Annotated in this window: 48 protein-coding genes, 1 rRNA gene and 1 pseudogene; 24 read left to right on the forward strand and 26 right to left on the reverse strand. The window is 72.2% G+C overall.

Features of this window, described 5'->3' with window-relative positions; genetic code table 11:
• The first annotated feature begins 173 nt into the window (after positions 1 to 173).
• Complete coding sequence (gene dtd, locus ACIPM1_RS21565) at positions 174 to 599, forward strand: D-aminoacyl-tRNA deacylase (RefSeq protein ID WP_356186413.1); 426 nt, start codon at positions 174 to 176, stop codon at positions 597 to 599.
• A gap of 31 nt (positions 600 to 630) precedes the next feature.
• Here dtd and ACIPM1_RS21570 read toward each other — a convergent pair whose 3' ends face one another.
• The 6 genes from ACIPM1_RS21570 to ACIPM1_RS21595 form a co-directional block, all read right to left on the reverse strand.
• Positions 631 to 1596 (reverse strand): YgfZ/GcvT domain-containing protein, encoded by a 966-nt coding sequence (locus ACIPM1_RS21570; protein ID WP_402437048.1) that lies wholly within the window; start codon positions 1594 to 1596, stop codon positions 631 to 633.
• Positions 1597 to 1606: 10 nt separating this feature from the next.
• The gene (locus ACIPM1_RS21575; protein WP_356186418.1) at positions 1607 to 2044 is read right to left on the reverse strand and encodes a transcriptional repressor; all 438 of its coding nucleotides are present in this window, start codon (positions 2042 to 2044) and stop codon (positions 1607 to 1609) included.
• 32 nt (positions 2045 to 2076) lie between these two features.
• Entirely contained in the window at positions 2077 to 2652 is a 576-nt protein-coding gene (locus ACIPM1_RS21580) for an FABP family protein (protein WP_402437051.1), read from the reverse strand.
• A gap of 241 nt (positions 2653 to 2893) precedes the next feature.
• Positions 2894 to 3760: a hypothetical protein gene (locus tag ACIPM1_RS21585; protein ID WP_402437053.1), complete on the reverse strand. Its 867-nt coding sequence runs from the start codon at positions 3758 to 3760 to the stop codon at positions 2894 to 2896.
• Entirely contained in the window at positions 3757 to 4605 is an 849-nt protein-coding gene (locus ACIPM1_RS21590; protein ID WP_402437054.1) for a hypothetical protein, read from the reverse strand. The genes ACIPM1_RS21585 and ACIPM1_RS21590 overlap by 4 nt, the downstream gene beginning before the upstream one ends.
• Positions 4602 to 5048, reverse strand: coding sequence for a hypothetical protein (locus ACIPM1_RS21595; protein WP_402437056.1), 447 nt, complete (start codon positions 5046 to 5048; stop codon positions 4602 to 4604). Before ACIPM1_RS21595 ends, ACIPM1_RS21590 begins: the two co-directional genes overlap by 4 nt.
• 476 nt (positions 5049 to 5524) lie before the next feature.
• Here ACIPM1_RS21595 and ACIPM1_RS21600 point away from each other — a divergent pair, with 476 nt between their 5' ends.
• Positions 5525 to 5887 carry a DsrE family protein gene (locus ACIPM1_RS21600; protein ID WP_356186423.1) on the forward strand — a complete coding sequence of 121 codons (363 nt, stop codon included), beginning with the start codon at positions 5525 to 5527 and terminating at the stop codon, positions 5885 to 5887.
• 28 nt (positions 5888 to 5915) lie between these two features.
• Here the strand turns inward: ACIPM1_RS21600 and ACIPM1_RS21605 are convergent, their stop codons facing one another.
• From ACIPM1_RS21605 to ACIPM1_RS21640, 8 genes are all read right to left on the reverse strand, one after another.
• Complete coding sequence (locus ACIPM1_RS21605; protein WP_356186425.1) at positions 5916 to 6173, reverse strand: DUF3099 domain-containing protein; 258 nt, start codon at positions 6171 to 6173, stop codon at positions 5916 to 5918.
• Between the two features lie 110 nt (positions 6174 to 6283).
• Positions 6284 to 6571, reverse strand: a complete 288-nt coding sequence (locus tag ACIPM1_RS21610) for a DUF1416 domain-containing protein (RefSeq protein ID WP_356186429.1) — start codon at positions 6569 to 6571, stop codon at positions 6284 to 6286.
• Positions 6572 to 6605: 34 nt separating this feature from the next.
• Positions 6606 to 7451: a sulfurtransferase gene (locus ACIPM1_RS21615; RefSeq protein ID WP_402437059.1), complete on the reverse strand. Its 846-nt coding sequence runs from the start codon at positions 7449 to 7451 to the stop codon at positions 6606 to 6608.
• 141 nt (positions 7452 to 7592) lie between these two features.
• Positions 7593 to 7700 (reverse strand): Ms5788A family Cys-rich leader peptide, encoded by a 108-nt coding sequence (locus ACIPM1_RS21620; RefSeq protein WP_351714517.1) that lies wholly within the window; start codon positions 7698 to 7700, stop codon positions 7593 to 7595.
• A gap of 203 nt (positions 7701 to 7903) precedes the next feature.
• Complete coding sequence (locus ACIPM1_RS21625; RefSeq protein ID WP_402437061.1) at positions 7904 to 8641, reverse strand: DUF2993 domain-containing protein; 738 nt, start codon at positions 8639 to 8641, stop codon at positions 7904 to 7906.
• Between the two features lie 146 nt (positions 8642 to 8787).
• Positions 8788 to 10098 carry a hypothetical protein gene (locus ACIPM1_RS21630; protein WP_402437063.1) on the reverse strand — a complete coding sequence of 437 codons (1311 nt, stop codon included), beginning with the start codon at positions 10096 to 10098 and terminating at the stop codon, positions 8788 to 8790.
• Between the two features lie 3 nt (positions 10099 to 10101).
• The gene (locus ACIPM1_RS21635) at positions 10102 to 10356 is read right to left on the reverse strand and encodes a MoaD/ThiS family protein (protein ID WP_356186440.1); all 255 of its coding nucleotides are present in this window, start codon (positions 10354 to 10356) and stop codon (positions 10102 to 10104) included.
• A gap of 38 nt (positions 10357 to 10394) precedes the next feature.
• The gene (locus ACIPM1_RS21640) at positions 10395 to 11357 is read right to left on the reverse strand and encodes an alpha/beta hydrolase (protein ID WP_402437065.1); all 963 of its coding nucleotides are present in this window, start codon (positions 11355 to 11357) and stop codon (positions 10395 to 10397) included.
• Positions 11358 to 11636: 279 nt separating this feature from the next.
• On the opposite strand from ACIPM1_RS21640, the gene ACIPM1_RS21645 reads away from it, so the two are divergent.
• From ACIPM1_RS21645 to ACIPM1_RS21690, 10 genes are all read left to right on the forward strand, one after another.
• Complete coding sequence (locus tag ACIPM1_RS21645; RefSeq protein ID WP_402437067.1) at positions 11637 to 12416, forward strand: winged-helix domain-containing protein; 780 nt, start codon at positions 11637 to 11639, stop codon at positions 12414 to 12416.
• Positions 12417 to 12502: 86 nt separating this feature from the next.
• Positions 12503 to 13525, forward strand: a complete 1023-nt coding sequence (locus ACIPM1_RS21650) for a LacI family DNA-binding transcriptional regulator (RefSeq protein WP_402437069.1) — start codon at positions 12503 to 12505, stop codon at positions 13523 to 13525.
• Between the two features lie 131 nt (positions 13526 to 13656).
• The gene (locus tag ACIPM1_RS21655; protein ID WP_402437071.1) at positions 13657 to 14811 is read left to right on the forward strand and encodes a S1C family serine protease; all 1155 of its coding nucleotides are present in this window, start codon (positions 13657 to 13659) and stop codon (positions 14809 to 14811) included.
• 142 nt (positions 14812 to 14953) lie between these two features.
• On the forward strand, positions 14954 to 15169 hold the full coding sequence (locus tag ACIPM1_RS21660) for a hypothetical protein (RefSeq protein ID WP_356186450.1): 216 nt from the start codon (positions 14954 to 14956) through the stop codon (positions 15167 to 15169).
• A 94-nt stretch (positions 15170 to 15263) separates the two neighbouring features.
• On the forward strand, positions 15264 to 15998 hold the full coding sequence (locus ACIPM1_RS21665; RefSeq protein ID WP_402437073.1) for a response regulator transcription factor: 735 nt from the start codon (positions 15264 to 15266) through the stop codon (positions 15996 to 15998).
• Positions 15995 to 17467 carry a sensor histidine kinase gene (locus ACIPM1_RS21670; RefSeq protein WP_402437075.1) on the forward strand — a complete coding sequence of 491 codons (1473 nt, stop codon included), beginning with the start codon at positions 15995 to 15997 and terminating at the stop codon, positions 17465 to 17467. The genes ACIPM1_RS21665 and ACIPM1_RS21670 overlap by 4 nt, the downstream gene beginning before the upstream one ends.
• A gap of 198 nt (positions 17468 to 17665) precedes the next feature.
• Complete coding sequence (mshD, locus tag ACIPM1_RS21675) at positions 17666 to 18586, forward strand: mycothiol synthase (RefSeq protein WP_402437077.1); 921 nt, start codon at positions 17666 to 17668, stop codon at positions 18584 to 18586.
• 449 nt (positions 18587 to 19035) lie between these two features.
• Positions 19036 to 21267, forward strand: coding sequence for an RNA degradosome polyphosphate kinase (locus ACIPM1_RS21680; protein ID WP_356186460.1), 2232 nt, complete (start codon positions 19036 to 19038; stop codon positions 21265 to 21267).
• Positions 21248 to 22414 (forward strand): CHAD domain-containing protein, encoded by a 1167-nt coding sequence (locus ACIPM1_RS21685; RefSeq protein WP_402437080.1) that lies wholly within the window; start codon positions 21248 to 21250, stop codon positions 22412 to 22414. Before ACIPM1_RS21680 ends, ACIPM1_RS21685 begins: the two co-directional genes overlap by 20 nt.
• Before the next feature lie 18 nt (positions 22415 to 22432).
• Entirely contained in the window at positions 22433 to 22855 is a 423-nt protein-coding gene (locus tag ACIPM1_RS21690; protein ID WP_356186465.1) for an NUDIX hydrolase, read from the forward strand.
• A 125-nt stretch (positions 22856 to 22980) separates the two neighbouring features.
• On the opposite strand, the gene ACIPM1_RS21695 is transcribed toward ACIPM1_RS21690, so the two are convergent.
• The gene (locus tag ACIPM1_RS21695) at positions 22981 to 23154 is read right to left on the reverse strand and encodes a hypothetical protein (RefSeq protein WP_356186468.1); all 174 of its coding nucleotides are present in this window, start codon (positions 23152 to 23154) and stop codon (positions 22981 to 22983) included.
• Between the two features lie 143 nt (positions 23155 to 23297).
• Between ACIPM1_RS21695 and ACIPM1_RS21700 the strand changes: the two genes are divergently transcribed.
• Positions 23298 to 24134: a hypothetical protein gene (locus tag ACIPM1_RS21700; RefSeq protein WP_402437083.1), complete on the forward strand. Its 837-nt coding sequence runs from the start codon at positions 23298 to 23300 to the stop codon at positions 24132 to 24134.
• A gap of 80 nt (positions 24135 to 24214) precedes the next feature.
• Entirely contained in the window at positions 24215 to 24394 is a 180-nt protein-coding gene (locus ACIPM1_RS21705) for a hypothetical protein (protein WP_356186474.1), read from the forward strand.
• 97 nt (positions 24395 to 24491) lie between these two features.
• On the opposite strand, the gene ACIPM1_RS21710 is transcribed toward ACIPM1_RS21705, so the two are convergent.
• Positions 24492 to 24848 carry a metal-sensitive transcriptional regulator gene (locus tag ACIPM1_RS21710; RefSeq protein WP_356186475.1) on the reverse strand — a complete coding sequence of 119 codons (357 nt, stop codon included), beginning with the start codon at positions 24846 to 24848 and terminating at the stop codon, positions 24492 to 24494.
• Between the two features lie 251 nt (positions 24849 to 25099).
• On the opposite strand from ACIPM1_RS21710, the gene ACIPM1_RS21715 reads away from it, so the two are divergent.
• Both ACIPM1_RS21715 and ACIPM1_RS21720 read left to right on the forward strand, forming a co-directional pair.
• Entirely contained in the window at positions 25100 to 25720 is a 621-nt protein-coding gene (locus ACIPM1_RS21715) for a DUF47 domain-containing protein (protein ID WP_028797706.1), read from the forward strand.
• Between the two features lie 7 nt (positions 25721 to 25727).
• Complete coding sequence (locus ACIPM1_RS21720; protein WP_356186477.1) at positions 25728 to 26726, forward strand: inorganic phosphate transporter; 999 nt, start codon at positions 25728 to 25730, stop codon at positions 26724 to 26726.
• Positions 26727 to 26877: 151 nt separating this feature from the next.
• Here the strand turns inward: ACIPM1_RS21720 and pstB are convergent, their stop codons facing one another.
• The 4 genes from pstB to pstS all read right to left on the reverse strand — a co-directional run bounded on the left by pstB (position 26878) and on the right by pstS (position 31007).
• Entirely contained in the window at positions 26878 to 27654 is a 777-nt protein-coding gene (pstB, locus tag ACIPM1_RS21725) for a phosphate ABC transporter ATP-binding protein PstB (RefSeq protein WP_402437086.1), read from the reverse strand.
• A gap of 43 nt (positions 27655 to 27697) precedes the next feature.
• Positions 27698 to 28762, reverse strand: a complete 1065-nt coding sequence (gene pstA, locus ACIPM1_RS21730; protein ID WP_402437088.1) for a phosphate ABC transporter permease PstA — start codon at positions 28760 to 28762, stop codon at positions 27698 to 27700.
• Positions 28759 to 29766: a phosphate ABC transporter permease subunit PstC gene (pstC, locus tag ACIPM1_RS21735; RefSeq protein WP_402437090.1), complete on the reverse strand. Its 1008-nt coding sequence runs from the start codon at positions 29764 to 29766 to the stop codon at positions 28759 to 28761. Before pstC ends, pstA begins: the two co-directional genes overlap by 4 nt.
• A gap of 110 nt (positions 29767 to 29876) precedes the next feature.
• Positions 29877 to 31007, reverse strand: a complete 1131-nt coding sequence (pstS, locus tag ACIPM1_RS21740; protein WP_402437092.1) for a phosphate ABC transporter substrate-binding protein PstS — start codon at positions 31005 to 31007, stop codon at positions 29877 to 29879.
• Between the two features lie 313 nt (positions 31008 to 31320).
• Between pstS and ACIPM1_RS21745 the strand changes: the two genes are divergently transcribed.
• On the forward strand, positions 31321 to 32895 hold the full coding sequence (locus ACIPM1_RS21745) for an FAD-binding oxidoreductase (protein ID WP_402437094.1): 1575 nt from the start codon (positions 31321 to 31323) through the stop codon (positions 32893 to 32895).
• A 100-nt stretch (positions 32896 to 32995) separates the two neighbouring features.
• Here the strand turns inward: ACIPM1_RS21745 and ACIPM1_RS21750 are convergent, their stop codons facing one another.
• From ACIPM1_RS21750 to ACIPM1_RS21765, 4 genes and pseudogenes are all read right to left on the reverse strand, one after another.
• Complete coding sequence (locus ACIPM1_RS21750; RefSeq protein WP_402437096.1) at positions 32996 to 33709, reverse strand: phosphatase PAP2 family protein; 714 nt, start codon at positions 33707 to 33709, stop codon at positions 32996 to 32998.
• Positions 33710 to 33958: 249 nt separating this feature from the next.
• A complete protein-coding gene (locus tag ACIPM1_RS21755) occupies positions 33959 to 34960 on the reverse strand; it encodes a bifunctional lytic transglycosylase/C40 family peptidase (RefSeq protein ID WP_356186538.1) in 1002 nt (333 codons plus the stop codon).
• Positions 34961 to 35204: 244 nt separating this feature from the next.
• Entirely contained in the window at positions 35205 to 35999 is a 795-nt protein-coding gene (locus ACIPM1_RS21760; RefSeq protein ID WP_402437098.1) for a trypsin-like serine peptidase, read from the reverse strand.
• 328 nt (positions 36000 to 36327) lie between these two features.
• A pseudogene (locus ACIPM1_RS21765) lies at positions 36328 to 37265 on the reverse strand (oxidoreductase).
• Positions 37266 to 37354: 89 nt separating this feature from the next.
• Between ACIPM1_RS21765 and ACIPM1_RS21770 the strand changes: the two are divergent.
• The 7 genes from ACIPM1_RS21770 to ACIPM1_RS21800 all read left to right on the forward strand — a co-directional run bounded on the left by ACIPM1_RS21770 (position 37355) and on the right by ACIPM1_RS21800 (position 45684).
• Complete coding sequence (locus tag ACIPM1_RS21770) at positions 37355 to 37957, forward strand: TetR/AcrR family transcriptional regulator (protein ID WP_402437100.1); 603 nt, start codon at positions 37355 to 37357, stop codon at positions 37955 to 37957.
• A gap of 381 nt (positions 37958 to 38338) precedes the next feature.
• Complete coding sequence (locus tag ACIPM1_RS21775) at positions 38339 to 38647, forward strand: hypothetical protein (RefSeq protein WP_014673544.1); 309 nt, start codon at positions 38339 to 38341, stop codon at positions 38645 to 38647.
• Between the two features lie 227 nt (positions 38648 to 38874).
• Positions 38875 to 39723, forward strand: coding sequence for a hypothetical protein (locus ACIPM1_RS21780; RefSeq protein WP_402437102.1), 849 nt, complete (start codon positions 38875 to 38877; stop codon positions 39721 to 39723).
• Positions 39713 to 41059 carry a hypothetical protein gene (locus ACIPM1_RS21785; RefSeq protein WP_402437104.1) on the forward strand — a complete coding sequence of 449 codons (1347 nt, stop codon included), beginning with the start codon at positions 39713 to 39715 and terminating at the stop codon, positions 41057 to 41059. The genes ACIPM1_RS21780 and ACIPM1_RS21785 overlap by 11 nt, the downstream gene beginning before the upstream one ends.
• On the forward strand, positions 41056 to 42615 hold the full coding sequence (locus ACIPM1_RS21790) for an SCO6880 family protein (RefSeq protein ID WP_356186510.1): 1560 nt from the start codon (positions 41056 to 41058) through the stop codon (positions 42613 to 42615). Before ACIPM1_RS21785 ends, ACIPM1_RS21790 begins: the two co-directional genes overlap by 4 nt.
• Before the next feature lie 14 nt (positions 42616 to 42629).
• On the forward strand, positions 42630 to 44054 hold the full coding sequence (locus ACIPM1_RS21795) for an ATP-binding protein (protein ID WP_402437106.1): 1425 nt from the start codon (positions 42630 to 42632) through the stop codon (positions 44052 to 44054).
• 10 nt (positions 44055 to 44064) lie between these two features.
• On the forward strand, positions 44065 to 45684 hold the full coding sequence (locus tag ACIPM1_RS21800) for a type VI secretion protein (RefSeq protein ID WP_402437108.1): 1620 nt from the start codon (positions 44065 to 44067) through the stop codon (positions 45682 to 45684).
• 43 nt (positions 45685 to 45727) lie between these two features.
• Here the strand turns inward: ACIPM1_RS21800 and ACIPM1_RS21805 are convergent, their stop codons facing one another.
• Complete coding sequence (locus tag ACIPM1_RS21805; protein WP_402437110.1) at positions 45728 to 46294, reverse strand: GNAT family N-acetyltransferase; 567 nt, start codon at positions 46292 to 46294, stop codon at positions 45728 to 45730.
• 71 nt (positions 46295 to 46365) lie between these two features.
• Positions 46366 to 46482: ribosomal RNA gene (gene rrf / locus ACIPM1_RS21810) — 5S ribosomal RNA — on the reverse strand.
• Positions 46483 to 46538 lie beyond the last annotated feature (56 nt).

Genomic DNA, 46538 nt, shown 5'->3' on the forward strand with positions numbered 1-46538 from the left:
TACCGTCCCCTCGACCGGCGCGTACGGGAGCATCGTGCCACCCCGAGTGGCCACTATGTGACCGAGTGCCCCCGATCGGCCCCAGATGGGGGGTTACGGAGCAGAAAGAAGCACGATATGGCCGGACCGGTCCGGCCGCGGGTCGCGACCGACCGCCCGGCATGATGGTCCTCATGCGTGCAGTGGTGCAGAGGGTGGACGGCGCGAGCGTCGTCGTGGACGGCGAGACGGTGGGGGCCATCGAGGGCGAGGGGCTGTGCGTCCTCGTCGGGGTCACCCACGAGGACACGAAGGAGAAGGCGGCGCAGCTCGCCCGCAAGCTCTGGTCGATCCGCATGCTGCACGACGAGAAGTCGTGCAGCGACACGGACGCCCCCCTTCTGGTGATCAGCCAGTTCACCCTCTACGGCGACGCCCGCAAGGGACGCCGCCCCACCTGGAACGCGGCCGCCCCCGGCGAGGTCGCCGAGCCGCTCGTCGACGAGGTGGTCGCCCAGCTGCGGTCCCTGGGCGCGACGGTGGCCACGGGCCGGTTCGGCGCGCGGATGCGGGTGTCGCTGACGAACGACGGCCCGTTCACCGTCCTGCTGGAGATGTGAGCGGGCCCCGGGGCTTCCGGGGCCCGGGCCGCTACGGTTCGACGACGACTTCCTGCGCCGCCGCGGTGTCCCCCGCCAGCAGCGGCGCGTCCACCGGGACGTTCCGCTTGACCAGGGCGAGCGCGATCGGGCCGAGCTCGTAGTGGCGCACGGAGGTGGTGACGAAGCCGATCTTGCGGCCGTCCGGGCCGTCGGCGGCGAGGCGGACGTCGGTGCCGTGCGCCGGCAGGTGCACCTCGCTGCCGTCGAGGTGCAGGAAGACCAGGCGGCGCGGCGGCTTGCCGAGGTTCTGCACCCGGGCCACGGTCTCCTGGCCGCGGTAGCAGCCCTTCTGCAGGTGCACGGCCGTGCCGATCCAGCCCAGCTCGTGCGGGATGGTGCGGTGGTCGGTCTCGAAGCCGAGGCGCGGCCGGTGGTGCTCCACGCGCAGGGCCTCGAAGGCGAGCAGCCCGGCGGGCGGGCCGGCCTTCTCCGCGTACGACTCCAGGTCCGCGCGGGGCAGGAAGAGGTCACGCCCGTACGCCGTCTCGCGGACGACGACGCCCTCGGGGACCTCGGCGATCGAGCCGGCGGGCAGGTGCACCACGGCGAAGTCGGCGGTCCGGTCGGCCACCTCGACCCGGTAGAAGAACTTCATCGACTCCAGGTACGCGAGCAGCGCGTCCTGGGTGCCGGGCTCCACATGGGCCCAGACCGTCTCGCCGTCGTCCACCAGGTACAGGGCGTGCTCGATGTGGCCGTGCGCGGACAGGATCAGCGCCTCGGTGGCCTGGCCCGCGGGCAGTTCGCTGACGTGCTGGGTGAGCAGCAGGTGCAGCCAGCTCAGCCGGTCGGCGCCGCTGACGGTGACGACTCCGCGGTGGGAGAGGTCGACGAATCCGGTGCCGTCGGCAAGGGCGCGCTGTTCGCGGAACAGGTCGCCGTAGTGGGCGGCGACCCCTTCGTCGACGCCCTCGGCGGCGACGGCGCCGGGCAGGGACAGCAGGGGGCTCTTCATGGACACAAGCCTAAGACTCGGCAGTTGAACTCTTGAGCGAGCAGTCCCGGCAGCGGCCGAAGATCGCGAAGTGCTTCATGTCGGTCTCGAAGCCGAACTCCCCGCGCAGCTTGGCGGTGAACTCGGCGGCCACGTCCAGGTCGGCCTCGATGACGTTGGTGCAGTCGCGGCAGACCAGGTGGAGGTGGTGGTGCCGGTCCGCCAGGTGGTAGGTCGGCGCGCCGTGCCCGAGGTGGGCGTGGCTGACGAGACCGAGCTCCTCCAGGAGCTCCAGGGTGCGGTACACGGTGGAGATGTTGACCCCCGACGCCGTCTTCCTCACTTCGCCGAGGATGTCGTCGGGGGTCGCGTGCTCCAGGGTGTCCACGGCTTCGAGCACGAGTTGCCGCTGCGGGGTCAGCCGGTAGCCGCGCTGCCGCAGGTCCGTCTTCCAGTCGGTGCTCACCACACTGAAAGTCTAGGACGACCCGGGCCCGGGGCTTACTTGAAGAAGGCGATCCCGTCGTCCGGCAGGTCGTCCGGGAGGGCCTTGGCCCAGCGCTCGACCTCCTCGGGGGTGACGACCTTCTTCAGGTGGGCGGACATGTAGGGGCGCAGCTCGACCTCGGGGGTCTGCTTCTCGCCGACCCACATCAGGTCGCTCTTGACGTAGCCGTACAGCCGCTTGCCGCCGCTGTAGGGGCGGGCGGCGGCGGTGCGCGCCACGGTGTCGGTGGCGAGGTCGATCTGCGGCTTCTTGTCGGCCATCTCGCCGTACCAGACCTCGATCACGCCGTCGTCGCGGGTCATCGTGACCTCGACCCTGCGGGTGCCGTCGATCCGCCAGAAGCCGGACTCGGACTCCAGCGGACGGACCTTGTTGCCGTCCTTGTCCAGCACCCAGGTGTGCGAGTGGTACTCGAGGAAGTCCCGCCCGTCGTGGGTGAACGTGACCTCCTGGCCGAAGTTGCACTTCTCGGCGCCGGGGAAGTCGTGCACGCCCGCGCCGGCCCAGTTGCCGAGCAGGAAGGCGAGGGGGACCAGGTCCTTGTGGAGGTCGGACGGGATCTCGATCATGAGCAGCTCTTCGTCGTGGCCGTCTGGGAGGTCGGGGTCAGCGCTGGCCCTGGTACAGCTTCTTCACGGTCAGCCCGGCGAAGGCGAGGACGCCGACGCAGACCAGGACCAGCAGGATTGCGTAGAAGAGTTCCACGGGGGTGTGCTCCTTGCGGTGAGCGTGGTGCGGTACGTACGGGGGCCGGGCCCCAGCTTACGCGGCTGGGGCCCGGGCCTCTCGACGAGGTGCGCCTGCGGGAGCTCAGCCGAGCAGCTCGCTCTGCAGGGTCACCGTCTGCTGGAACGGCACGGCCGGTGCGCCGCCTTTCCGGGACTGGGTGATCACCGCGATGGTGTCGCCGGCGGAGAGGTAGGCCTGGCGCACCTGCTCGGCGCCGTACGGCCTCGGCTCGACGTACGCGGTGCGGTTGACGCCGTCGACCGCCGCCGCGTCGGGGAACGCTTCGTCGTGGGCGGTCGTCTGCGCACCGCGCACCTGGTAGCTCGGCGCGCTGTAGGGGGCGAGGCGATTCCCGTACAGGTCGTCCACCAGGGCGGCGGTGCCGAACTGGAGCAGGTACACCCGGGTGTGCGTGCCGTCGGGGGTGGTCCACCCGCGGGCGGCCACGTGCCGCAGGCCGTAGTCGGCGAGCGTCCCTCCGAGATCCTCGCGGTCGCTCTTCGCCGCGTACTCGGCCAGGAAGTCCTCCGTCGCCAGCCAGCCGTGTTCGCCGTCCAGCGCCTTGTCGTCCGTGGCGCCCTCGGGCGCGGGCAGGACCAGCGCCCGCAGGTCGGCGTAGTGCGTGCCGGCCTTGTTCGTCGCGGCGAAGGGGCCGGGACTGCCGGACGGAAGCGGCGGCCTGGTCAGCTCGGGGTAGGTCCAGCGCCCGTCGGACTCGGTCCCCAGTCCCGGCAGGTCCGTACGCTCGACCCGGGTGATGCCGTAGGCGGACGAGGCGCCGACCGCGGCGAAGACCACCACGGCGGCGGTCCAGCGCAGGACGGCGCGCAGGACCCGGCGGTCCTTCCTCGCCGGGGCCGCCACGGTGCCCGGCCCCTCCGGGAGGCCGTCGGGCGAGGGCGCGGGGGCGACGGCCGTGCGCCCGGTGTGTTCGATCGACTCGGTCATACCGCCTCCCCCGGCTCTGCGATGCGGTCGAGCTGCTCGCCGAGCAGCATCGCCACCCCCTTGGCGTCGAGTGGTGCGGCCCCGTGCGCGGTGGCGCTGACGAGGACCTCGCCCACATACGCGGAGCACAGCATCGTCTCCAGGCCCTCGTCGAGACCCTTGGGCGACAGGAAGCAGGAGGCGTTCTCGTGGCCCTTGATCGCCGGGCCCTTGCGGAAGACCCCCAGGGCGCCCAGGAACTCGCCCTGGAACCTCGCCATGCCGCGCACGGCGGCCGTGTTCTTCATCCGGACCAGTCCGATGCTCACCGTGTAGGCGTGGTGGGCGTAGAGGGTCGAGTCCTGCGCCTCGGTGGTGCTGACGTAGCTGCGCATCGCCACGCCCGTGATGCGCTGCCTGTCGATCTCCTTCTCCAGCCGCAGCCGCTGGGTGCGCGGCAGGCCGAGCAACTGCTTCTCACGCAGCGCCGCCGCCTCCTTCCCGCTGAGCACGGCGTCGGATCCGAACTCCGCGATGTCCGGGCCACGCCCGAGGCCATCGGTTCCGTACGGCAGGAGCATGTCGGCGAGCCCGGAGGTGGCGGCCCGTGCGCCGGGCTCCTTGCCGCCCTCGGCCCCGGTCTTCGGGAGCGTCCAGACGGGGGCGCCGGGAGCGCGGTCGGCGGCGTTCACCGTCACCGCGGTGAAGCCGATCCCGCCCACGAGGGCGAGGGCCGCGAGCACGGATGCCGCGACCGTGGCCGTACGGCCGCGCCGTTCGGGCTTGCCGGGGGGTCCGGTCTCGGGCACGGGCGCGGGCACGGCGGTCACCACCGGTTCCACGGGCCCGGTCGGGTAGTCGCTCACAGCTGCTCCATCTGCCGCCGGGCCAGGTCCATGATCTTCGCCTTCGGGATCGGCCGGGTGTCCGTGACCCAGATCTCCACGGCGACGTCACCACGCCAGGCGTATGCCTCCGCGGTGTACTGCGGCAGCCGGCCGGGCTCGGGCCGGGTGTGGACGTACGCCATGCCGCTTTCGGTGCCGGGCACGGTCCAGCGCCGAACGCTGGGGTCGCTCGGGGCGTCGAATCTGGTGCTGTCGTGCGTGGCCCAGTACTGGTTGTTCTCCGCCGCGTCGGAGGCCGCGGTCTGCTCCTCCTGCCGGAACTGGATCAGGCGGATCTCCACCGTGTACGTGCTGCCGACCTGCCAGCCGGTGACGGCTGCGCGCCGGAACTCCTCGCCGATGAGGTCGTCGAACTCCCCCCGCGGCTTATGGAACGTGCGGGCGTAGGAGGCCAGGTCCATCCAGCCGTCGGCGCCCGTCAGGTGCGGCGCGTCCTTCGCCCCTCGCGGCTTCCTGAGCAGCAGCTTGCGCAGGTCGCCCCCCGGTCCCCACCCGGCGGTCCTGCGCGGCGGACAGCGGCTCTGGCGCGGGGCCCGTGGCCTGCGCGAGGGTGGGCTGGGCCAGTGACGGCAGCTTCGTGGGCGCGCGGCCGGCCTGGACGACGTAGCCGACGCACGTGCCCGCGGCGAGGCCGAGCGCGGCCGCCGCGGCGACCAGAACCGCGGTGCCGCGCCTCCGGCCGCGCGGGACCCGTGCGCCCCCTGCTGCTCCCGCGGCTTCGCCGTCTCCTTCTCCTGCTGCTTCTTCCGCTTTTTCTGCCTCTTCGGGCACTTCCACAACGCCCCCAGCGATATGAAGCGCACATGCCATACGTGCGCTCCACGGGAGACCCGTGGCCGAAGCCCGTGGTTGTAGAAGCAGTGATTACGATTCAGCCATGGCGAAGAAGCTCGTGATCAAGGTGACGGCCGGGGCGGATGCCCCCGAGCGCTGCTCGCAGGCGTTCACGGTCGCGGCGGTGGCGGTGGCCAGCGGGGTCGACGTCTCGCTGTGGCTGACCGGCGAATCGTCGTGGTTCGCGCTGCCGGGCCGGGCCGCGGAGTTCGAGCTGCCGCACGCGGCCCCGCTGCCCGACCTGATCGACTCGATCCTGGCGGCCGGGCGCATCACCCTGTGCACGCAGTGCGCGGCCCGCCGCGAGATCACGGAGAAGGACGTCCTGGAGGGCGTGCGGATCGCGGGCGCGCAGGTCTTCGTGCAGGAGGCGCTGGGAGACGGGACGCAGGCGCTCGTCTACTGAGAGCCGGTGAGCCTTTCCGGTCACCGCGCTAGTGGCGCTTCTTGCCGTCGAGCTCGTCCCACCACTCGTCCGACTGCGGGTCGCCCGACGGGTCGTCCCACCAGCGGTCCTCGGGGCCGCGCCGGTTGGCGATCACCGCGGCCACGGGCGGGATCACCATGGCCACCACGCACATGGCCACCGCGGCGGGGACGGACCACAGGCGCACCACGCCCCACGCCAGGACGAACAGCGTGATGCAGATGCCCATCATGGCGAAGTACACGTGACGCCGTCGTGCGTACATGGGTCCAGCGTAGGTCGCCCGGGCGGGCCCGGGCACGCCGAAGGGCCGCACCCCAGGCGTCCAACCCGGGGGGTGCGGCCCTCCGTCGTACCGGTCGTCCGGAGTCCGGATCAGACCGCGATCGCGACCTCCGCGAGGCCGCCCTTCTGGGCGACGACCGTGCGGTCGGCGCTGCCGCCGGGGACCAGGGCGCGCAGGGTCCAGGTGCCCTCGGCGGCGTAGAACCGGAACTGGCCGGTGGCGGAGGTGGGGACCTCCGCGGTGAACTCGCCGGTCGAGTCCAGCAGCCGGACGTAGCCCGTCACGGGCTCTCCGTCGCGGGTCACCTGGCCCTGGATCGTCGTCTCACCGGGCTTGATCGTCGAGGCGTCGGGGCCGCCGGCCTTCGCTCCACACATGTGTTTCTCCAGAGGTCAGATAGGTCGAGAGGTCTTACTTGCCGGCGCCGAGCTCGATCGGCACGCCCACCAGGGAGCCGTACTCGGTCCAGGAGCCGTCGTAGTTCTTGACGTTCGGGACCCCGAGCAGCTCGTGCAGCACGAACCAGGTCAGCGCGGAGCGCTCACCGATGCGGCAGTAGGCGATGGTGTCCTTGGCCAGGTCGACGTCCTCGCCGGCGTAGAGCTCCTTGAGCTCCTCGTCCGACTTGAAGGTGCCGTCGTCGTTGGCGTTCTTCGACCACGGGATGTTCCGGGCGGTCGGGACGTGGCCCGGGCGCTGCGACTGCTCCTGCGGCAGGTGCGCCGGGGCGAGCAGCTTGCCGGAGAACTCGTCGGGGGAGCGGACGTCGACCAGGTTCTGGTTGCCGATGGCCGCCACGACGTCGTCGCGGTAGGCGCGGATGGACGCGTCCTGCGGCTTGGCCTTGTACGAGGTCTTCGCGCGCTCGGGCACGTCGGTGCCGTCGACCAGCTCGCGGGCGTCCAGCTCCCACTTCTTGCGGCCGCCGTCGAGGAGCTTGACGTTCTCGTGGCCGTAGAGCTTGAAGTACCAGTAGGCGTACGAGGCGAACCAGTTGTTGTTGCCGCCGTAGAGGATCACCGTGTGGTCGTTGGCGATGCCCTTCTCCGACAGGAGCTTCTCGAAGCCCTCCTGGTCGACGAAGTCACGGCGGACCGGGTCCTGGAGGTCGTCGGTCCAGTCGATCCGGATGGCGTTCTTGATGTGGTTCTTGTCGTACGCGGACGTGTCCTCGTCCACCTCGACGATGGCGATGCTCGGGTCGTCCAGGTGGTCCTGGACCCAGTCGGCGTCGACCAGGACGTCGCTGCGGCTCATGCTCAATCTCCTCCGGGGCAGTTGCGGCGGGGCGTGCGAGTGCGAAGGGCGCGGGTACGCGGCTGGACGCCTGCGTACGCGGCGCGCGGAGGGCCCCGGTTCGGACGGCGGGGCCGGGAATGCGGGAGGCGGAGCTCCCGCTCAGAAGGGGCGACAGAGCATGGCGGCGACGCGGCACAGGTCTACTGCCCGCCGCTTCGTGAGATCCGCCTGTCCCCGCGACCGGAGGACGCTCGTCTGACACTGCATGGGGTCGATCGTAGGGAGGTACGGGCGGACATGTCACCGGCGTGTCGCATGATGAGACGCGATCGTCCGTCATGTGAAACAGAAGCGCCGCCCGAGCCGTCGCCGCACGGCCACGGGGCCTCCGGGCCCGTTCGCGTATCTACGGTGCGGACGGGCCCGTCTCATCTGCCGGACGTTCCTTCCGGCGTCCGCCGCGCGGGGTCCTACCCGGCGAGCTTGACGTGCGCGCCCTTCACCGTGATCTCGACGCCGTCCGGCGCCGCCCGCACCGAGTCCAGCCGGATGTCACCGGGCAGCTGGTCGATCGCCTGCTGGAAGTCGGTGATCGCGCGGATCCGGCCCTCGGCGAGCCGCACGCCGCCGAACGCGGGCAGGGCGTCGGCCTTCACCCCCACCTCGTTGCCGTGGACCGTGACGGAGCTGAGCACGGAGATCGGCTTGGGCAGCCGGGTGCCGAGCACGGTGGCCTCCACGGCGACCTTGATCTTGCCGTTGCCCCCGTCGGACAGGCCGACCACGCGGGCGGTGACGCCCGGGGCGACCTGGGTGGGCTCGGACTTGGCAGCCCTCAGGAGCTCGTCGTAGCCGATGGTCGCGGTGCCGGTGGCGGTGGCGGCCGTGGCGGAGCTGTAGTCGCCGGAGAAGGTGACACCCCTCATGTCGGCCTCGATGTCGTCGATACGGATCGTCTGCTCGCCCTTGCCGGTGGCGGCCTCGTAGTCCTTGATGCCGACCCGGACGTCGTCCAGCTCGCCGTTCGCCAGCTGCGTGAGGAACGGGAAGCCCTTGATGGACACGTCCGGGGTGCGGTCCAGGTTCTCGGTGGCCTTCACCTTGTCGGCCGCCTTCCCCTCCGCGAAGTGCACCGCGAGCCGGTCGGCCGCCACGAAGAGCCCGCCCAGGATGACGACGACGACCAGAAGTATTCGCAGCGCACGCATGTTCCCCCTATCCGGACGGTCCTCGACGACCGGATGGCCGTCACGCGCGAGCGTAAACCCGGGACGGGACCGGCCCGGGGATCTGTCGATCACTTGTGACAGGCGGCCGGCCCGCGCCACCCGGCCGGGACGGCCGCCCCGGGCCGCTACCCGAGCGCCCGCCCCAGCACCCACACCGCCGGGGCCGCGGCCGCCAGGGGAAGGGCCACACCGGCCGTGAAGTGCACGAAGCGCGAGGGGTAGTCGTAACTCGCGGCCCGGTGGCCGGCGAGCGCGCACACCGCGGCGCCCGCGCCGAGCAGCGCGCCCTCGGCGCCCAGCCCGGTCATCCCGCCGACCGCGATGCCCGCGCCCGCCGCGGCCAGCAGCGAGACGACCACGGAGACCGGTGTCGGCAGCGGCAGCGCGCGGGCCAGGACGGCGACGGCGACGGCCGCCCCGCCGATCGCGACCGCGTCGGCCCCGGCGGCGAGATAGCCCGTCGCGATGATCGCCAGCGCCGCCGCGGCGACGGTCGCCATCAGGCCGTACATCCGCTCGTCCGGGTCGGCGGGGGAGCGCAGTTGCAGGGCGAGGGCGAGCAGGACCCACACGCCGAGCGTGCCCAGGATCGCGGCGGGGGCGTGCGCCCGGCCCGCGACCAGCAGCGCCGCGTCCGCGGCGAGCGCCCCCGCGAAGCCCAGGGCGATGCCCTGCCGCGCGGGCCACATGCCGTTCAGCCGGAACCAGCCCGCGGCCGTCACCGCCTGGAGCGCGACCAGCGGGACGAGCAGGGCGTAGGAGCCGAGCTCCGCCGCCCCGGCCAGCAGCAGGCCGAGAATCGCGGTGAGCGCGGCCGGCTGCATCCCGGGTTCGATGATCGGCGAGCGGCCCTCGGCGCGGGCCCGCTGCGCGTCGGTGAGGCGGGTGTTGCCGGCGAGGGTGGCGGGGCCGTACGTGGGCTCGGCCTCCGGGGACTCCCCGGGCGCCGCGCCGCGCGGGGCGGCGCCCGGAGCCGGGGCGTGGGGCGCCGCCGTGGGGCCCGCGCCGCCCGGCGCGCCGTGGGCCGCCGCCGACTCCTGGTGCCGCACCGGCGGCAGGTAGGCCGTCTCCGCCGCGGGGGCCGGCGGCTGGACGGGCTGCTGTGTGGCGTGCGTTCGGGTGTCCCAGGTCTGCCCCTGCCACTGCTGCGTGTGCTGCTGGGCGGCCCGCGGGTCGTCGTACCCCTGCTGCTGCCCGGGCCACGCCTGCTGCTGCTGCTGCGGCTGCTGGTACTGCGGCTGCGGCTGCGGCTGCGGCTGCGGGCCGCCGTACGACTGCTGGTACTGCTGCTGCGGCGGCTGCGCCCCGCCGTACGGCTGCTGCTGCGGCGGCTGCGCCCCGCCGTACGGCTGCTGGTGCTGGTGGGCGTACGGGTCGTATCCCTCGTACCCCTCGTGGGAAGCCCCGGGGGACCCCTCATACGGCCGGTCGGTCATCGCTCACCCTCCTGCGAACGGGGGGAGCACCTCGACCGTGCCGCCCTCGATCAGCCGAACCGTCTCATGCCCGCGGGTCCCCACCGGGTCTCCGTCGACGAGGAACGAGCACCGCCGCAGGACGCGCGCGAGCTCGCCGGGGTGGCGTTCGCGCACCGCGTCGAGCGCCTCGGCGAGCGTCTGCGCCTCGTACGGCTCCTCGGCGACCCCGGCCGCGGCCTTCGCCGCCGCCCAGTAGCGCACCGTGACCTTAGCCATCCCGTCCCTCGAGTCATTCGGCAATGAACAGGCTCAGGCTAGCCCGCCTGTGCGACCGCCCAGTCCCCGATGCGGTGCAGCAGCTCGTCGGAGGCCGCGTTCTCGGCGTGGCCCATGCCGGGCTCCAGCCAGAGTTCGCCGTGGTCACCGGCGGCCGCGGCCAGCATCCGGGGGTGGTCCAGGGGGAAGTAGCCGTCCCGGTCGCCGTGCACGATCAGCAGGGGCGTCGGGGCGATCCGGGAGACCGCCTCGACGGGGGACAGCGGGACGGGGTCCCAGTCGCGGTGGTGGATCCGGGTGCGCAGTCCGTAGCGGCCCAGCAGCCGGCCCTCGGGGCGCGTCACCAGCCAGTGCAGCCGGCGCATGGGCGCCGTGCCCCGGTAGTACCAGCGGGCCGGAGCGCTCACCGAGACCACCGCATCCGTCCGCGCTTCCGTGCGCCCCTCGGGTCCGGCGCCGCCGCGCTGACCCCACAGGGCGGCGTGCCGCAGCACCACCGAGCCGCCCATGGAGAAGCCGACGGTCGCCACCCGCGTGTGCCCGAGCCGCCGCGCCCACGCCACCGCAGCCGCCAGGTCGAGCACCTCCCGGTCGCCGACCGTGGAACGCCCGCCGGAGCGCCCGTGACCGCGGAAGGAGAAGGTGACCACGGCCCCGTGCCGGGCGAGGGCCCGCGCCGCCCGGCGCACGTGCGGCCGGTCCAGGTCGCCGGTGAAACCGTGTGCGATCACGAACACCGGGGCGCCGGAGGACGGCAGGGACGACGGCGACGGCGCGGACGACGGCGCGTCCGGCGCGTCCGGCGCCGAGCCGTATACGACGGGACCCGGCCCGTATACGACGGGACCCGGCCCGTATACGACGGGACCCGGCTCGTACACGGCCTCGACCGGCACCCCGTCCGCCGTGCGCAGAAGCGTCCTGACACGTGCGCGCGGGGGCGTCTCAGACTCCGGGACGATCGACGAACGCGCCACATGACCTGCCGAACCCGAGCTCATGTCGGCTATTCTGCTGGGAAGAGGACTCGGGCAGTGAAGCCCCCGGGTCCTTTTGTGCTTTCGGGGAGGCGTTGTATACGACGCGGGAAACCGCAGGTGTACGGGCCGCCGGGCGCACAGTGGCCCCCTCCTGGGGCCGCGGCGGGTCCCAGGGGCGCGGGATTCGCACCACCGTACGAAGCAGTGCCGCGATGTCCTCGCCGGGACCGAGGAGGAACCAGACGACATGGGCGAGCCAACCGTGCACGGACGTATGACGACCCAGGCAGGTGGGGTGCGATGAGTTCTCTGCTGCTCCTGACCAATGCCCTCCAGCCGTCGACGGAGGTGCTTCCCGCCCTCGGCCTGCTGCTGCACAACGTGCGTGTGGCCCCGGCGGAGGGGCCCGCACTGGTCGACACCCCGGGCGCCGACGTCATCCTGATCGACGGGCGGCGCGACCTGCCGCAGGTGCGCAGCCTGTGCCAGCTGCTGCGCTCGACGGGCCCCGGCTGCCCGCTCGTCCTCGTGGTGACGGAGGGCGGCCTCGCGGCGGTCACCGCCGACTGGGGCATCGACGACGTGCTGCTCGACACCGCCGGCCCGGCCGAGGTGGAGGCCCGGCTGCGGCTCGCCATGGGCCGCCAGCAGATCGTCAACGACGACTCCCCGATGGAGATCCGCAACGGCGACCTGTCGGTGGACGAGGCGACCTACAGCGCCAAGCTCAAGGGCCGGGTGCTGGACCTCACCTTCAAGGAGTTCGAGCTCCTGAAGTACCTCGCGCAGCACCCGGGCCGGGTCTTCACCCGCGCCCAGCTGCTGCAGGAGGTCTGGGGCTACGACTACTTCGGCGGCACCCGGACCGTGGACGTCCACGTGCGACGGCTGCGCGCCAAGCTCGGCCCCGAGCACGAGTCGCTGATCGGAACCGTCCGGAACGTCGGTTATCGATTCGTTACGCCTGAAAAGGTGGACCGCGCCGCCGACGAGGCGAAGGCCAAGGCAGCCCGTCCAAAGGAGGACGATACGGACAATGCGACCGCTCCGGTCGCCGCGGAGGCGCGGGCCGAGGCCTAGCGGGCGCGCGGGCAGGGCATTGCGACCGCACATCCAAGGAGCGATACGCCCTGCCCAGAGCGGGTCCATCCGCGTAGACTCCGCGCGTGGCCAAGGTGACTCGGGACGACGTGGCGCGGCTGGCGGGGACTTCGACCGCCGTGGTCAGCTATGTCATCAACAACGGACCCCGGCCGGTCGCCCCGGCCACGCGGGAGCGTGTGCTCGCCGCGATCAAGGAACTGGGGTACCGGCCCGACCGGGTCGCCCAGGCCATGGCCTCGCGGCGCACGGACCTGATAGGCCTGATCGTCCCGGACGCCCGCCAGCCCTTCTTCGGGGAGATGGCGCACGCCGTCGAGTGGGCCGCCGCCGAGCGCGGAAAGATGGTCCTCGTCGGCAACTCCGACTACGTCGCCGAGCGCGAGGTCCACTATCTGCGGGCCTTCCTCGGGATGCGGGTCTCCGGCCTCATCCTGGTCAGCCACGCGCTCAACGACCTCGCCGCCGCCGAGATCGACGCCTGGGACGCCCGGGTGGTGCTGCTGCACGAGCGGCCCGAGGCCATCGACGACGTCGCCGTCGTCACCGACGACCTGGGCGGCGCGCAGCTCGCCGTGCGGCACCTGCTGGAGCACGGCTACGAGTACGTCGCCTGCATGGGCGGCACGGCCGAGACGCCCTCCGTCGGCGACCCCGTCTCCGACCACGTCGAGGGCTGGCGGCGCGCCATGACCGAGGCCGGCATCCCGACCGAGGGGCGGCTCTTCGAGGCGCCCTACAACCGCTACGACGCCTACCGGGTCGCCCTGGAGTTCCTCTCCGGGCCGAACCGCCCGCCCGCGGTCTTCTGCTCCACCGACGACCAGGCGATCGGCCTGCTGCGGGCCGCGCGCGAGCTGCGCATCGACGTGCCGGGCAAGCTGGCCGTGGCCGGCTTCGACGACATCAAGGAGGCGGCGCTCGCGGACCCGCCGCTGACGACGGTCGCCTCGGACCGGTCGGCGATGGCGCGGGCCGCGGTGGACCTCGTCCTGGACGACGGCCTCCGGGTCGCCGGGTCCCGGCGGGAGCGGCTGAAGGTGTTCCCCTCGCGGCTGGTCGTCCGCAGCTCCTGCGGCTGCGCGTAGCCGGGCACGGCGCCCCGGCCTGCCCCCTGAGGGCGCCCCGGACCGGCCTTTATATCGGGCATACGAGGTTCTGTCGGGCTTCTCAGCGGGGACTCAGGAGCCTCTCATGATCGCGGGTCATTTTTATAGTCATGACCGAGAGCATCCGCCGCGGCGGCGCACACGAGCCCTCCCCGGGTGACGCGCACCAGCCGTCCGCGTATCCCCAGCAGCAGCACGCCTCCTCTCCCGTGCACCCGCAGTGGCCGCCCCGGCCGGCGTACGCGCCGACCCCGGCAGCCGCTTTCGCCGACGGTGGCGGCGGGCACGGCGGACACGGCGCGCAGGGGACGTACGGCGGTCCGCTCGCGGCCGGTCAGGGGGGCGGCACGGCTCTCACGCCCCCCGTTCCGTCGGGTCCCGCGCCCGCGCCTCGTGGGCGCGCCAAGGGACCGACGGCGCTGCTCGCCGCCGTGGCGATCGCCGCCGCGGCGGTGGGCGGCGGCACCGCCTACGCCTTCCAGGAACTGACCGGCCAGGACACGGTCGCCACCGCGAGCAGCACCGGCACCACCGCGGTGCCCGCCGGCCGGCGGGGCAGCATCGCGGCGATCGCCGAGGCGGTGAGCCCGAGCGTGGTCGAGATCAACGCGACCCTCGGCGACGGCTCGTCCACCGGGTCCGGCGTGATCATCACCAGCGGCGGCCAGATCGTCACCAACAACCACGTCGTGGCCGGCGCCTCGTCGGTCAAGGTGCGCACCAGCGACGGAAAGCAGTACGGCGCGCGGGTCGTCGGCACCGACAGCTCCAAGGACCTCGCCCTGGTCGAACTGGAGGGCGCCTCCGGTCTGAAGCCGGCCTCCCTCGGTGACTCCGCCGGTGTCTCGGTCGGCGACCAGGTCGTCGCCATCGGCTCCCCCGAGGGCCTGACCGGCACCGTCACCAGCGGGATCGTCTCCGCCCTCGACCGTGACGTGACCGTCTCGACCGGCGAGGGCCAGGGACAGCAGGACGGCGGCGGACAGTGGCCGTTCGAGTTCGGCGGCCGGGAGTTCAACGGCGACACCGGGTCCTCCACCACGACCTACAAGGCGATCCAGACCGACGCCTCCCTCAACCCGGGCAACTCCGGCGGCGCGCTCATCGACGCGAACGGCGACGTCATCGGGATCAACTCCGCCATGTACTCCGCCACTTCGAGCACCGACTCGTCCGGCGCGGGCAGCGTGGGCCTCGGTTTCGCCATCCCGGCCGACACCGTCAAGGCCGACCTCGCCCAGCTGCGGTCCGGCTCCCGGAACTGACGAGCCCTGAGCCCCGCCCCGTCGGAGCACCCCGGCACCTGAAGCACCCAGCACCCGGAGCACCCCGGCACCTGAACCACCGAGCACCCGGAGCACCACAGCACCTGAAGCACTGAAGCACCTGAGCCAGAAGGAGACCGTCATGATCGAGCAGGTTGTGCACGAGACCACCGAGACCGTCGACGCCGCCACCCCCGTCGACGTCGACCTGGGTCTGGCCGTCGCGAAGGAGCTCCACAGCCCGGTGAACCGGGTTCCCGAGGTCGCCGTACCGCAACTGATGGGCCTGCGTCTCCCGGCCGCCCGCCCCCACCGCCACAAGGTGCCGCTGCGCCGGCTGACGGCCGTGCACTCCTGACCCGCCCCGACGCCCAACGGCCCCACGGCCCGGAAACGTGCGAGGCTGAGAACGTCCCGCCCACGCCCCCACCGCACCCGAGGAAACGCGAGCGATGAGCCCCGCCGATGGCGACCGTGACCCCCAGCGCATCCTGATCGTCGACGACGAGCCCGCCGTACGCGAAGCGCTCGAGCGCAGCCTCGCCTTCGAGGGGTACGGCACCGAGGTGGCCGTGGACGGCGCGGACGCGCTGGAGAAGGCGGCCGTCTACCGGCCGGACCTGGTGGTCCTCGACATCCAGATGCCCCGCATGGACGGCCTGACCGCCGCCCGCCGCATCCGCGGCACCGGGGACATGACCCCCATCCTGATGCTGACGGCCCGCGACACGGTCGGCGACCGGGTCACCGGGCTCGACGCCGGCGCCGACGACTACCTGGTCAAGCCGTTCGAGCTGGACGAGCTGTTCGCCCGGATCCGCGCGCTGCTGCGGCGCAGCTCCTACGCGGCGGGCGCGGCGGGCGTGGCCGACGACACGAACGTGCTGTCCTTCGCCGACCTGCGCATGGACCTCACCACCCGCGAGGTCACCCGCGACGGGCGGCCGGTGGAACTGACCCGCACGGAGTTCACCCTGCTGGAGATGTTCCTGGCGCACCCGCGCCAGGTGCTCACCCGGGAGCAGATCCTGAAGGCGGTCTGGGGCTTCGACTTCGAGCCCTCGTCGAACTCGCTCGACGTGTACGTGATGTACCTGCGCCGCAAGACCGAGTCCGGCGGCGAGCCACGCCTCGTGCACACCGTGCGGGGCGTGGGTTACGTCCTGCGGCAGGGCGGCGCGGAGTGAGGCACGCGGTACGTCGGCTGCGCTCGCTGCCCATCCGGTCCCGGCTGGCGCTGCTGGTCGCGGCGGCGGTGGCCTTCGCGGTGGCCGCGGTCTCGGTCACGTGCTGGTTCATCGTGCGGAGCAGGCTGTACGACGAGGTCGAGAACCGGCTCGCGAGCGCCAACACCCGGCAGCTGCTGGACGACACGCCCTATGTGACGGCGCTGCTGACCAGCTGCCCCCCGACGGCGGCGGGCGACTCCGGCGGCAGGCCGTCGTACTTCTACATGCAGCTGGTGAGGGCGGACGGCAAGGCCTGTGTCCTGCCCCAGTCCGAGGGCGTCCTGAAGGTCACGCGCACGGACCGGGCGGCGGCCGCCGATCCCGACCTCAGCGTGCGCACCTTCCACAACAGCACCGACAGCGAGGGCAACGACGTGCGGGTGGCGGTCCTCGCCATCCCCCTGGAGGGCGGCCAAGACCTGCGGCCGTATCCCAATGCCGTGTTCACCATCGGGCTGTCCCTCAAGGACACCGAGAAGACACTCGACGACCTCGCCCTGCTGCTCCTCGTCGTCTCCGGCGTCGGCGTCCTCGGGGCCGGTGCCGCCGGTCTCGCGGTGGCGCGCGCCGGGCTGCGGCCGGTCGACAAGCTGACCGAGGCGGTGGAGCACGTCGCCCGGACCGAGGACCTGACCATCCGGATCCCCGTGGAGGACGACAGCGAGGACGAGATCGCCCGGCTGTCCCGCTCCTTCAACTCGATGACGTCGGCGCTGGCCAGCTCCCGCGAGCTGCAGCAGCAGCTCATCGCGGACGCGGGCCACGAGCTGCGCACCCCGCTCACCTCGCTCCGCACCAACATCGAACTGCTCACCCGCAGCGAGGAGACCGGCCGCCCGATCCCGGAGGCCGACCGCAAGGCGCTGCTCGCCTCGGTGAAGGCGCAGATGACGGAGCTCGCCTCGCTGATCGGCGACCTCCAGGAGCTGTCGCGTGCGGAGGGGCAGCGGGGCGAGCGGGTCCAGCTGATCGCCTTCCAGGACACCGTGGAGGACGCGCTGCGCCGGGCCCGGCTGCGCGGGCCGGAGCTGACGATCACGGCGGACCTGAGCCCCTGGTTCGTCCGGGCGGAGCCGTCCGCGATGGAGCGGGCGGTGGTCAACATCCTCGACAACGCGGTGAAGTTCAGCCCGGAGGGCGGTGTGGTCGAGGTGGTCCTGGACGAGGGCGTGCTCACCGTCCGCGACCACGGGCCGGGCATCCCCGCCGACGAACTCCCCCATGTCTTCGACCGCTTCTGGCGCTCACCGAGCGCGCGGGCCCTGCCGGGCTCGGGCCTGGGCCTGTCCATCGTCGCCCGCACCGTCCAGCAGGCCGGCGGCGAGGTCTCCCTGGCACCGGCGCCGGGCGGCGGCACGGTGGCGACGGTACGCCTGCCGGGCGCCCCCACCCCGCCCCCGGAGGGGCCGTACGGCACGGCCGCCTGAGGTCAGCGGGTACTCGGGCGCCTGGGGCCGGCGCTCGATGTGCGGGAATGTGCCGGCCGGTTGGGGGGTGGGCCCGACGTTGCCGGCGAGGCGGGGCGGAGCGCGGTGCGACGTGGGACGGGTCCTGCGGCCGGTGGCCTCCGGCGGCCGACGAGCCGCTTCTCCCCGGGCGGGCGGCGCACCCTTACTCTCGTACGCATGACCAGCGACGACACCGCACCGATCGCCCGCTCATTGGACACCTGCTCCGTGCTCTCCCCGGACCAGGCCGACGCCGTGCTCGGCCTGCTGGCGGCGGCCGCCCGCAACGACGGCCAGCAGGCGGTGTCCGAGCAGGGCCGGCTCCAGCTGCGCGGCGGCGCCCGCGAGGGCGTGTCCCACATGCTGCTCACCGTCGACGGCGAGCTCGTGGGGTACGCGCAGCTGGAGGACACCGATCCCGTGGAGGCGCCCGCCGCCGAGCTGGTCGTCCACCCGGCGCACCGCGGGCACGGCCACGGGCGGGTGCTCGGCTCCGCCCTGCTCGCCGCCTCGGGCAAGCGGCTGCGGGTGTGGGCGCACGGCGGGCACTCCGCCGCCCGGCACCTCGCGCAGGTCCTCGGGCTCACCCTCTTCCGTGAGCTGCGCCAGATGCGGCGTTCGCTCACCGACTTCGACCTGCCCGAGCCGCCGCTCCCCGAGGGCGTGACCGTACGGACCTTCGTCCCCGGCGAGGACGACGCCGCGTGGCTCGCCGTCAACGCCGAGGCCTTCGCCCACCACCCCGAGCAGGGCTCGCTCACCCAGCGGGACCTCGACGCACGCGAGGCGGAGGCCTGGTTCGATCCGCAGGGGTTCTTCCTGGCCGAGCGGGAGGGCCGGGTGATCGGCTTCCACTGGACGAAGGTGCACGCGGACGAGCGCCTCGGCGAGGTGTACGTGCTCGGCGTGCGCCCCGGCGCCCAGGGTGGCGGCCTCGGCCGGGCCCTGACCGTGATCGGGCTGCGGCACCTGGCCGCGCAGGGCCTGCCGACGGCGATGCTGTACGTCGACGCCGACAACAAGGCGGCGGTCTCCGTTTACGAGCGGCTGGGGTTCAGCACCTACGAGACCGATCTGATGTACCGGACGGAGACCTGACCGGAGCCCTGCCCGGGCTCTCCGCGCGGATCGCTGCCCGGAGACCTGGCCGGTGACCCGACCGGCCCGGCAGCCCCCGCCCGGTCCCCCAGGCGGCCCCACCGCCCCACCCCACCGCCGTACGACCTGAACGCCCTTTCCCCGCCCCGCCCTTCGACGGGGGCGGCCGGGGCCGGACGCCGCCGGGCGGGGTGGCGGGGACGCCCCGGGGCCGCCCCCCGCTATCCCGCACGTCATGTCTCCGTAACCATCGATTCAGACGAGCTTGCGACGCTCGGGCAATGAAGCCCGCCGCGCCAGAGCCTTCGCCGCCCCCCGAGGGCGCCACGGGGAACGGGACCGCTCCCGCCCACTCGCGGCCCCGGCAGGCCGGGGGGTCCCCCGCCGCCGTGCTCCCGCCCGCGGCCTCCGACGCGCCTGTCTTCCGCCCGGCGCGGAAGAATGGGTTCATGAGCCAGCCAGACACCCAGGCACAGGTCCAGCACCCGCAGCCCTCCGTGGGCTCCATAGCCGCCCACCGCCCGCACACCGTGGCGGCGGCGGTCTCCGACCTGGAACCCGACATCGATGCCGACCTCGACGGTTACGAGGAGTCGCAGGTAGACGGGGTACAGCTGCCACAGGGTCGTTTCCTCGACCGGGAGCGCAGCTGGCTCGCCTTCAACGAGCGCGTCCTCGAACTCGCCGAGGACCCGAACACGCCCCTCCTGGAGCGGGCCAACTTCCTCGCGATCTTCGCCAGCAACCTGGACGAGTTCTTCATGGTCCGGGTGGCCGGCCTGAAGCGCCGGATCGCCACCGGGGTCGCCACCCGCTCCGCCTCCGGCCTCCAGCCCCGCGAGGTGCTGGAGATGATCTGGGCCCGCTCCCGCGAGCTCATGGCCCGGCACGCCGCCTGCTACCACGAGGACGTCGCCCCCGCCCTCGCGGAGGAGGGCATCCACCTGGTCCGCTGGAGCGAGCTGACCGAGAAGGAGCAGGCCCGCCTCTTCACGCTCTTCCGGCACCAGATCTTCCCGGTGCTCACCCCGCTGGCGGTCGACCCCGCGCACCCCTTCCCGTACATCTCCGGCCTGTCCCTGAACCTGGCCGTGGTCGTACGGAACCCGGTCACCGGCCACCGCCACTTCGCCCGCGTCAAGGTGCCGCCGCTGCTGTCCCGCTTCCTGGAGAGCTCCCCGGGCCGCTACGTCCCCGTCGAGGACGTCATCGCCGCCCACCTGGAGGAGCTGTTCCCGGGCATGGAGGTGCTCGAGCACCACGCCTTCCGGCTCACCCGCAACGAGGACCTGGAGGTCGAGGAGGACGACGCGGAGAACCTGCTCCAGGCGCTGGAGAAGGAGCTCATGCGGCGCCGCTTCGGGCCGCCGGTCCGCCTGGAGGTCGAGGAGTCCATCGACCGCGAGGTCCTCGACCTGCTGGTGCGCGAGCTGAAGATCAGCGAGGCCGAGGTGTACCCGCTGCCGGGTCCCCTGGACCTCACCGGCCTCTTCCGCATCCACAGCCTCGACCGGCCCGAGCTGAAGTACCCGAAGTTCGTCGCCGGCACCCACCGCGACCTCGCCGAGGTCGAGTCGGCCTCCGCGCCGGACATCTTCGCCGCGCTGCGCAGCCGGGACGTGCTGCTGCACCACCCGTACGACTCCTTCTCGACCTCCGTCCAGGCGTTCCTGGAGCAGGCCGCCGGCGACCCGGACGTGCTGGCGATCAAGCAGACCCTGTACCGGACCTCGGGCGACTCCCCCATAGTCGACGCGCTCATCGACGCGGCCGAGTCCGGCAAGCAGGTCCTCGTCCTGGTCGAGATCAAGGCCCGCTTCGACGAGCACGCCAACATCAAGTGGGCGCGCAAGCTGGAGGAGGCCGGCTGCCACGTCGTGTACGGCCTGGTCGGCCTGAAGACGCACTGCAAGCTGTCCCTGGTGGTCCGCCAGGAGGGCGAGACCCTCCGCCGCTACAGCCATGTCGGCACCGGCAACTACCACCCGAAGACGGCCCGCCTCTACGAGGACCTCGGCCTGCTGACCGCCGACCCGCAGGTGGGCGCCGACCTGTCCGACCTGTTCAACCGGCTCTCGGGCTACTCGCGCCGCGAGACCTACCGCCGGCTGCTGGTCGCCCCCAAGTCCCTGCGGGACGGCCTGGTCGCGCGGATCAACAAGGAGGTCCAGCACCACCGTGCCGGGCGTCCCGCCTTCATCCGCATCAAGGTCAACTCGATGGTCGACGAGGCCGTCGTCGACGCGCTGTACGGCGCGTCGCAGGCAGGGGTGCCCGTCGACGTCTGGGTGCGCGGCATCTGCGCCGTGCGCCCCGGAGTCACCGGGCTGTCGGAGAACATCCGCGTCCGGTCCATCCTCGGCCGCTTCCTGGAGCACTCCCGGGTGTTCGCCTTCGGCAACGGCGGCGAGCCCGAGGTGTGGATCGGCAGCGCCGACATGATGCACCGCAACCTCGACCGCCGCATAGAGGCCCTGGTCCGCGTCGTCGACCCGGCGCACCGGGCGTCGCTCAACCGGCTCCTCGAGACCGGCATGTCCGACACCACCGCCTCCTGGCACCTCGGCCCGGACGGCGACTGGACCCGGCACGCGACCGACGCCGAGGGACAACCCCTGCGGAATATCCAGGAGATGCTCATAGACGCCCGGAGGCGCCGGCGTGGCAATGCAACACCCTGACCCGACGGACCCCACCGCCGGGCCGGTCCCCACCGACGCTCTCGCGGCCTATCTGCGGGCGCAGGCCACGGAGTTCCTCCGCGCGCTGCGCCTGCACCGCCAGGCGGGCCCCGGCGGCGGATCCCCGTCCCGCGCCGAGGCGCGGACGGCGGACCACGGCCCGGCGGGCAACGGCTCCGCGGAGACCGTCGACGCGGCGTGCGCCCTGCGCCGCTCGGCCCGCCGCATCAGCGGCAGCCTGCACACCTTCCGCCCCCTGCTGGAGGAGGGCTGGGCGGAGGAGATGCGGCCCGAACTGGCCTGGCTGTCGGGCACCTTGGCCCGTGAGCACGCCTACCAGGCCCGCCTGGAGCGGCTGTTGCTGGCCCTGCACCGGCTGTCGGGGTCGGCGGCCCTGCCCGCCCAGCCGATGGGCGCGCTCGGCGCCGCCGTGGCCCGGACGGGCCCCGGGGCCGTCCCCGGCTCGACGACCCCGGCGGAGGCGCCCGGCGGCCACCGCGCCGCTGCCCCGGCGCCGGACCGCGGCAGCCTGACCGTCGGCGCGGCGAAGGCGGGCGCCCTGCTCGACCGTCAGCTGACCCTGGCCCGGACCCGGGCGCACTCCACCGCCCTCCAGGCCCTCGGCTCCTCCCGCTTCCACGCGGTCGCCGACAAGGTCGCCGTACTCGCCAGCGACGTCCCCCTGGTCCCCGGCGCGGCCACCGCCGACCTGCGCCCGCTCGCCGCCGCCGCGCGGGAGCGGCTGGCGGACGCGGTCGCGGCGCTGCCGCTGCTCACCGCGGGCAGCCCGTACAACGCGGAGGCGCTGATCCACGGCCTGTCCCCGGACCCGTCCCCGCACCCGCAGGACGCGCCCTGGCACCAGGTCCGCCTGCTGCTGCGCCTGTACCGGTACGCCCGCGAGGTACTGCACGGCGACAGCGCGCCCGCCGACGTACGGCTGCCGGAGGCCGCCCAGGCGCTCGACCGGCACCGTGACGCCTCGGAGGCGGCGGCCGCCGCGGCCGCGGCGGCCCGCACCCCGCGGATCGCCCCGGCCACCGCGTACGCGCTCGGCGTGCTCCACGCCGACCAGCGGCACGAGGTCGAGGCGGCGCGGTTCGCCTTCCAGCAGTCCTGGCAGAAGCAGACGGTCAGCGCTCCCTGAGGAGGCGGTGAGCTACCGGTGAGTCCCGCGAAGGACACCGTCGTCCGGGCGTCCGGGTGCGTCCTGTGGCGCCGTTCCCCGGTGGACGGCACGCTCGAGGTGTGCCTGGTGCACCGGCCCAAGTACGACGACTGGTCCTGGCCCAAGGGCAAGCTCAAACGGGGCGAGGACCCGCTCGCCGGTGCCCTGCGCGAGGTCGAGGAGGAGACCGGGCACACCGCCGCGCCCGGCGCCGAGCTGCGCGCCGTGCGGTACATGGCGGGCGGGCGTCCCAAACGGGTCCGTTACTGGGCGGCCGAGGCCACCGGCGGCCGCTTCACCCCCAGCGACGAGGTGGACCGCGTGCTGTGGCTCTCCCCCGCCGCCGCCCGCGGCCGCCTGACCCAGTACCGCGACCGCGACCTCGTGGACGACCTGCTGGCCACCTTCCGCCACGCCTGACCGATCGCCCTGCGGGGGGCTGCACTCAGGGCCGACCGCCGGGGGCCGGACCGGATCAGGGCTCCGCCCTCCAGGGGGCCGGACCGGATCAGGGCTCCGTCCGCCGCTGAAGGGTCGCGGACGGATCAGGGCTCCGTCGCGTGGCCCCGGGCGTCCGTGCGGGCCAGGCTGCGGGCCCGGCGGGCCGGACCGCGCCAGCCGCAGACACAGTGGGCCACGCAGAAGCGGCCCTGTTCGACGGTCGTCGTGCGGTGAACCTGATCCTCACGGTCAGGGCCGAGCCCCTCCTGCTGCGCCACGCTCCCACGGTACCCACACCGGGTGAACGGCTCCCATCCCCGTGCGACGGACGGCTCCGCCGCGTGACGGGGCTCCCTACCCGTCGTTAACCGGAACGACAGGGGGTCCCGTGACGGACGTACCGGCTGGGGGTAGGCAGGCGATGGCGGAGCGACAGCGACGGCGGGCGAGCGGGGCGGTGCTCGCGGCGGGACTGATGGTCTGTGCGTGCGCCACGGGCTGCGCCGGCGGCGGCGCCGCCGCTCAGGACGCGCGCGCCGCGGCCGACCCGGTGCGGACCCTGCGACAGGCACCGGACACCCTGCTGGCGGCGGGCAGCTCCCAGGCCCGCACGTCGATGGAGATGGCCACCGGCGGCACCCGGGTGACCATCCGCGGCGAGGGTTCCTACGACTTCCGCGGGCAGCTCGGGCGGCTGACGGTGATGCTGCCGCAGGACCCGGCCGGCACCGTCCCGCACCGGCCGATCACCGAACTCCTCGCGCCGGGCGCGCTGTTCATGAAGAACCGCGGCGCCGGTGTGCCGGCCGACAAGTGGGTGCGGGTGGAGACCGCCACGCTGTCCGACGGCAATCTCGTCACCGGCGGCGCCACCGACCCGTTCGCCGCCGCCGAGGTGCTGCGCGGGACGCGGACGGCGACGTACGTGGGGAGGACCGAGCTGGCGGGCGTCGAGGTGCGGCACTACCGGGGCACCGCCGATCTCGCCCTGGCCGCGAAGAACGCCGGCGCGGCCGGCGGGGCGGCCCTGCGGGCGGCGGCGAAAGGGTTCGCCACGGCCTCGGTCCCGTTCGACGTCTACCTCGACGACCAGGGGCGCATCCGCAAGGTCCGGCACCGGTTCAGCTTCGTCAACGGCCGGCGCCAGGGCACGGTCGCCGTCTTCTCCACGACCCTGCTGTACGCCTTCGGGACCCCCGTGACCGTACGGCTGCCGAAGGCGGGGGACATCTACGCCGGGCGGATCGCCGAGAAATGACCGGCGAACTAGCCCGTCCGTGCCATGCGCGCCCTGCGGGCCGCTCCCTACCCTAGGAAGTCGGTGACGGCAGAGAAGAGGTGACGCACGTGGCTCCGGTCGGCGGTACGGCAGTTCAGGACCACGTGGCCCTCGCCGAGATCGAACTGTGCGGGGAGCTGATCATCGCCGCCTCGGCGGCCGAGGAGCGGCTCAGCCTGGAGAGCATCGACGAGGTGCTGAGGGTGGCCGAGGAGCGCGCGGGCGCCCCGCGCGGCTGACCCGGCGCGCCCGCCCCGCGCTCGGTCCGGCACGCACGCCGCCCCGAGCGACGAGAACCGGCCACCCGCATGCCGGGCGGACGCGCCCGTGCGGCGCTCAGGTGCGCAGCAGCCGCCCGATCGCCTTCGTCGCCTCCTCGACCTTCGCGTCGATCTCGGTACCGCCCTTGAGGGCCGCGTCCGCGACGCAGTGGCGCAGGTGCTCCTCCAGCAGCTGCAGGGCGAAGGACTGCAGGGCCTTGGTGGAGGCGGACACCTGGGTGAGTATGTCGATGCAGTAGACGTCCTCGTCGACCATCCGCTGCAGGCCGCGGATCTGGCCCTCGATCCGGCGCAGCCGCTTGAGGTGCTCGTCCTTCTGCTGGTGGTAGCCGTGCACGCCGCGGTCGTGGTCCGTCACCACGTCGCCCGCGCCTTCGGAGGGCACCGCCGCCCCGGCCTCGGTGGTCGTCATAGCGGCCTCCCTCTCAGAACGATCCCGACACGATCCCCGACATATACCCCCACAGGGTATATCCTAGCGGGCTTCGCTGGGTATACGCCCTGTGGCCGAAGCCGAGCGCGGAGGCCGGACCGGCCCCCGGTACCGCCCCCGTGCGGAGCACCGTGCCCGATGGGCGACACTGGGGGACGGCCCCTTAGCCGTGGCCGGATGATGCGCTTAGCATCACCCTGACCGAAACCGAAGCATCCTGAGGACCCCACGTGCGCTTTCGTCTGACCCCCAGGGAGACGAGCTTCTACGACATGTTCGCCGCGTCCGCGGACAACATCGTCACCGGCTCGAAGCTCCTGATGGAACTGCTCGGGGCGGACTCTTCCGCCCGGGCCGAGATCGCAGAGCGTATGCGGGCAGCGGAACACGCCGGTGACGACGCCACGCACGCGATCTTCCACCAGCTGAACTCCTCCTTCATCACGCCCTTCGACCGCGAGGACATCTACTCCCTCGCGTCGTCCCTCGACGACATCATGGACTTCATGGAGGAGGCCGTCGACCTGGTCGTCCTCTACAACGTCGAGGAACTGCCCAAGGGCGTCGAGCAGCAGATCGAGGTCCTGGCGCGGGCGGCGGAGCTGACCGCCGAGGCGATGCCGCACCTGCGGACCATGGACAACCTCACCGAGTACTGGATCGAGGTGAACCGCCTGGAGAACCAGGCGGACCAGATCCACCGCAAGCTGCTGGCGCACCTGTTCAACGGCAAGTACGACGCGATCGAGGTGCTGAAGCTCAAGCAGATCGTGGACGTGCTGGAGGAGGCGGCGGACGCCTTCGAGCACGTGGCCAACACGGTGGAGACCATCGCGGTCAAGGAGTCCTGAGGCGTCCATGGACACCTTCGCTCTCATCCTGACCATCCTGGTCGCGCTCTTCTTCGCCTACACCAACGGCTTCCACGACTCGGCGAACGCCATCGCCACCTCGGTCTCGACGCGTGCGCTCACGCCGCGCGCGGCGCTGGCGATGGCGGCGGTGATGAACCTCGCCGGCGCCTTCCTCGGCAGCGGCGTCGCCAAGACGGTCAGCGAAGGCCTGATCGCGACGCCCACCGGCGGCAAGGGCATGGGCATCCTCTTCGCGGCCCTGCTCGGCGCCATCGTCTGGAACCTGGTCACCTGGTACTTCGGCCTGCCCTCGTCCTCCTCGCACGCGCTGTTCGGCGGCATGGTGGGCGCGGCGCTCGCGGGCGGTACGCAGGTCTACTGGTCCGGGGTGCTGGACAAGATCGTCACTCCGATGTTCCTGTCGCCCGTCGTCGGCCTGATCGTCGGCTACCTGGTGATGACCGCGATCATGTGGATCTTCCGCCGGGCCAACCCGCACAAGGCCAAGCGCGGCTTCCGCATAGCGCAGACGGTGTCCGCGGCCGGCATGGCGCTCGGCCACGGCCTGCAGGACGCCCAGAAGACCATGGGTGTCGTGGTGATGGCCCTGGTCATCGCCGACGTCGAGGACTACGGCGACCCGATCCCGGTGTGGGTGAAGCTGGTCTCCGCGCTGATGCTGTCGCTCGGCACCTACGCGGGCGGCTGGCGCATCATGCGGACGCTCGGCCGCAAGATCATCGAGCTGGACCCGCCGCAGGGCTTCGCGGCGGAGACGACGGGCGCGTCGATCATGTTCACCACGGCGTTCCTGTTCAAGGCGCCGATCTCGACCACGCACGTGATCACCTCGGCGATCATGGGCGTCGGCGCGACGAAGCGGGTGAACGCGGTGCGCTGGGGCGTCGCCAAGAACATCGTCCTGGGCTGGTTCATCACCATGCCGGCGGCGGCGATCGTGGCCGCCTGCACCTTCTGGCTGATCGACCTGGCGATCCTGTAGGACGGCACCGGCCGGACGATCCCGCGGGATCGGCGGGCCGGACCGCCGGGCACGACAGCGGGCCCGCCCCCGGGAGCCGGGGGCGGGCCCTTCTGCGTCCCCGCGGTGGCACCGCCATGCAGCACCGCGAGGGTCTCGGGCGGGCCGCCGATCAGCCGAAGCGGCCCGAGATGTAGTCCTCCGTGGCCTGCACGGACGGGTTGGAGAAGATCCGCTCGGTGTCGTCGATCTCGATCAGCCGGCCGGGCTGGCCGACCGCGGCCAGGTTGAAGAAGGCCGTACGGTCCGAGACGCGCGCCGCCTGCTGCATGTTGTGCGTCACGATGACGATCGTGAACCGTTCCTTCAGCTCACCGATCAGGTCCTCGATGGCGAGCGTCGAGATCGGGTCCAGGGCCGAGCAGGGCTCGTCCATGAGCAGCACCTTGGGCTCGACCGCGATCGCGCGGGCGATGCACAGCCGCTGCTGCTGACCGCCGGACAGGCCCGAGCCGGGCTTGTTGAGGCGGTCCTTCACCTCGTTCCAGAGGTTCGCGCCCTTGAGCGACTTCTCCACGATGTCGCCGAGCTCGCTCTTGCGGTGGTTGCCGTTCAGCCGCAGGCCCGCCGCCACGTTGTCGAAGATCGACATGGTGGGGAAGGGGTTCGGGCGCTGGAAGACCATGCCCACCTCGCGGCGGACGGAGACCGGGTCGACCCCGGCCCCGTACAGGTCCTCGTCGTCGAGGAGCACCTTGCCCTCGACCCGGCCGCCCGGGGTGACCTCGTGCATCCGGTTGAGCGTGCGCAGGAATGTCGACTTGCCGCATCCGGACGGTCCGATGAACGCCGTCACCGAGCGCGGCTCGACGGTCATCGAGATGTCCTCGATCGCCTTGTGGGAGCCGTAGTAGGCGGTGAGTCCGCTGACGTCGATTCGCTTGGCCATGACTACTTCTTCACTTCCAGTCGTCGGTCGCTGAGTGGCCGCGTCAGCGACCGGTCTTCGGGGCCTTCCAGCGGGCGATGCCGCGGGCCACCAGGTTGAGGATCATCACGAAGGCGATGAGGGTGAGGGCCGCCGCCCAGGCACGGTCGTAGGCCGCGCCGGAGCCCGAGCTGTTCGCGTACTGCTGGTAGATGTACAGCGGCAGCGAGGCCTGCGGGTCCTTGAAGGGGTTGGTGTTGATGAACTGCGTTCCCCAGACCAGCAGCAGAACGGGTGCGGTCTCACCGGTGATGCGCGCGATCGCGAGCATCACGCCCGTGACGATGCCGCCGACGGAGGTCGGCAGCACCACCTTGAAGATGGTGCGCCACTTGGGGACGCCCAGCGCGAGGGAGGCCTCGCGCAGCTCGTTCGGTACGAGCTTGAGCATCTCCTCGGTGGAGCGGACCACCACGGGCATCATCAGGATCGACAGGGCGAGCGAACCGGCGAAGCCGGAGTAGCCCATCTTGAGGATCAGGATCCAGAAGCTGAGGACGAAGAGGCCGGCGACGATCGACGGGATGCCGGTCATGACGTCGACGAAGAAGGTGATGGCCCGCGAGAGCCTGCCGCGGCCGTACTCCACCAGGTAGATCGCGGTGAGCACACCGATCGGCACGGCGATCAGGGTGGCCAGGGCGACCTGCTCCAGGGTGCCGAGCAGGGCGTGGTAGATGCCGCCGCCCGGCTGGGTGTCGGCGACGCCGGCCATGGAGTGGCTCAGGAAGTACCCGTCGAGGACCTTCACCCCGCGCTTGGCGGTCTCCCAGATCAGGGAGGCCAGCGGGACGACGGCGACGAGGAAGCAGACCCAGACGAGGCTGGTCGCGATGCGGTCCCGGGCCTGCCTGCGGCCCTCGACGCGGGCCGCGACGACGTAGGTGGAGAGGACCGCGAGCACGGCCGCGATCAGGCCCCACTGCGCCTTGCTCTGCAGGCCGGTGCCCAGGCCGATGCCCACGGCGACGGCGACGGAGCCCGCGAGGACGGCCACCGGGAACCACTTGGGCAGGCTCGCCCCGCGCAGGGAACCGGTGCGCTTGTCGGTGACGGCTGGCGTGGTCATGCGTTGGCCCCCGAGTACTCCTTGCGGCGGTTGATGATCATGCGGGCCGCGCCGTTGACGAGCAGGGTGATGACGAACAGGACGAGGCCGGAGGCGATCAGCGCGTCCTGGCCGAACTCGGTGGCCTCGTTGAACTTGCTCGCGATGTTCTGGGCGAACGTGCCGCCGCCCGGGTCGAGCAGGCTGGCCTTGATGTCGAAGGTCGGGGAGAGGACGGTCGCGACGGCCATCGTCTCGCCGAGGGCGCGGCCGAGGCCGAGCATCGAGGCGGAGATCACGCCGGAGCGGCCGAAGGGCAGCACCGACATGCGGATGACCTCCCAGCGCGTGGCGCCGAGAGCCAGGGCGGCCTCCTCGTGCATCCGCGGGACCTGGCGGAAGACCTCACGGCTCACGTTGGTGATGATCGGCAGGATCATGATCGCCAGCAGGATGCCGACGGTGAGCAGCGAGCGGGCGGCACCGCCCTGCCAGGAAAGGACGCCGGTCCAGCCGAAGTACTCGTCGAGCCACGCGTACAGGCCGCCCAGGTGCGGCACCAGGACGAGGGCGCCCCACAGGCCGTAGACGATGGACGGCACGGCGGCCAGCAGGTCGATCACATACGCGATCGGGCCGCTGAGCCGGCGCGGGGCGTAGTGCGTGAGGAAGAGCGCGATACCGACGGCGACCGGGACCGCGAGGGCCATGGCGACGATCGAGGAGACGACCGTGCCGAAGGCCAGCACCGCGATGCCGAACTCGGGCGGCAGCACGTTGGTGTTCCACTCGAAGGTGGTGAGGAAGTTCGCGTGGTCCTTGCCGATGGCGAGGGAGGCACGGTAGGTGAGGAAGACCGCGATCGCGGCCATGATCACCAGCAGCACGATGCCCGAGCCGCGGGAGAGACCGAGGAAGATCCGGTCGCCGGGTCGGGTGGCGCCGCGGGCGGCGCGCTTCTGGGCGCCCGGGGCCGGCCGGGGCGTCGGGGGAGCTGCGTCGGATTGCTGTGTGGATATGTCCATCGGGTTCTCCGGTCTGCGGAGCCGTTCTCGCGTTCGGCTCCTGGCGGCGGTGCACCGGACGGTGCGGCCCGGCCCCGATCAGGGTCGGGGGGCCGGGCCGCACTCCTGGATCAGCTCAGGCCCTCGATGGTGGTGCGGACCTTGGAGATGATCTCGGCGGGGATCGGGGCGTAGGAGGCGTTGGTCAGCAGCTTCTGACCCTCCTCGGACGCGGTGTAGGCGAGGAAGGACTTGACGGCCGGCAGGGTCGCGGCCTTGTTGCCCTTGTCGCAGGCGATCTCGTAGGTGACCAGGGTCAGCGGGTAGGCGCCGTCCTCCTTGGGCTCGTAGTTGAGCTTCAGGGCGAGGTCCTTGCCGGTGCCGGTGACCTGGGCGGAGGAGATCGCCTTGGTGGCGTTCTCCACGGTGGCCTTGGCCGGGGTGGCGGCGGCGGTCTTCAGGTCGACGGTCTTGACGCCGTCGGCGGCGTAGGAGAGCTCGAAGTAGGAGATCGCGCCCGCGGTCTGCTTCACCTGCTGCGCCAGGCCGGAGGAGCCCTGAGCGGACTGGCCGCCCTTGGCCTGCCAGGCCTTGCCGCCCGAGTACGGCCAGTCGCTCTTGGCGGTGGCGATCAGGTACTTGGTGAAGTTGTCCGTGGTGCCGGACTCGTCCGAGCGGTGGAACGCCTGGATCTTCAGGTTGGGCAGCTTGGCGCTCGGGTTCAGCTTCTTGATCGCCGCGTCGTTCCAGTTAACGATCTTGCCGTTGAAGATCTTGGCGAGGGTGGACGGGTCCAGGACCAGGTTGTCCACGCCCGGCACGTTGAAGCCGATCGCGATCGGGCCGCCGACCATGGGCAGGTCGATGGCCTGGCCGCCGGAGCACACCTTCTTCGACTGGGCGATCTCCTCCGGCTTCAGCGGGGAGTCCGAACCGGCGAACGCGGTCTGGCCCTGCAGGAAGGCGGTGATACCCGCACCCGAACCGGTCGGGTTGTAGTTGAGCTGCACCCCCTTGCAGGCCTGGCCGTACTGCGTGTTCCAGGCGTCGATGGCGTTCTTCTGCGCGGAGGAACCGGAGGCCTGGAGCTGACCCTGGGCGTCGCCGCACTTGATGTTGCCCGGGGCCGCCGCGGCCGAGGAGCTCTTGCCGCTGCCGCCGCCGCTGTTGTTGTCGGAGCCGCACGCCGTGAGGGCCAGGGCGCCGGAGACGGCGAGGACGCCGAGAGCGAGGGCCCGCCGGTTCTTGCGCTGAAGCATCACTTGAGGGATTTCCTTCCTGAAGCCGCCGTCCTGATTCGGCGGCGTGCGAAGTGTGAGTGACGCCGACGCGCAGACATGCGCATCAGCACCGCGTACGGCCGAAATTAGGCAGAAGAGGTGAAGCCGCCGATGGCCGGAAGTGAACGCGGGGTGAACCCCTGCCGTCGGTGCGGTGAGGTCACGGAATGCTTACGGGGAGGGCACGCCCCGGTCCCGACGCCTCCTGTTCCCCTCCGTCTCCGGCGGGCCGTGGAACCCCCGGGTACCCGTTTCCGTCTCGATCCACGGAAGCCGACGGGGGAGGGGCGGGGACATGGAACGGCGTGCGTTCATCGGGGGCGGGGCCGCGGCGGCCGCGGCGATCGCCACGGCCGCGTGCGGCGGCGGCGCGCAGGGCGCGCCGGCCACGACGGGCCGGAGCACCACCACGGGGAGGTCCGCCTCCTCACGCACACCGCTGAGGACCGCCGGCGCGGCCGCGGCCGCCGACTGGGCCGCCCTCGGCCGCGAGCTGGACGGCACCCTGCTCCGGCCGGGCGACGCCTCCTGGACGACGGCCCGCACGCTCTACAACACCCGCTTCGACACCCTCCGCCCCGCGGCGGTCGCGTACGTGGCGCACGCCGGCGACATCCGCACGGTCCTGTCGTACGCCCGCGCCCACCACGTCCCCGTGTCCATCCGCAACGGCGGCCACTCCTACGCGGGCTGGTCGTCCGGCGACGGCCGGCTGATCCTCGACGTCTCCCGGCTGAACCGGATCCGCGCGAGCGGCGGCTCGGCGGTGGTCGGCGCCGGCGCCAAGCTGATCGACGTCTACCGGGGGCTCGCCGCGAAGGGCGTGACCGTACCCGCCGGCTCCTGCCCCACCGTGGGCGTCTCGGGCCTGGTGCTCGGCGGCGGCCACGGTGTGGTGTCCCGGGCCTACGGCCTGACCTGCGACAGCCTCACCCGGGCGACCCTGGTCACGGCGGACGGCAGGCAGCTGACCGCGAGCGCGACCGAGAACAAGGACCTCTTCTGGGCGCTGCGCGGCGCGGGCAACGGCAACTTCGGCGTGGTGACCGAACTCGAGTTCCGCACCCACCCCGCGCCGCAGGCCGTGTCGGCGTACCTGACCTGGCCGTGGGCACGGGCGGCCGCGGTGGTGCGGGCGTGGCAGGAGTGGGGTCCCGGCCAGCCGGACGAGATCTGGTCCTCGCTGCACCTGGCGAGCACCCCGGGCGGCACTCCGGCGGTGTCCGTGGCGGCGTTCTCGCTGGGCACCTACGGCGAACTGCAGAACGCGGTGGACCGGCTGGCCGCCGCGATCGGCGCCCGCGCGAGCCGCGTCTCGCTCCGGCGCCACTCGTACGAGGAGGCCATGGAGGCCTACGCCGGCTGCTCGTCCTTCCCGACGGAGGCCCAGTGCCACCTGCCGGGCTCCACCCCGGGCCGCTCCCCGCGGGGCGCGCTCGGCCGGGAGACGTACGCGGCCCGCTCGGACTTCTTCGACCGCTCCCTGTCGTCGGCCGGCATCGGCACGCTGCTGGCGCAGCTGCGGTCGGTGCGGGGCGGGGCGGGCAGCATCGCGCTCACCGCGCTCGGCGGGGCGGTCAACCGCGTCTCCCCCACGGCGACGGCCTTCGTGCACCGCCGCTCCCGGATGCTGGCCCAGTACATCGCCTCCTGGCGGGCGGGCACGAGCGGCGGCCCGGCCCAGTCCTGGCTGACCTCGGCCCACGACGCCATGCGGCCCTACGCGTCCGGCGCGGCCTACCAGAACTACACCGACCCCACGCTCCGCGACTGGCGCAGGGCGTACTACGGGGACGCGGCGGACCGCCTGGGGAAGGTGAAGCGGCAGTACGACCCGGAACGCTTCTTCTCGTTCCCGCAGGCGCTGTAGGGGACGGGCTCCCGGCTCCCGAACGGGGCTCCGCGGAAGTGGCCGCCGGTGGGAGCGGCCGCCGAGGTGCGGTCCTCTGTGCAGCGGGCCGCCGCGGAGGCTAGGCGGCCAGGTCCCGCTCCCCGGTGGCGCCGGTCCGCTCGTCGGCCCGGGTCTCCTGGATCAGGGCGTCCCCGCCGCCGTCGGACCGCCGCCGCGCGCGCACCAGCCGGCCGCCCCACGCCGACCCCTCGACCGCCTTGAGCACCGGCGTCAGCAGGGCCATGGCGAGCGGCGACAGCAGCAGCGCGACCGCCGTGCCGAGGGCGAAGCCGCCGACGACGTCCGTCGGGTAGTGCACCCCCATGTAGACCCGGCAGAACCCTTCGAGCAGCGCGAGCCCGATCCCGGCCAGCCCGAAGCGCCGGTCGGCCACGAACAGCGCGACGCCCATCGCCATGGTGATCGTGGCGTGGTCGCTCACGAACGAGTAGTCGGTCTTGCCGGAGACCAGCACGTCCAGGCCCCGATGGGCGAGGAAGGGCCGGGGGCGCTCCACGAAGCCCCGGATCGGCACGTTCACCAGGACCGCGAGTCCGGCCGCGAGCGGCGCCCACACCAGCGCGGCGACCTGCGTCGCCGCGTCCTCGCCGCCCCGGCGGCGCACGGACCACCAACACCCCAGCACCAGCAGCATCATGGCGAACAGCAGCCCGAACTCGCCGACGTACGCCATGACCCGGTCCAACCAGTGCGGCGCTTCCTTGGCCAGGCCATTGATGTCGTAGAGCAGGTTGACGTCGGGGTTCGACCCGGATTCGGCGAGTCCAGCCATGGTGCTGCGGCCCCTTCGTCGCGTTCTGACGGGCGCACCCTGTGTGCGCCCCTCCTGCCCACCCCCGTGGTCGTAGATCCGCTTCCGCCGCCCGCGCGTGGGACACGCGCTCCGTACGACGTCCGCTCGGCTACGTCAACAGGAACGCACGACCCCGATTGATACGTTCCGCACTCCACCGAATGATCACGCAGACGTTATCGAAGAGAGACTCGTCATCGCAGCTCAGGGGGTGGGTTCACGCTCGGTTCACACCTTGGTGGGGAGCGCTTTCGCGCCATCCTCGGTTACCCGGGTGGCCCCGAAGTAGTCCGGCGTGTCGATGGGGTCGAACCGGATCACGGCCCCCGGCCGCGGCGCGTCGATCATGTAGCCGCCGCCGACGTAGATGCCCACGTGCCGGATGGCCCGCGAATTGGTCAGGTCGTCCGAGAAGAACACCAGGTCGCCGGGGAGCAGTTCGTCCCGCCCGGGGTGCGGTCCGGCGTTGTACTGGTCGTTGGCGACCCGGGGCAGCGTGACCCCCACGTGCTCGTACGCGGCCTTGGTCAGTCCCGAGCAGTCGAACCGCCCGCCCTGGTCGGCGGTGCCGTCGCCGCCCCACAGATAGGGCGTGCCGAGCTTCCCCTGCGCGTAGGAGATGGCCCCGGCGGCCTGCTCGGACGGATCCACCCGGGCGACGGGCGCGGCGAAGCTCTTCTCCAGCGTCGTGATGGTCTTCACGTAGTTCTGGGTCTCCGAGTACGGCGGTACTCCCCCGTACCTGATGACCGCGTCCGCACCCGCGTTGTACGCGGCGAGCATGTTGTGCGTCGCGTTCCCCGGCACGGTCCGCACGTACCTGGCGAGTTCGCAGTCGTAGGAGGCGGCCGACGGGATCGCGTCGGCCGGGTTCCAGACGTTGCGCTCGCCGTCCCCGTCGCCGTCGATGCCGTGGGTGGCCCAGGTGCCGGGGATGAACTGCGCTATGCCCTGTGCCGCGGCCGCGCTCCGGGCGTTCGGGTTGAACCCGCTCTCCTGGTACAACTGGGCGGCTAGCAACGCCGGGTTGATGGCGGGGCAGAGGTTGCCCCATTTCTGCACCAGGGGCTGGTAGGCGGCGGGCACGGACCCCTTCGCGAGTCCGACGGTGCCGCCGGCCACGCCGTTGACGATGTTCCCGGCGACGACGTACACCCCGACGACGAGCAGCGTCACGAAGGCGAACGCGGAGCCGACGGCTGCGATCGTCACGATCCATGCCCTACGCACCGTCAACCGCCCTCCGTGGCCCGGGAGTCCGCCCCCGTCAGTCTAGAGGCGGCCCCTGCCCTTCGGGGATGATCACACACACGGAGAAAACGGCACGTGGCGGCGCCACAGCCCGCCCTTCGGCCGACCTCGGGCAACCGGGGCGCGGTGCAAGACGCTTACACGCCAAACCCGGCCGGGTGGGGGTGCCGGATCCGCGGGGCCGCGCCGGCCGGGAACGTCACGATCCGCCGGCGTCCGGCCCTCACGGGTCGCCCGCCGCGTCCGCGTAGAGGTGCGCGGCCTCCGCGCCGAAGGCGACGCTGTAGGAGGTGTCCGCGGTCGTGCCGCCGTGGTCGTGTCCGCCGAGCACGCCGACGACCTCGCGGTCGCCGTTGATCCACGGGCTGCCGCTGGTGCCGCCGGTGAACCCGGGGCAGTCGATGCGCTGCTGGGTGCGGCTGTGGGCGCGCGGCTTGTTGGTGCAGCTGATCGGCGCCTCGCGCGAGTTGGGGTAACCGGTGAGCGTCACCGCGGTGGCGCCGGTCGCCATGCCGGTGACGAAGCGGTTGCCGCCGACCGTGTCCTCGATGCCCCTGCCGCCCTGCTCGTCGAGGACGGCGAACGCGACGTCGCTGTCCTCGTCCTCGTCCCTGGTCCATCCGCCCGGCAGGAAGCGCCTCTTGACCCGCCAGACGCCGAAGGGCGCCTTGCCGTCCCGGTAGCCGGGCACGAACACCAGGTCCTTGTCGCCGCCCAGGCAGTGGGCGGCGGTGACGACCAGGTTGCGGTGCGGACTGTGCACGACGGAGGCGGTGCAGTAGTGGTGTCCGGCGAGGTCGCCGGCCCCGGCGGCGAACAGCGCCCCGACCCGCGCGCTCTGCGTGGTCGTCTCGGCCACGGCGGTCACCCCGAGCGGGCCGGGCCCGTCGTCGGCCGCGGCGACGGACGCCGAGGTGGCGGCCAGCAGCACCAGCGCGCCGAACAGCGCGGACTGCCGGGGGCCGGTACGGCAGCGGGCGTGATGGGCGGGGCTCTTGGTACCTGAGGTGCGCTTCATCAGGCCCCACTCTGTCCCACGAAGATGAGAAACCCGTCTCGACTTCACCGAGATTTTCCTCAGAACGCCCGATCACAGCAGCTTGAACCGGCCGGTCCCGCCGGAGCCGAACCCACCGGTCCCCGCCGGAACCGGAGCCCACCGGTCTCGTCGGGGCCGCCCCGGCCGGGCCCGCCGGAGCCCGCCCGCGCCGGACCCCGCCCGGCCGGTGTGAGTCCGCCCGATCGAAACCGCCGTACCCGGAACCGTCGCAGCCGGATCCGTCGTGGCCGCGACCGTCGCGGCCCGACCGACCCGCTGAGCTCCGGATTCCCCGTCCGCCCCTGCGTCACACCCCGGCCGTCAGGGGGAAGCGCACTCCCGTCAGCTCCTCCGAGACCGTCCACAGCCGGCGGGCCGTCTCGGGGTCGCTCGCGGCGGGCGTGCGTCCCACCAGCGTGGGGGCGCCCCGCATCTCCGCCGGGCCGCCGGGGCCCACGTAGCTCGCCCCGGGCAGGTCCTGGGTCGCGGCGTAGAGCGTCGGCAGGGCGCCCGCGCGGTCGTCCTGGGCCAGGAACCGGTTGCCGACCTGCATGACCGCGCGCACGACCGGGTTGGCGGCGTGGTTCTGCAGATTGGTGGCCGCCCAGCCGGGGTGGGCCGCCACGGCGCGGACGGGCGAGCCGGAGTCGGTCAGCCGGCGCTGGAGTTCCAGGGTGAAGAGCAGGTTCGCCAGTTTCGACTGGGCGTAGGCGCGTTGCGGGGTGTAACCGGCGTCCTGGTTCAGGTCGTCGAAGTCGATCCGGACCCGGCCCCAGCGGTGGGCGCTCGAGGACACGGTGACCACGCGGCCGGTGACGCGCGGCAGGAGCAGGTTCGTCAGCGCGAAGTGGCCCAGGTGGTTGGTGCCGAACTGCGTCTCGAAGCCGTCCTTCGTCCGCTGCTTGGGAGCATCATGACGCCGGCGTTGTTGATCAGCAGGTCCAGCGTGGCCGTCCAGGAGGCGGCGAAGTCCCGCACCGAGGCCAGGTCGGCCAGGTCCAGGCGCCGGACCTCGGTGCTGCCGGAGATCCGGCTCGCGGCCGCCCGGCCCCGCTCCTGGTCCCGTACGGCGAGGACCACGTGGGCGCCCGCCCGCGCCAGCGCGTCGGCGGCCGCGAAGCCGATGCCGCTGTTGGCGCCGGTGATCACGGCGGTTCGGCCGGAGAGGCCGGGAAGGTCGGTCGTGTTCCAGGTGTGCCTGCGCGGAGGGCGCGCGCCGCCCGCGGCGGAGGTGGTGTCAGCCATACCCGCAATGTAGGCGTCGCCAACAATGCTGTCAACGACAACAATGGTGACGGCGACAACCATGCTGGCATCGACTACATCGGGTTACCATGACACCCATGCCATCCCAGCGCCCCTACCACCACGGAGACCTGCGCGCCGCCCTGCTGACGGGCGCCGAGCGCACGCTGCGTGACCGGGGGGCCGCCGCCCTCTCACTGCGCGAACTGGCCCGCGAGACCGGCGTCAGCCACGCCGCGCCGGGTCGGCACTTCAAGGACAAGCAGGCCCTGCTCGACGCCCTGGCGCTGACCGGTTTCGAACGGCTGGCGCAGGCCCTGGAGGGCGCCGACGAGCCCGCGCGGCCACTGGAGCGGCGGCTCGCCGCGCTGGCGCGCGCCTACCTCGGGTTCGCCGTCGACAACGCGGCACTGCTGGAGCTGATGTTCGCCCGCAAGCACGATCCCGACGTCTCCGAGCAGCTCGCCGCCGCCGTCGACCGGTCCGTGGGGTCCTTCACCCGGCTCATCGCGGACGCGCAGCGGCGGGGCGAGATCGTGGCGGGCGACCCCGAGCGCATCACCCTCGCCGCGGCGGCCGGCATCCACGGCCTCGCCGCCTTCGTCGCCAACGGGAGCCTGCCGCCCGACGAGGCCCTCGCCGGCCTCGACGAGCACGTCCACCTCCTGCTGCACGGCCTCCGGCCCCGCTGACGCCCCCTCAGCCGCCGGGACGGCTCACGCTCCCCGACTCCGAAGCGTGAGAACATCGAGTCGACCCCTCACTCGACCGGCCGTCAGGAACCGCGCCCAGCAGGAAAAGGGTCAACGACGGAACCACACGACAGGTTTCGGTCCTTCTTCATTGCCCGGCGTGACCTGCCGTGATACACAGAGTGACCACACCCGCCTTCGTTCACCTCCCCACGGCCGTCCGACCGCTCGGCACGCGGCGGTGGCAAGGTATTCGTACGAAACCCGCCAACCAATGACGCCAAGTCGACATGCCTGGGCGTGATTGTCGGCGAGAATGAGGCCTGACCTCTGCACGCCCGCAGGGGGACGCGGAACTACCCAACAGGGGCGGTGACTTACATGCTCTTTGCGGCCGACAAGGGAGACATCAACACCATCATCGGCGGGATCGCTCCGGACTGGGGCCCCTTCGGCAGCCTGGGCAACGAGGCGAAGGTGATGATCGAGGTGGTGATGGCGGTGGCCATCCTGCTCTGCCTCGGCATCGCCGTCTGGGGCGCCGCCAAGCAGCGCATCGGCGCCACGGCCCTGCGCGACACCTTCAGCGCCGAACAGGGCAAGGGCCTCATCATCGCGGGGCTGACAGGGGTGTTCATCATCGGTTCGCTCGGCACGCTCTTCACCATCGTGTACGGCATGGCCGTGTAACCGGCGCATGACCCGCGCGCGCGTGCGCATGCCACCCCACCGGCGACGTCGGCCGGTGCCCCCGGGCGCGCCCGGTGCCCCCGCCGCCCCCTCCCACCCACCGTGCCCACCGGCCGAGGTTGCGTTTCCCTGATGTCGAGTCATTACACCGCGCCCGCGCGGGAACCAGCACGGCTACCGTCGTACTTCCACGCGTTCCGGTACGAGGTCGAGGGGGCGTACGGGGCATGAGTCTCGGAGACGAGCACGGATTCGGCGATTCCGCGCGCGCCGACGACGGGTACGGGGGCAGCGGGCAGACCCGCACACGGCTCCCCGAGCGGGCCGGCGACCCGTACGGAGGCGCGCGGCGCGGGGGCCGCTCGTCCTCGCGCAGCCTGGTCACGGTGGTCGGCGTGGTCGTGCTCCTCATCGCCGCGATCGCCTTCGCGAACCGTGGAGGCGACGGTTCCGCCGCCCGGGACACCCCCCGCGACCAACCGAGTACGGCCCCGACGGCCGCCTCGGGGGAGCGACCGGTACGGACGAGGACGGGCGGGGTCCCCTCCGGGTTCGCGCACGACGGCGGGGGAGCCCAGTCGGCAGCGGCCAACTACGCCGTGGCGCTGGGCTCGACGGACATGTTCAAGAAGGACACCCGGCACGCCCTCCTGGACCTCCTCTACACCCCCCAGGCCGCAGCAAGGCTCCAGGAGCCGATGGACCAGGCCTACTCGACCGACTTCCTGAACAAGATGGGCCTGAACGCCAACGGCGAGGCGCCCGCGGGGAACACGTTCGTCTCCCGTGTGGTGCCGGTCGGCACCACCGTCCAGCAGTACGACGCCGGCAACGCCAAGGTCGCGGTCTGGTACACGGGGCTCATCGGCATGGCCGGGGAGCGCTCGACCGACCCGGTCACCGCGACCTGGAAGACGTGGACCTTCGACCTGCAGTGGTCGGGCGGCGACTGGAAGATCGTCTCCGACGCGCAGAAGGACGGCCCCGCCCCCGTCCCCGGTGACGACAAGGCCGCCACCTCCGACGAGATCCGCAAGGCCACCGAAGAGTACGGAGGGTTCACGTATGCCCGGTAGCAAGCAGCGGCTGCTCGAGCTCGCCGGAGTCGTGGCGGCCGTACAGACGTGGGCCGTGCTCGCGGCCACCCACGTGTTCGCCGCGCCCTCACCCACCCCTTCGCCGTCGGCCAGCAAGAACCCCTGCGACCTGATCGTCGGCGACGCCAGGAAGTACTGCGAGCGGGGCAACTCCTCGAGCTCCAAGGGCCTGACCACCGACCCCTCCGCCCCCACCTCCGCCCTCGACCCCCTCTCCTCCCTCGCCAAGGGCTGTGCCGACGCCGCCTCCTGGACCATCGGCAAGCTCAGCAAGGCCGTGAAGGAGACCGCGAACGTCGACTTCACCAACCCCAAGTTCCTTCAGCAGTACGCCGTGGTGTTCGCCGCGTCGACGATCCTGACCCTCGTGCTGTGGCTGCTGGCCGTGGCCAAGCGGGCCGTCCGCGGAGTCCCCCTCTCCACCGCGATCTCCGAGGCCGTCGGCTTCCTCTGGCTGACCGTGCTCGCCTCCGCCTTCACCCCGCTGATCCTCTACACCGTCGTCTCGGCCGCCGACGGCGTGTCGGACGTCCTCGCCGGGGCCACCGGCGACCAGGCCGACACCTTCTTCGGCACCTTCTCCGCCGCCCTGGACAAGGGCGACAGCATCGGCGGCGGCCCGATCATGCTGATCGTCGTCTCCCTCGTCTCCATCCTCGCCGCCGGCGTCCTCTGGCTGGAGCTCGTCCTGCGCGCCGCCCTGCTCTACGTCGGCGCCCTCCTCGGCACCGTCGTCTACTCCGGCCTGGTCGACAAGAACCTCTGGGGCCACGTCCGGCGCTGGGCCGGCATCATGATCGCCGTCATCCTGGTGAAGCCGGTCATCGTGATCGTCCTCGGCCTGGCCGGCGCCCTGTCCTCGGGCGACGGCGGCCCCGGCGCCTTCTCCGCGGTCGTCTCCGGCCTCGCCATCATCCTGCTCGCCATCTTCGCCAGCGCGATGATCTACCGCTTCGTCCCCGGCTTCGGCGACGAGATCGCGGCCGGCCGCAACAACCGCATCATGCAGGGCGCCGAGGGCAAGGCCGCCGCGGTCATCAGCTCCCCGGCCTCCCTGGTCGCCCAGGGCATCAAGACCCACAGCACCCGGGCCGACAGCCACGGCGGCGCAGGCGGCGGCCAGTCGTCCACCCCCCGTCAGGCCAACCCCGCCTCCGGAGGCGTCGCCGCGCACAGCTCGCGCGTCCCGGACGGCGGCGGCGGATCCGTCCCCTCCGCCGCACCCGCTCCCCGCGCCCCCAGCCCGGTGAACACCCCGCACGCCAGCAGCACCCGCAACAGCACCAGCAAGAGCCCGGGAGGTGAAGGGCGTTGACGGCCGAGTCCCACGTGTCCCATACGGTCACGCCCCGCCGTACATATCTCATCGGCCGCGCCCGGCCGAACGCCATCGTCGGCCGCAACCGCGAGTCCGGCGAGATCGCCCTGATCATCGCCGGAGCGTTCCTCGGCATGATGTGCGGACTCCTCGTCCCCGTGCTGTCCGCGCGCATCGTGCTGCTGACCGGCTTCCCGCTGCTGGCACTGGCCGCGGTCTACGTGCCCTACCGGCACCGCACGTTCTACAAGTGGTTCGAGATCAACCGCACCTACAAGCGCACCGTCAAACGGGGCGCCGCCTACCGCTCCGGCGCCGTCGAGGCCGGCACGCGCCTGGACGGGCGGGAGATCGAGGTCGGCCCGCCGCCGGGCATCGGACGCATCAGCTGGCTCGCCGCCCCCTTCGGCCCCGACGAGATCGCCGTCCTGCTGCACGCCGACCGCAAGACGGTCACGGCCTGCATCGAGATCGAGGGACCCGGCGTCGGCCTGCGCGACTCCGAGGACCAGGAGGCCCTCGTCGACCGCTTCGGCACCCTGCTCAAGCACGTGGCCAACGGCGACGGCTTCGTCACCCGCCTGCAGATGCTCGCCCGCACCCTGCCCGCCGACCCCGACGCCCACGCCAAGGACGTCTCGGTCCGCGGCGACGAGCGGGCACCGCGCTGGCTCGCGCGCTCCTACGACCAGTTGCAGTCGATGGTCTCCACCAGCAGCGAGCAGCACCGCGCCTACCTCGTCGCCTGCATGCACTACACGCGCGACCTCGCCGCCGAGGCCCAGGCCATGGCCCGCGCCGTCCGGCCCCAGGGCGGCCGCAAACTCGACCGGGACGCCGGCCTCGCGGTCGTCATGGCCCGCGAGCTCACCGACATCTGCTCGCGGCTCCAGGAGGCCGACATCCGCGTACGGCAGCCGCTCGGTCAGGGGCGGCTGGCCTCGCTGATCCACTCCATGTACGACCCGGACCACCCGATCGACCACATCCAGGCGATGACCCAGCGCAACGCCTGGCCGGCCGAACTGGACGCCATGGAGCCGACCTACCTCCAGGCCAAGACCCGCGAGTCGTCCACCCGCGAGCCCTGGTGCCACGCCACCGCCTGGATCAAGGAGTGGCCGCTGACCCCGGTGGGCGTCAACTTCCTCGCCCCGCTGCTCGTGCACACCCCGGACGTCATCCGCACCGTCGCCGTGACGATGGACCTCGAACCCACCGAGGTCGCCATCGAGCGGATGCTGACGGAGAAGACCAACGACGTCGCCGACGCCAGCCGCGCCGCCAAGATGAACCGCACCGTGGACCCGCGCGACGTGGCCGCCCACCAGCGCCTCGACCAGCGCGGCGACGACCTCGCCAGCGGCGCGGCCGGCGTCAACCTCGTCGGCTACATCACCGTCTCCGCGCGCTCCCCCGAGTCCCTCGCCCGCGACAAGCGGACCATCCGGGCCTCGGCCGGAAAGTCGTACCTGAAGCTGGAGTGGTGCGACCGCGAGCACCACCGCGCCTTCGTGAACACGCTTCCGTTCGCCACCGGAATCCGACGGTAGGGGCTGATGCTCTGATGCGGGACCCGCTGACCGCCCTCACGGACGCCTTCACGTCCTTCCTGTTCGGGAAGGTCGAGACGACCCGGCTGCCGGTGCGCACGTCGACGGGACAGGCCCAGGCGGTCTACCTGCCGACCGCCGCGCCCGGCCTCGGCGACTCCGGCGTCATCATCGGCCGCGAGGTCTACTCCGGAAAGGGATACATCTACGACCCCTTCCAGCTCTACGGCCAGCAGCTCCCCGCACCGCACTGGCTGGTCCTCGGCGAGTCCGGCAACGGCAAGTCGGCGCTGGAGAAGACGTACGTCCTGCGCCAACTGCGCTTCCGCGACCGCCAGGTCGTCGTCCTCGACGCCCAGGGCGAGGACGGCGTCGGCGAGTGGAACCTCATCGCCGAGGAACTGGGGATAACGCCGATCCGGCTGGACCCGACGGCCGCCCTGAACCACGGCATCCGGCTCAACCCGCTGGACCCGTCGATCACGACCACCGGGCAGCTCGCCCTGCTGCGGACCATCATCGAGGTCGCGATGGGCCACGGCCTCGACGAGCGCTCCGGCTTCGCGCTCAAGGTCGCGCACGCCTACGTCAACGAGACGATCGTCGAACGCCAGCCGGTGCTCACCGACATCGTCGAACAACTGCGCCACCCCGAACCGGAGTCGGCGGAGGCGATGAACGTCGCCCTGGACGACGTACGGGCGTGGGGCCTGGACGTGGCGCTCGTCCTGGACCGCCTGGTCGACGGTGACCTCCGGGGCATGTTCGACGGCCCCACGACGGTCGGCATCGACCTGGACGCCCCGCTGATCGTCTTCGACCTCTCCCACATCGACCGCAACTCCATCGCCATGCCGATCCTGATGGCGATCGTCGGCGTGTGGCTGGAGCACACCTGGATCCGCCCCGACCGGAAGAAGCGCATCTTCCTGGTCGAGGAGGCCTGGCACATCATCAACAGCCCGTTCGTGGCCCAGCTGTTCCAGCGGCTGCTGAAGTTCGGCCGCCGGCTCGGCCTGTCCTTCGTCGCGGTCGTCCACCACCTGTCCGACGTGGTGGACGGAGCGGCGGCCAAGGAGGCGGCCGCGATCCTCAAGATGGCCTCGACCCGGACGATCTACGCCCAGAAGGCCGACGAGGCCAGAGCGACCGGACGGGTCCTCGGCCTGCCCCGCTGGGCCGTGGAGATCATCCCCACGCTGACCCCCGGCATCGCGGTGTGGGACGTCAACGGCAACGTCCAGGTGGTCAAACACCTGGTCACAGAGACCGAACGCCCGCTGGTCTTCACCGACCGCGCCATGACCGAGTCGTCCAGCGACCTGGCCGAGGACGACGCCCTGCGCGCCGCCGAACGGGAGGCGGAGGAACGGGCGGCCGCCTTCATGGAACAGCACATCACCGACCTGGACGGCTCCTCCGAGTCGACGGTCGCCTAGGAGGAGGCGCGTGCGACCGGACGACCGCGAGCGGGGACAGGGCCGCCCGGACGGCCAGGGAGGCATCCCCGACGGACTGCTGCTCGGCCTCCTCGCCTTCCTCCTCGGCATGACCGTGCTGGTGTGGACGGCCACCGGCCTCGCGGGCCTGTTCGCCCAGGGCGCCTGGCCGCCCGGCGTCACCTTCGCCCGTACGCCCCTGGCCATGCGCCACCTCATCGGCGCGCCGCACGACATGCCCGGCGCCTGGCCGGACTCCCCACCCGAAGGGCTGTCGGGGTACGGCCTGTTCTGGGGGCTGTTCATCGGGCAGTTGATGGTGCTGCTGGTGCTGACCGTGTTCGTGATGGGCACGGTGGCCCGGTGGAGAGCGGGCCGGACGCGAAGACGCGCGGACCGGGCGGCGGCACGGAACGAGCCGGGGCCCGCGGAGACCGCCTCGGCGCCGACTCCGGCCCACCACGAGGTCCCGATCCAGAGAACGACCTCGGCGCCCGGCCAGCCGCCTCTCCAGCCCCATCTGACGCTCCCCCAGCCGGACATCGAGGGCATCGAGGCACAGCAGCCCACGGACGTGCCGCAGCCCGCGACACCGGCACAGGTGGCGACAGCGGCGGCGGTGGACGCCGTGCCCGCGTCGACCCCGGCGCCGGCACCGGGTCCCGAGCCCTCCGCCGCCCCGGTCGCCGCCGAACGGGTGGGCGGCCGGGAGCGCGTCGTCGTGGCCCCGAGAGAGCGCCGTCAGACCGCAGCGGCCCAGGCGATCCGCGACGCCGAGGGACCCGCCCTCGTGGTCACCTCGAACCCCGCCCTGTGGCAGGACACCAAGGACTCCCGGGCGAAACTGGGCCCGGTCCTCCTCTACGACCCCGCCCATCTCTGCGACACCCCGGCCCGCCTGCACTGGTCCCCCACCTCGGGGTGCGAGGACCAGACGACGGCGGCCGCCCGGGCCGCCGCGCTCCTGGCGCCGGTCCGCCCCACGGCCAAGATCGACCGGACCCTGGCGGAAACAGCGGAACTCCTGCTGCGCAGCTACCTGCACGCCGCCGCGGTCGACGGCCGCACCGTCCGCCACGTCCACCGCTGGTCCCAGGGCACCCAGGTGCAGGAGGCCGTCCGCGCCCTCCGTACGAACCCCAAGGCGGCGCCCGGATCGGCGGGCGAACTCGAGTCCGCGCTCACCTCGCACCCTCAGCGCCGCGACGTCGCACAGGAGTTGACGAGCCGTGCGCTGTCCGCGCTCCTCACGGTCAACATCCGGGAAGCCTGCACTCCAAACCGAACTGATGCGCTCGCCTTGGATTCCTTCGTGAGCGAAGGGGGCACGCTTTATGCGGTGGGGGAATCCATCGAGGATCCCCGGACCCAGCCGGGTGCGATGCCCTTCCTGACGGCACTCGCCTCAAGCGTGGTCGAGCGCGGCCGGCGCATGGCCGAACGGTCATCCTCCGGTCGGCTCGACCCACCATTCACCCTGGTCCTGGACGACGTGGCGGCCGTGGCTCCCCTCCCCCGGCTGCCCGAGCTGCTGGCCTCGGGAGTGGACCGGGGCCTGCCGACCCTGGCTCTGCTCCGCTCCCGCGAACAGGCCCGCAGCCGCTGGCCGCAGGACGAACTCCCCGTCTGAACACGGTGACCCACCGCGCCGGCGGAGAGCTTCGGGAACCACCTCAGGGACGCTCGAGCACGTACTCCAGCTCCGACTCCGCCGAGCCGCCCGCCAGCGGCACGGTCACACCGCTCGGCAGGAAGCCCACCCTGCGGTAGAAGCGCTGCGCCCGCCCGTTGTCCTCGTGCACGATCAGCCGGACGCGCTCCACCCCGATCCCCCAGGCCCACTCCAGGGCCTCCACGAACAGCACCTCGGTCAGGCCGCACCCCCGGTGCTCCGGCTGCACGAAGACGCCGACGACATGGCCCTGGCGCCGCTCGACCGGGAAGCCGGCCCAGTCCGTCGTACCGGCCTCCTCCACCAGCACGGTGACCGTCCCGACCCATGTGCCGTCCGGCGCCTCGGCGACGAACTGCCGGGCACCGGTCGCGCCCTCCGCAGCGCCGGCCGCCCGGTCCTGCCAGAAGGAGTCCGGCTCGGCCGCGGCCTGCTCGTAGGTCTGCAGGAACGCCAGGTGCGCCACCGGGTCCTGGAGCGCGAGGAGCCGCAACGCCTTCACCGCGGGCCACTCATCGGCCCGTATGGCACGGACCAGGTACTTCTCGTCGCTGTCGAGGCTGCTCATGGGCGCAACCGTAGTGCAGGCAAAAGAAAAAGGCCCACACCATTTCTGGTGTGGGCCTTTTCCCAAAATTTGTTCGGCGGCGTCCTACTCTCCCACAGGGTCCCCCCTGCAGTACCATCGGCGCTGTGAGGCTTAGCTTCCGGGTTCGGAATGTAACCGGGCGTTTCCCTCACGCTATGACCACCGAAACACTATGAAACTGTGAACGCCACACCGCCTCTTACAGCGGGGCTGTTCGTGGTTT

It is taken from the genome of Streptomyces sp. NPDC086766 (genome assembly GCF_044746005.1).
Classification (GTDB): Bacteria; Actinomycetota; Actinomycetes; order Streptomycetales; family Streptomycetaceae; genus Streptomyces.

Coding starts and splice junctions, on each gene's coding strand:
- ACIPM1_RS21645 (WP_402437067.1), top strand. CDS start 11,637: ATGAGTTCTCTGCTGCTCCTGACCAATGCCCTCCAGCCGTCGACGGAG.
- pstC (WP_402437090.1), bottom strand. CDS start 29,766: ATGGACATATCCACACAGCAATCCGACGCAGCTCCCCCGACGCCCCGG.
- ACIPM1_RS21600 (WP_356186423.1), top strand. CDS start 5,525: ATGGCGAAGAAGCTCGTGATCAAGGTGACGGCCGGGGCGGATGCCCCC.
- ACIPM1_RS21780 (WP_402437102.1), top strand. CDS start 38,875: ATGAGTCTCGGAGACGAGCACGGATTCGGCGATTCCGCGCGCGCCGAC.
- ACIPM1_RS21580 (WP_402437051.1), bottom strand. CDS start 2,652: ATGATCGAGATCCCGTCCGACCTCCACAAGGACCTGGTCCCCCTCGCC.
- ACIPM1_RS21770 (WP_402437100.1), top strand. CDS start 37,355: ATGACACCCATGCCATCCCAGCGCCCCTACCACCACGGAGACCTGCGC.
- ACIPM1_RS21760 (WP_402437098.1), bottom strand. CDS start 35,999: ATGAAGCGCACCTCAGGTACCAAGAGCCCCGCCCATCACGCCCGCTGC.
- ACIPM1_RS21775 (WP_014673544.1), top strand. CDS start 38,339: ATGCTCTTTGCGGCCGACAAGGGAGACATCAACACCATCATCGGCGGG.
- ACIPM1_RS21630 (WP_402437063.1), bottom strand. CDS start 10,098: ATGACCGACCGGCCGTATGAGGGGTCCCCCGGGGCTTCCCACGAGGGG.
- dtd (WP_356186413.1), top strand. CDS start 174: ATGCGTGCAGTGGTGCAGAGGGTGGACGGCGCGAGCGTCGTCGTGGAC.
- ACIPM1_RS21605 (WP_356186425.1), bottom strand. CDS start 6,173: ATGTACGCACGACGGCGTCACGTGTACTTCGCCATGATGGGCATCTGC.
- ACIPM1_RS21795 (WP_402437106.1), top strand. CDS start 42,630: ATGCGGGACCCGCTGACCGCCCTCACGGACGCCTTCACGTCCTTCCTG.
- pstA (WP_402437088.1), bottom strand. CDS start 28,762: ATGACCACGCCAGCCGTCACCGACAAGCGCACCGGTTCCCTGCGCGGG.
- ACIPM1_RS21660 (WP_356186450.1), top strand. CDS start 14,954: ATGATCGAGCAGGTTGTGCACGAGACCACCGAGACCGTCGACGCCGCC.
- ACIPM1_RS21570 (WP_402437048.1), bottom strand. CDS start 1,596: ATGAAGAGCCCCCTGCTGTCCCTGCCCGGCGCCGTCGCCGCCGAGGGC.
- ACIPM1_RS21585 (WP_402437053.1), bottom strand. CDS start 3,760: ATGACCGAGTCGATCGAACACACCGGGCGCACGGCCGTCGCCCCCGCG.
- ACIPM1_RS21610 (WP_356186429.1), bottom strand. CDS start 6,571: ATGTGTGGAGCGAAGGCCGGCGGCCCCGACGCCTCGACGATCAAGCCC.
- ACIPM1_RS21620 (WP_351714517.1), bottom strand. CDS start 7,700: ATGCAGTGTCAGACGAGCGTCCTCCGGTCGCGGGGACAGGCGGATCTC.
- ACIPM1_RS21595 (WP_402437056.1), bottom strand. CDS start 5,048: ATGGACCTGGCCTCCTACGCCCGCACGTTCCATAAGCCGCGGGGGGAG.
- ACIPM1_RS21785 (WP_402437104.1), top strand. CDS start 39,713: ATGCCCGGTAGCAAGCAGCGGCTGCTCGAGCTCGCCGGAGTCGTGGCG.
- mshD (WP_402437077.1), top strand. CDS start 17,666: ATGACCAGCGACGACACCGCACCGATCGCCCGCTCATTGGACACCTGC.
- ACIPM1_RS21750 (WP_402437096.1), bottom strand. CDS start 33,709: ATGGCTGGACTCGCCGAATCCGGGTCGAACCCCGACGTCAACCTGCTC.
- ACIPM1_RS21805 (WP_402437110.1), bottom strand. CDS start 46,294: ATGAGCAGCCTCGACAGCGACGAGAAGTACCTGGTCCGTGCCATACGG.
- pstB (WP_402437086.1), bottom strand. CDS start 27,654: ATGGCCAAGCGAATCGACGTCAGCGGACTCACCGCCTACTACGGCTCC.
- ACIPM1_RS21700 (WP_402437083.1), top strand. CDS start 23,298: ATGGCGGAGCGACAGCGACGGCGGGCGAGCGGGGCGGTGCTCGCGGCG.
- ACIPM1_RS21635 (WP_356186440.1), bottom strand. CDS start 10,356: ATGGCTAAGGTCACGGTGCGCTACTGGGCGGCGGCGAAGGCCGCGGCC.
- ACIPM1_RS21665 (WP_402437073.1), top strand. CDS start 15,264: ATGAGCCCCGCCGATGGCGACCGTGACCCCCAGCGCATCCTGATCGTC.
- ACIPM1_RS21640 (WP_402437065.1), bottom strand. CDS start 11,357: ATGAGCTCGGGTTCGGCAGGTCATGTGGCGCGTTCGTCGATCGTCCCG.
- ACIPM1_RS21615 (WP_402437059.1), bottom strand. CDS start 7,451: ATGAGCCGCAGCGACGTCCTGGTCGACGCCGACTGGGTCCAGGACCAC.
- ACIPM1_RS21745 (WP_402437094.1), top strand. CDS start 31,321: ATGGAACGGCGTGCGTTCATCGGGGGCGGGGCCGCGGCGGCCGCGGCG.
- ACIPM1_RS21655 (WP_402437071.1), top strand. CDS start 13,657: ATGACCGAGAGCATCCGCCGCGGCGGCGCACACGAGCCCTCCCCGGGT.
- ACIPM1_RS21720 (WP_356186477.1), top strand. CDS start 25,728: ATGGACACCTTCGCTCTCATCCTGACCATCCTGGTCGCGCTCTTCTTC.
- ACIPM1_RS21680 (WP_356186460.1), top strand. CDS start 19,036: ATGAGCCAGCCAGACACCCAGGCACAGGTCCAGCACCCGCAGCCCTCC.
- ACIPM1_RS21625 (WP_402437061.1), bottom strand. CDS start 8,641: ATGCGTGCGCTGCGAATACTTCTGGTCGTCGTCGTCATCCTGGGCGGG.
- ACIPM1_RS21710 (WP_356186475.1), bottom strand. CDS start 24,848: ATGACGACCACCGAGGCCGGGGCGGCGGTGCCCTCCGAAGGCGCGGGC.